Source organism: Corynebacterium otitidis ATCC 51513, from assembly GCF_000296405.1.
GTDB classification, from domain to species: Bacteria; Actinomycetota; Actinomycetes; order Mycobacteriales; family Mycobacteriaceae; genus Corynebacterium; species Corynebacterium otitidis.
On sequence record NZ_JH815192.1, the window covers coordinates 243,607 to 287,720 of the forward strand.

Consider the following 44,114-nt stretch of genomic DNA (forward strand, 5'->3'; position numbering starts at 1 on the left):
CACGGCGCGCACCGCGCGGCGCGCGACCGGCACCTGGCGCAGCCTGGCACGGGTGTTGGCGTACTCGACGAGCCGGTGGCGCCCGGCGACCCGGTCGGCGACGGTCACGGCGAGCGCGCCCGCGAGCAGCACGCCCGCCGCGGCGAACGTGCCCGCGAAGCTCGAGGCGGCGGCAACGAAGCCGAGCAGGAAGGAGCCCACCCCGGTGCCGGAGTCGTAGGAGATGTTCCAGATCGCCGAGGCCTGCGAGGTGCGGCTGCGAGGCAGCCTGGCGAACATCGTTAAGAGCGCTTCGTTCTGCACGAAGCCGAAGGCCAGCCCGTAGCCGAAGACCGCGACGACGACGAGCCACAGGCTCGCATCGAAGGCGAAGGCCGCGCCGAGCGCGAGGAGCCCCGCCACGCCGATCGCGAGGCCGGGGATGAGCGTCGCACCCGCGGCGCCGCGCCGGTCGGCGATCATGCCGGCCGCGTAGCGCGAGACCATCCCGGCCGCGCCGATGAGCGAGAGCATGAGCCCGCCGGCGACCGCGCCGCCCGCGGCGTCGAGCTCGAGGACGGCGGCGGGCAGGAAGTTCGAGATCGTGCCGAAGGCCATCGCGACGACGAACATCGCGATCGCGGGCACGGTGACGAGCTTCCACGTCTCGGCGCGCGGCGCGAGCGGCCGGGCGGCGGCATCCTCGGGCTCGGGCTCGGCAGTACCGCGGCGCGTCGCGGGGATGAGGAGGCACACCACGGCGGCGACGACGCCGACGAGCGCGGCGATCCCGAAGACGGGCGCAAACCCCAGCCCGGACTCGGCGATCGCGAGCCCGGTGGGCAGGCAGATGAGCTGGCTGAGCCCGTGGAACACCCCGAGCGTGCCGGTGGCCTTGCCGAGCAGCCGGGCGGGCACGAGCTCCGCGATGACCGCGGAGGTGCCGACGGTGAGGATCCCGAAGCCGATGCCGCGCACCGCGGAGAAGCCCAGCACGGGCAGTGGGTCGAAGCCTAAGAGGTAGCCGAGCGCCGGCAGGCCCATGAGCAGCGCCGCGACCGCCATGGAGGGCGCGTAGTCGAAGCGGGCGGTGATCCTCGGGGTGACGATCTGGGTGGCGACGGTGGTGGCCATGAACACGCCGGTCGTCGCGCCCGCGAGGGACTCGCCGCCCCCGTCGGCGAGCACCGCGAGCGGCAGCACGGGAAGCAGGATGGTCCACGCGCCGAACGCGGTCGCCGCGGCGACGACGGCGGGCGCGTAGCCGGGGCTGCGCCAGATGGACGGGAGGTTGTCGATCTCCTCGCGGCTGAGTCCCTGGCGCAGCATCAAATCCTCTTATCCCCCTCCGAACGCGATGCCCAGCGCGGCGGCGCCGGCCGCGGCCGCGAGCACCCCCAACACGATCGTCGCTCCCCTGGCGCGCGCCTGGTAGGCGCCCCACGTCGCGCCGACGAGCAGGCCGGCGGCCAGGAAGAGCACGAGCTGCACGATAACACCGCCGCCGGCGTCCCCGCCGGCGGCCTCGCTCGACGCGAGCGCGACCCAGCCAGCCACGAGCTAGAGCGCCCCCTTCGTCGAGGGCACCCCGTGGATCCGGGGGTCGGGGGCGCACGCGGCGCGCAGCGCGCGGGCCACGGCCTTGAACTCCGCCTCGGTGATGTGGTGGGGGTCGCGCCCGGAGTGGCACACGACATGCAGCGTGGCGCGCGCGTGGGTGGCGAGCGACTCGAAGAAGTGCCGGTTAATGACGGTGGCGTAGTGCCCGCCGATGACCTGGTGGACCATGTGCTCAGGCTCGCCGCGCATGACGAAGTACGGCCGGCCGGAGAGGTCGACGATCGCCTCGACGAGCGCCTCGTCCATGGGCAGCTGCTGGGAGCCGAAGCGGGCGATGCCGCGCTTGTCGCCGAGCGCCTCGTCGATGGCCCGGCCAAGAACGATGGCGGTGTCCTCGACGGTGTGGTGCGCGTCGACCTCGATGTCGCCCCTCGCACGCACGGTGAGGTCGAAGGCGCCGTGCACCCCGAAGGCGGTGAGCATGTGGTTAAAGAACGGCAGCCCGGTGTCGATGGACACCTCGCCGCCGCCGTCGAGGTCGATCGTCACGGTGATGTCGGACTCGCTGGTCCGGCGGGTGATCGTGGCGCTGCGGCCCATGGTCGCCCTCCTTCTAGCCGTCGGTGTTGTCGTCGAATACTGCCATTAATTTCACGCGCCTGGCGCCCGCGCGCCCGCCTCGAGGCGCCTAGGCGCCCCGTCGCGCGGCAACGTGGCGGGCGGCGTCGAGGAGAGCGTCGTTGTCCTCCGGGGTCCCGATCGTGGCGCGCAGGTAGCCGCGCTGCCCGACGTCACGGATGAGCACACCGCGGTCGAGGAACGCCTGCCACGCGGCGTGCGAGTCGCTAAACCGCCCGAAGAACACGAAGTTCGCCTCGCTGTCGGCGACCTCGAAGCCGAGCCCGGCGAGCCCGTCCGCGACGCGGGCCCTCTCCTTCTTCAGGGTCGCGACGGTGGCCAGCGTCTCGTCGGCGTGGCGCAGCGCGACGAGCGCGGCGGCCTGCCCGAGCGTGGAGAGGTGATACGGCAGGCGCACGAGCTGCAGCGCGTCGACGACGGCGGGCGCGGCGACGAGGTAGCCGAGCCGCCCGCCGGCGAAGTCGAAGGCCTTCGACATCGTCCGCGACACGACGAGCCGGTTCGGGTAGCGGTCGACGAGGCCGATCGCGGAGGGCTGGTCGGAGAACTCCATGTAGGCCTCGTCGACGACGACGAGCCCCTTAACCTGCCGGGCGAGCTCCTCGATGAGTTCTAGCGGCGTGACGTCGCCGGTGGGGTTGTTCGGGCTCGTGACGAACACGACGTCGGGGTCGATCTCCCGCACCGCGGCGAGCGCGCCTGCCGGGTCGATACGGAAGTCCGAGCCGCGCTCCCGGGAGACGAACTCGGTGTGGGTGCCCTGGCAGAGGATGGGGTGCATGGAGTAACTGGGCGTGAAGCCCAGCGCGGTGCGCCCCGGCCCGCCGAAGGCCTGGAGCAGCTGGTGGAGCACCTCGTTGGAGCCGTTGGCCGCCCACAGGTTCGCGGTCGACACCTCGACGCCCACCTGGCCGGAGACGTAGGCGGCGAGCCGCTCGCGCAGCTCGACCGCCCCGCGGTCCGGGTAGCGGTTGAGCCCGGCGGCCGCGGCGCGCACCTCGGCGACGAGCTCCTCGACGAGCGCCTCGGAGGGCGGGTACGGGTTCTCGTTGGTGTTGAGGCGCACCGGCGCGTCGATCTGCGGGGCGCCGTAGGGGCTAGCACCCGCGAGCTCCTCGCGCAGCGGCAGGTCGGCGAGGCTCGCCGCCTCGCCCGGGATGGCGGACACTAGCTCTCGTCCTCCTCGTCGTCGGTGAGCCGGGCGGCGACCGCCTCGGCGTGGGCGGGCAGGTCCTCGGCCTCCGCGAGCGCGGCGATCGCGCCCGCCACCCCGGCGAGGCCCTGCTTGGAGTAGGTCACGACGTTGACGGGGCGCAGGAACGTGTGCGTCGAGAGCCCCGGGTTAAACCTGGCGGTCCCCGAGGTGGGCAGCACGTGGTTGGAGCCGGCGGCGTAGTCGCCGAGCGGCACCGGAGAGTAGGGCCCGACGAAGATCGCGCCGGCGTGGCGGATGCGCGCCGCGACAGACTCGGCGTCGGCGGTGTGGATCTCGAGGTGCTCGGCGGCGTAGGCGTCGGCCACAGCCACGCCCTGCTCGAGGCCCTCGACGAGGATGGTCGCGGACTGCTGCCCGCCGAGGGCCTCGGCGACCCGCTCGGCGTGGCGGGTCGCCGCGGCGCGCGCCGCGAGCTCCCCGTCGACCGCGTCGGCGAGGGCCTCGGAGTCGGTGATGAGCACGCTCGCGGCCATGGGGTCGTGCTCGGCCTGGCTGAGCAGGTCGGCGGCGACGAACCGCGGGTCGGCGGTCTCATCGGCGAGAATGGCGATCTCGGTGGGGCCGGCCTCCGCGTCCGTGCCCACGACGCCGCGCACGAGGCGCTTCGCCGCCGCGACGAAGATATTCCCCGGGCCGGTGACGAGGTCCGCGGCCTCGAGGGACTGCGACTCGTCGCCGTAGGCGAGCAGGCCCACGGCCTGCGCGCCGCCCACGGCCCACACCTCGTCGACGCCGAGCAGCCGGCACGCCGCGAGCGTCGTGGGGTGCGGCCAGCCGCCGTGCTCGCGCTGCGGGGGGCTCGCCACGACGACGGAGCCCACCCCGGCGGCCTGGGCGGGGATGACGTTCATGAGCACCGAGGAGGGGTAGACAGCCTTCCCGCCGGGCACGTAGAGGCCGACGCGCTCGACGGGCACGAACCGCTCGGTGACGCGCTGCCCCGCGGCGAGCTCGACGGTCGACTCGCTTGGGCGCTGCGCCTCGTGGACGGCGCGGATCTGGCCGGCCGCGGCCTCGAGCGCGCGGCGCACCTCGCTATCGAGGCCCTGGAGCGCGCGCTCGAGGACCTCCTCGGGGACGCGCACCGACTCGGGGCGCACCCCGTCGAAGCGCTCCCCGTGGTCGAGGGCCGCGGCCGCGCCGCGCGCGCGGACGTCGGCGAGGATCGGCTCGACCTTCGGGATCGTCGAGTCGACGTCCACCCCGCCGCGCGGCACGAGGCCCCGCAGCGCCGCCGGGGACAGCTCCCGGCCGCGCAGGTCGATCCTCGCGAGCTTCGGTGCACCCATCGCGCCTGACACCCGTCCCCTCAAACACTCGGTTGCCTGTGCCCCGCCGGCGCCCCGCGCGCATGCGCGGGGAGGGTGCCGGCGGATTGTTCCCCTAACCGTAGCACCGGGCGCGGCGCGACCCGACCCTCGGATCGGGGCCCGGGTAACCGCCCCAACCAACCGCGACGTCGTTGACGCGGGCCACATATAGTGCAGCTATGAGTAGCACTGCACCCGCCGGCGGCCGCGGCCACAACGCCCCGCGCGACGCCGCGACATCCCGCCCCGCCGGCGGGCCCGCCCCGGACGTCGCCGGCGCCGGCCCGCGCAACCGCGGCCCCGTCCTCACCGGGCTGCTGCTCGCGCTCGGGCCGGCGCTGTTTTGCCTCGTGTACTTCGTCCCCGGGCTCACCGGCCTCGACGACGCGCCGCGCGCGGTGCTCGCCACGACCGCGTGGGTCGCCTCGTGGTGGGTGACCGAGGCGATCCCCATCCCCGCGACCTCGCTCATCCCTCTGTTCCTGCTGCCGATCTCCGGGGGCACGGACCAGGCCACCGCCGCCGGCGCGTACGCGAACCCCACCGTGTTCATGTACATGGGCGGGTTCATCATCGCCGTCGCGATCCAGCGCTGGGGCCTCCACCAGCGCATCGCCATGACCGCGATCCGGCTCGTCGGCACGAAGGGCAACCGCATAACGCTCGGCATCATCCTCGCCACCGCGGTGATGTCGATGTGGATCTCCAACGCGGCCACCGCGCTGATGATGCTGCCCATCGGCCTGGCGATCGTCAAGGAGCTCAAGAACCAGGACGTCTACGGCGAAGAGGAGCTGCGCACCCTCGCGAAGGGCATGCTGCTGTCCATCGCGTACGCAGCGTCCATCGGCGGCCTCGCCACGCTCATCGGCTCGGTGCCCAACGCGGTGTTCGCCGCGCAGGCCGGGATCCTCTTCGGCGAGGACGTCAGCTTCGCGCAGTGGTTCGTCTTCGCCGCGCCACTCACCATCGTGCTGCTCGCCGCGCTTTACGGGATCATGTGCCTGCAAAACCGCAAGGTCGCCTTCCGCGCGGAGCTGCCCAAGGACTTCATCAACGAACAGCTGCGCGCCCTCGGGCCGATGTCCTACGAGGAGAAGGTCGTCGGCGCCGTCTTCTTCGTCGTCGGCGCGCTGTGGCTCAGCTCCGGCTTCCTGCCCGACGCCGTGCCGCTCACCGACGCGTCCATCTCGATCATGGGCGCGGTCGCGATGTTCGTCGTGCCGGCCAAGGCGCGCCGCGGCGGGATCCTCGTGTGGGAGGACATGACTAAGCTGCCCTGGGGCGTGCTCGTCCTCTTCGGCGGCGGGCTCTCCCTCGCGGCCGCGTTCGAGGACTCCGGGCTCACGCCCTGGTTCGGTGAGCGCCTAAGCGAGCTCTCCGCGCTGCCGTTCGCGCTCATGATCGTCGTGCTCGGCGCGGTCGTGCTGCTGATGACGGAGATCCTCTCCAACACGGCGGTGGCCAACATGCTCATCCCCATCAGCGCCTCCCTCGCGCTGGGCATCGGCGCCGACCCCTACGCGATCATGATCCTCGTGGCGCTGACCACCTCGTGCGCATTCATGCTGCCCATCGCCACCCCGCCCAACGCCGCGGTCTTCAGCTCCCCCTACGTGACCATGTCGGACATGATGCGCGCCGGCGCGTGGCTCAACGTCGCCGCACTCGCCGTCATCGCCGTCGCGGTGTTCTTCTGGCAGCCCGTCGTCCTGCCAGGGCCCGCCGCGTAGCTGAGATCTATCGACAGCGCGTCTGAGACACTCCCCTTTCCAACGAGGCTATTCTCATTCAATCCGATAGTAAATTTAGCAAACTGTCGAGACAATATCGCACTATCGACAACTCCAACATGCTCACAGCGGGAGCATGCATCACCGTCCTAGCATTCATACTAACGCTCTTCGGACAACGTCCAGCCGCTATTCTATTTATACTTGGCGCAGCTGCAGATCTGACCGTTGTATTTTGTATGCAAAAAGGGGGCGATTATTACCACGATAAATACGGGGCCGCCAACCGATGGCTAGACACCATCTTTGTCTGGATAGCCGCTACCACCATTGCATTTTTCGACAATTGGGGCGGATTAGTATTATTCATACTTCCCGTATGCGATCTTATAAGATCAAAATCTGAAAATATGTGATTATTTTGAATCTAGGAAGTTATTGTAAGCCACCATGGCACGATGCAAACAATCAGAAAATAAGGTGGTTTAAATAATACAATGCGCTCAAATTTTTATATTATTTCCCATATCTGCATCGCATCTTTCTTAGCGAGTAGAGCTGCTTAATTCTGCCTGCACAGCACCGTTCATCCCTGATCCGCCCCTCCGTACGCCATACCAGCCACTCTGACCACAACCCGGCCCCGGGGCCGCGGGTGTTGCACTAGCCTGGGTGACCAACTCGCCGCCCGCGAGGCGGCGATGCGGACCATCCCCGGAGCGCCGAACGATGGGAGGCTAGCTCGTGGCACGCGATCAGAGACACCAGCCGGCACCGGTCACCCTGCCGAGGGTGGCGGGCATGCTCGAGGCGATGGGCTACGCGTTCTACCGCCTCCCCGAGCGCCTGCTCATCCCCTGGCGCGGGCATACCCTCATCATCTACATCGCCCGGCCCGCGGGCGTCGCGCGGTGCTTAAGCTTCCTCGTGAGCCTTAGGGAGCGCTGGGAGCGGGAGTCCTCCCCCGCGCTCGCGGACGTGCTGCGCGCCTGGAACCACGAGCGCCTCGGCCCGGCCTTGAGCTTCCGGCTCGCCTCGGACGGCAGGCTCGTCGTCCACGGCCGGCTCGCCGCGCCCGTCGACCAGGGGCTCACCGACCCGCAGTTGCGCGACATCGTCGAGACGGCGATCTCCGCGGGGCAGCTCGCCGCCTCGGAGGTGCCCGCCTCGCTCCCGCCTGTCGCGCCCACCGGCGACGTCGAGGGCGACTCGGCGACCCTGCTCGGCTACGAGGCGCAGGCCCTCGCGCTGCCGCTCGACGACCTCGTCGCGGAGGACGCTACGGGCCCCGCCCCCAGCCCCGAGGCGGGCCCTCCGCGCCACGCCGCGGACGAGCGGCGCGTGCTCGGGGAGCTCGACGACTTCCCCGAGCTCGACGCGCTCGCCGACCGCCTCGAGTCGGAGAACCGCGCCAAGGCGCCGCGCGCCGGGGAGGCGGGCGCGAGCCCCATCGAGGAGGCGCCCGGCAGCGGCGCGCCGCGCGCGGTGAGCGTGCCGAGGCTCGCGTCCTCGCTCGGCGACCTGTCGGTCACGCAGCTGCCCGGCAGCGGGGACATCGTGCTCGCGTGGATCAACGGGATCCTCGTGAGCATCTACGTCGACAACGGGCCGAGCCTGCTCATCAAGGCCCACTGGGACCCCTCGCCTGAGCGGGAGCTCAGCGCGCTGCGCGGGGAGCTCGTGTGCAACGACTGGACGCTGCGCTCGGGCCTGGTGAAGGCCTACTGCCTGCCGGCGGGCTCGTCGGTGAAGGTGCGCGCCGAGTACACGGTGCCCGTCGACGGGGGCCGCACCGACCAGCAGCTCGCGCTCGACGCGGCGACCGGCATCAACCAGGTGCTCGTCTGCCTCGACGAGGTGAGCCGCCAGGCGTGCGGGGTCTCCGCGGTGAACTGGCCGGGCGCGAACTAGGCCGCCGTCGGCCCCGCGGCGCCGACGGCGGCGTCCTCCTCGTCGCCCGTGCCGGGGCCGAAGGCGGCGAGCAGCCAGTAGGTGAGCGTCGCGACGAAGCCCGAGAACAGGTAGACCGCCACGCCGATGCGCACGGGCAGCGCGACGGTGAGCTCCTCGCCGGGCGCGGCGGATGCGGGGTCCGCGCCGCCGTGGACGAGCTGCCCGACGAGCGTGCCGGCCGAGGCCGCGACGACCGCCCCCGCGATCGCGACGACCGCGACCCACAGCAGCATCCCCCAGCCGCGGCGCCGGCGCCACAGGCTAAACGCGGCGATCGCGAGCGCCACCGCGCCCGCCGCGACGAGCCCGACGAACCACAGCCAGCGGCCGAACTGCGCGCCGTCCGCGCCCTCGAGGCGCACGAGCCCCTCGCCCGCGGCGGTGGCGTGCGCGGTGGGGATGAACAGCCCCCACGCCGCGCCGAGCAGCGCGAAGCCGATCAGCCCGATGGCGAGCAGGCCCGCGCCGTCGCCGAGTGCCGCGGCGCGGCCGCCTTGTCGGCCCGCGGCGATCTGATTGGCGGGCCCCGTGGTGCGCTCGGTCATGGGCCCGAAGCCTACTCCCCCGCCTTCATCCCGCCCGGCGCTAGGCTGGGGCGCGCGAACCGGCCCCGGCGCCACCGACCCGGGGCCCGCGCCCGGCGACTTAAAGCCCCGGGCGCCACACACGTTTCTGCAGGGAAAGGAGCGTCGTGGCCCTCGACCGCGGCCGCATCGTCGACGAGGCGATGGGCATCCTCGACGAGTTCGGGCTCGGCGACGTCTCCATGCGGCGCATCGCCCGCGGCCTGGGCGTGCAGCCCGGCGCGCTCTACTGGCACTTCGAGACGAAGCAGGAGCTCATCGCGGCTCTCGCGGGCCGGATCGTCGAGCCCGTCCTCGCGGCCGCGCCGTGGCCGGACGCCGGCGAGTTGGCCCGGGCGCTGCGCCGGGCGGTGCTCGCGCACCGCGACGGCTCGGAGGTCCTCACCGCGGGCATGGCGCTGCCCGGGCTGTACGCGCGCCTGCTCTCCGCGGCGCGCGACGCGGTCGGCGGGGATGTGGCGGAGCCGGCGCGCTCGGCGGGGGCCGCGGCGCTGCTCCACGTCGTCGTCGGCGCGGTCGCGAGGGAGCAGGCGGGCGCGCAGCTCGACGCGGCGACCGGGCAGAGCGCGCCCGAGCGCCCGGACCCGGCCGCCGAGTTCGAGGACTCGCTGCGCGTGGTGCTCGCCGGGATCGGGGCGAGCGCCCGGCGCGGCTAGCGCCGCCTCCCCGATACCATGGCGGCCACACGCCGCGCCGCTGATGCGGGCGCGGGCCGCGAGCGAGTGTCGAAGGGGAGTCATGGCGATGGTGCAGGCAAGCGGGGCTAGGGTCGTCGTCGAGCCGGGCCGGGTGCGCGTCGCGCACGGCGCGCTGGCGGCGGCGCTCAGCGGCGAGTCGGAGCGCGTCATCGACCTCTCGGGCGTCGCCTCGGTGGAGATTAAGAAGCCCGGCCCCAGGATGGGCGGCGCGGTCGTTCTCGCCGGGGAGGGGTCGAGTGAGGAGATCCCCGTCGCGCCGAACGAACAGGCCGCCGCCGAGGAGATCGCCGACGCGGTGAGGGCGGCGCTGCGCGGCGAGGAGCCCGCCGCGGCGCAGGCCGTGCCGGGGCTCGACGCGCTCGCCGCCGCGCCCGGCTTCGCCGACGACGACCCGGGGCGGCTCGATCGGGTCGCGCTCGTGCCCGTCGAGTCCGGCCGCCCCGGCGAGCCCGTCGAGATCGACGTCCCCGCCGGCGACCCGGAGGGGATTCACGCCGCGCTCGCGCGGCTCGAGGAGGAGCTCGGCGGCGGGCTGCTCGTCGCGCACGACGCTCAGCGCCTCGTCGCGGGCATCGCCCGCGCCGCCGACGAGGCCGCCGGGGCCGACGACTCAGGAAACGAGGAGCCCGCCTCGCCGGCGTTTTTCTTCGGCTGCACCCGGGCGCTCGCCCGGCGCGTCAGCCCCGGGCTCGAGGACTACCGGCTCGGCGCCGTTAACGGGGAGCTCGCCGCCGCGGACGGGGAGCCCTCCTCGGCGACCGAGCGCGCCGCGGCGGTCGCGGGCGTGCTCGCCGCGCCGCGCGAGCGCGGCGAGGCGTCCTCCCCCGCCGCGGAGGTGTTCTTCGCCGCCGGCCTCACCCTCGGCATGGCCGCCGGGGCCGCGGCGCTGCCCGTGCAGCGCGACCGGGAGGGCGCGGGCATCAATACCCAGCGCGAGCTCCTGAGCTCCGGGGAGGCGCCCTCGGCCGCGGCGATCAGGTGGGTCAACGACGCGCTGCTCAACCAGGCCGAGGATTCCGAGCGCCGCCGGCGCGGCGCAGACGGCGGCGGCGACGCGGCCGGAAAGAAGCCCCGCGGCGGCGGGAAGGGCGGGCGCGGCGGCGGCCGCGCCCCCTGGCAGGGGGTCGCTACCCCGAAGGACCCGCCGAAGCCCAACGAGGACGCCGACGAGTCCGGCGCGCTTTACGGCGAGCACGTCACCCTCACCGGCGACTTCGAGCCCTTCGACAAGGGCCGCCTGTGGGAGGGCATCGCCGAGCGCGGCGGGGTCGTCGGCAAGAACGTCACGAAGAAGACGACGATCCTCGTCATCGGGGCGTGGCGCTCGACGACGTCGAAGCAGAAGCGCGCCGAGGAGCTCATCGACAAGGGCCAGGACATCGCCCTGTGGCCCGCGAAGCGCCTCTACTCGGAGCTGGGCCTCGACGAGGAGCCGCCCTTCTAGGCCCGCTCCTCCCCGGACCGTGTCACCCCGCCGGCGCGCGGACATGCGTCTCTCCTTACGCTCCGCCCAGCCCGCCCCACGCCCGCGGCCAGGTGTTATCCTCTTAACACTTAACAATGCGGGTGGTGGGGCTTAACCGCGCTGCCGCCCGGGTGGTTTCGTATCACAAGGAGACACAAAAGAACATGAGTCCGCAGGCCATCGGCTTCGCCATCGTCCTGCTCGCGACAGTGATGCTCGTGGGCAAGTACCTCCGGGTGAGGGTGCCGCTCATCCAACGCCTCCTCCTGCCCAGCTCGATCGTCGCGGGCTTCGTCGCGCTGCTGGCCGGGCCCGAGGTCCTCGGCCGCATCGGCGAGGCCACCGGCATCGACTGGCTCGCCGACGGCGGCGTGTTCAGCGAGGACATCGTCTCCGTGTGGAAGACCCTGCCCGGGCTGCTCATCTCCGTGGTGTTCGCCACCCTCTTCCTCGGCGCGCCGCTGCCGAAGATCGGCCGCGTGGTGAAGATGGCCGGCCCGCAGCTCTCCATCGGCGCGGCCTACGGCTCCGGCCAGTACGTCGTCGGCCTGCTCGCCGGGGTGCTCATCCTCGCGCCGCTCTTCCACCTCGAGCCGTTCATCGGCGGGCTGCTCGAGGTGTCCTTCGAGGGCGGGCACGGCACCGCCGCGGGCATGGCGCCCGCCTTCGAGGAGATGGGCTACGGGGAGCTCGGCGACCTCTCGCTCGCGCTCGCGACCGTCGGCCTCGTCTCCGGCATCGTCATCGGCGTCGCCGTCATCAACTGGGGCGTGCGCACCGGCCGCACCGAGGTGCTCGACAAGATCGAGGACCAGTCCCCCGCCGAGCTGCAGGGCCTCTACTCCGACAACGAGACCGTCTACGCCGGCAAGATGACCTCCCGGCCCAGCTCCATCGAGCCGCTCACCCTCCACGTCGCGATCATCGGCCTGGCCATCATCATCGGCTGGCTCATCCTCCAGGGCCTCGTGCTCCTCGAGGACTGGCTGTGGGGCCAGCCCGACTCCGTGTGGGGCGGCGACGAGGGCGTCACGCTGCTCGGCTACGTGCCGCTCTTCCCGCTGGCCATGCTCGGCGGCGTCATCATCCAGTTCTTCCTCGACCGCACCGGCCGCTCCCAGCTCGTCGACGCGCAGCTCATGCAGCGCATCCAGGGCCTCGCGCTCGACATCCTCATCGTCGCGGCGCTCGCCACGATCTCGCTGCAGGTCATCGCGGACTACTGGCAGGCCTTCGTCGTGCTCTCCATCGTCGGCATCATCTTCTGCACGGTCATGCTCGTCTACTTCACCCCACGGGTCATCCCGAAGTTCTGGCTCGAGCGCGGCATCGCCGACTTCGGCCAGTCCATGGGCGTGACCGCCACCGGCCTGGCGCTGCTCAAGGTCGCCGACCCCGACGACCAGTCCCCCGCCCTCGAGGCCTTCGGCTACAAGCAGCTCTTCTTCGAGCCCATCTTCGGCGGCGGGCTCATCACCGCCATCGCCATCCCCGCAATGGTCGCCGCCGGCAACGTGTGGGTCGTCTTCATCCCCATGCTCATCCTCTTTATCGTCGCCCTCGGCGCGGGCATGTACTACCGGCGCGGCGTCGCGAGCGGCAAGTTCACCGACCCCATCGTCGAGGAGGCCAAGGATTAACTCCCTCCCTGCAACCGAGCGCGCCCGGCGGGCGGAACTCTCCCCCGCCGCGGCGCGCCGCGCGTTTCGCGACGGGTACCGAGGCCACACCGCCGGCTGGTGCGCCGGCTTCGCGCAGGCCAACCTCGTCGCCGTGCCCCGATCCATCGCCTTCGACCTGCTGCTGCTCGCGCAGCGCAACCCCAAGCCCTGCCCGGTGCTGGGCGTGCTCGACGCCGGGGAGACCGCAGGGCCTCTGCTGCCCGGCGGGGACGTGCGAACGGATCTGCCCGCCTACCGCGTCTACGAAAAGGGCCGGCTCGTCGCCGAGCCCACCGACGCGCGCGAGTGCTGGCGAGACGACCTCGTGTCCTTCCTCATCGGCTGCTCGTTCACCTTCGAGGCTCCCCTCGAGCGCGCCGGCATCCCGCTCGCCCACGTCGAGCAGGATCGCACCGTGCCGATGTACCGCACCAGCCGCAGGCTTGAGCCGGCGGGGAGCCTCGGCGGGCCGCTGGTCGTCTCGATGAGGCCGATCCCCGCGGATCGCGTCGCGGACGCGGTGCGCATCAGTGCGCGCTACCCCGCCGTGCACGGCGCGCCCGTCCACGTCGGCGACCCGGCCGCACTCGGGATCGGGGACCTGGCGGAGCCCGACTTCGGCGAGCCCGTCGACATCCCAGATGGCACGATCCCGGTGTTCTGGGCGTGCGGCGTCACCCCGCAGGCCGCGGTCATGGAGTCCGCCCCGGAGCTCGCGATCTGCCACGCGCCAGGCAACATGCTCATCACCGACCTGCGCGACGAGGAGCTTCTCGCGCCGTAGGCCCGGCCGCGGCCCCGCCTCCGGCGGGGAGCCGCCGCTGAAGGGGCGGTGGACGCGGGGAGGAGCGGGCGCCCCGGCGGGGCATTGTTCCCGGTGTTTAGCGCTCCCCTCCCCTTCCCGGGGCGCCGTTACTCGCGACCCTTGAGGCGGTTGATCTCGCGGCGCTCCCGGGCGGTGGGCTTGCCCGCGCCCCGGTCGCGCTTGGGCAGCTGCACGTAGCTATCGAGCCCCCGCTCCCGCGGGGTTAAGTCGACGTAGCAGACGCGGGCGACCTTCGGGCCCACCCGCTTCGAGACCGTCGCCATGACCTCGAGCTCCACGTGCCGGTTCTGACCCCACAGCGTGATGCGCTGCCCGGGCACGACGTGCTGGGAGGCCTTGGCGGTCTTGTCGCCGACCTTGACGTGGCCGGCCTTGCACGCCTGCGTCGCCTCCGAGCGGCGCTTGAAGAACCGCGTGGCCCACAGCCACGAGTCGACCCGCACCGGCAGGCCGCCGGGCTCCGTGGGGGACTGCTCCGCCTTCGCCATCGAGCGACACCTCCTCAAACCGGCCGGGATCGTGGGCGCGCCCGCCGCCGGCCCCGGCGGGCGCGGGGTGAAAGGAAAGGCCCTAGGCCTCAGGGGCGCTTCGGCTAGCGCCGCTCGTCGTCGCGGTGGTTGATGATCGAGCGGACTTTAAGCGCCGAGTAGCCGCCGCCCACGACCGCGACGATGAGGCCCAAGAGGAGGAACGTCCAGTTCGCGATGATGCCCAGCGCGATGCCGGCAACCAGCCCGACGCCCACGAAGACGAGCGCGTTGCGCGAGTGGCGGCGCACCTCCAGCTTGCGGGACTCGATGGGGTTCACCGGGAGGTTGTCTTTAGCCATGCGCCCATCATAGGGCGCGCTCGGACCAGCGGGCGCCGACGGCCCGGGGCTCGGCCTCGCCCTTCGTCAGCGCCGCGATCAGGCCCGCGAGCTCCTCGCCGCCGCCGGGCTCGGTGGTGAGGGTCAGCGTCGCGACGCGGCCGTAAGACACGTCGGCGACGTCCACGCCGCGGGCGCGCAGCTCCGCCTCGACGCGTCCGGCGGCCGCGTGGTCGAGGCCGAGCTCGTAGGCCTCCCGCGGCTCGCGGCGCGCCCGGGGCACCTCGGGCAACAGGTCGCCGACCGAGTTGGAGTAGGCGTGCACGAGACCGCCCGCGCCGAGCTTCACGCCCCCGAAGTAGCGCACGACGACCGCCGCGACGTCGAGGAGGCCTGAGCCCTGGAGCTGCTCGAGCATGGGGCGCCCCGCCGTGCCGGAGGGTTCCCCGTCGTCGGAGGAGCGCTCCACCGGCTGGGCGGCGTCGACGTGCACCCGGTAGGCGCTGCAGTGGTGGGTGGCGTCCGGGTAGGCGGCGCGCACCTCGTCGACGAAGGCGCGGGCCTCCTCGGGGGTCTCGGCGCGGCCGATGAGGCAGATGAAGCGCGAGCGTTTGATCTCCGTCTCGCCCACGGTCGTCGGCCCCGGGCGGGGCCGCTCGTAGGGCTCCCCTAGGGCGGGGGCGTTCTCGTCGGCGGGCATCCGGCTAGATCAAGTACTCGTAGACGCTCGAGCCGGGGCGGAGGTACTCGCACTGCGGGCCGGTGTTCTCGATGCGCTCGAAGAGCTGCTCGAGGTCCGCGGCGTCGCCGAGCTCGATGCCGACGAGCGCGGTGCCGATGTCGCGGTTGTTGCGCTTGAGGTACTCGAAGCGGGTGATGTCGTCGTTGGGGCCTAGCACGTCGATGAGGAAGTGGCGCAGCTGGCCGGGCTCCTGCGGGAAGTTGACGAGGAAGTAGTGCTTTAAGCCCCGGTGCACGAGGGAGCGCTCCATGATCTCGCTGTAGCGCAGCACGTCGTTGTTGCCCCCGGAGACGACGCACACGACCGTCTCGCCGGGCCTGGGCCGAAGCTCCTTGAGCCCCGCGACGGACAGCGCGCCGGCGGGCTCGGCGATGATGCCCTCGTTTTGGTAGAGGCCGAGCAGCTCCGTGCAGGTCGCGCCCTCGGAGACGGTCATCGCATGGATGCGGGAGAGGTTCTTCTCGATGATGCGGTAGGTGACGTCCCCGATGCGGCGCACGGCCGCGCCGTCGATGAACGGGTCGAGCTCGTCGAGCGTGACGGGCCCGCCCGCGTCGAGCGCCGCGGTGAGCGAGGGCGCGCCCTCGGGCTCGGCGCCGACGACCGCGGTGCGCGGCGCGAGCTCCGCGACGTAGCTCGTGATCCCGGAGATGAGCCCGCCGCCGCCGACGGGCACGACGATCGTGTCGAGCGAGCGGCCCTGCGAGGCGAGCTGGGAGAGCACCTCGGCGGCGACGCTGCCCTGCCCGGCAATGGTCTCCTTCGCGTCGAAGGGTTCCACCACGGTCGCGCCGCGCTCCTCGGCATCGGCGCGGGCGGCGGCGGCCGCCTCGTCGAAGGTGTCGCCGGTGACGACGAGCTCGACGGCGTCGCCGCCGTGCACGCGGATGCGGCTGCGCTTCTGCAGGGGCGTCTTCGTCGGCACGAAGATCCGGCCCTGGATGCCCAGCGACTTGCACGCGTATGCCACGCCCTGGGCGTGGTTGCCCGCGGAAGCGGCGACGATGCCGGCCTCGCGGGCCTCGTCGGAGAGCTGGCTGATCGCGTTGTAGGCGCCGCGGATCTTGTACGAGCGCACGTCCTGGAGGTCCTCCCGCTTGAGGAAGACCTCCGCGCCCGTCTCCTCGGAGAGCCGCGGGCAGTACTGCAGCGGGGTCGGCGCGATCACCCCGGAGATGCGGGCCTGGGCCTGCTGGATGTCTGCGGCGTGGACCACGGGTTCTGTCTCGCGGGAGGAGGTGCTCATGGCGCCACAGTCTACCGACCGGCCCGGCGCCTACCCGAGGATGCCCGCCCCCAGCTCCGCCTTGAGGTCGCCCATGAGCTCCGCGGAGCGATCGACGCGCAGGTGCTCGCCGAGCACCATGAGCCGCGACTCGTCGCCGTGCACGAGGTTCAAGTACACGTCCGACTCCCCGCCGTTGGCCTGCAGCACCGATTTCAGTTTGTGGAGCGCCTCGACGGTGCACTGCTCGGTGCGCAGCGTGAGGCGAAGCGGCAGGCCGCTGCTGCCCGCCACCCCAAGATCGGGGACCTTTAAGTCGTCGCAGAAGAGGCTCGTGCGGTCGTCGCGGATGGAGACGTGCGCCTTGGCCAAGATGATGTTGTCCTCCACGATCTGGGAGCTCACCAGGGCATACAGCTTCGCGAAGACGAGGATCTCGGCCTGGGCGCCGTTGTGGTCCTCTAGGGTGACGATCGCCCAGGGCGAGCCGTCCTTCTTCGAGAAGCGCCGGTCGACGTTCGAGATGATCCCGCCGATGGTGACCTCCTGGTTGTGGCGCACCTCCCCCGACAGGATCGTGGTGAGCGCCGTGTCGGTCTGCGCGGCGAGCGCGTCCTCGTAGCCGTCCAGCGGGTGGCCCGAGACGTAGAGGCCGAGCATCTCGCGCTCGACGGCGAGCTGGTGCTTTCTGTCCCACTCCTCGTCGGGTACGTCGATGGCGAACGCGTCGGAGGCGGACTGGCCGTCCTCTCCCCCGCCGAGCGCGGCGAAGAGGTCGAATTGGCCCTTGTCGGCGGCCTTCTTCGTCGCGGTGACCGCGTCGACGGCGTCCTCGTGGATGAGCGCGAGCCCGCGGCGCGGGTGGCCGAGGGAATCGAAGGCGCCGGCCTTGATGAGCGACTCGGTGACGCGCTTGTTGCACGGCGCGAGCTCGATCTTGTCGAGGTAGTCGCTAAACGAGGTGAACTCGCCCTTCTCCTCGCGGGTCTTGATGATCGAGGCGACGACGTCGGAGCCGACGTTGCGGATCGCGCCGAGCCCGAAGCGGATGTCCTCGCCGACGGCGCGGAAGTCCGCGCTCGAGGCGTTGACGTCCGGGGAGAGCACCTTGATGCCCAGGTGGCGGCAGTCGGCGAGGTAGATCGCGGACTTGTCCTTCTTGTCCGCCACGGAGGACAACAGCGCCGCCATGTACTCGGCGGTGTAGTTCGCTTTTAGGTAGGCGGTCCAGTAGCTCACCAGCCCGTAGCCCGCGGCGTGGGACTTGTTGAACGCGTAGGAGGCGAACGGCTCGATCGTGCCCCACAGCGCGTCGATGGCCTCCTGGGAGTAGCCGTTCTCGGTCATGCCGCCGGCGAACTTCTCGTACTGCTTGGCGAGCACCTCGGGCTTCTTCTTGCCCATCGCCTTGCGGAAGTTGTCGGCCTCGCCGGCGGTGTAGTTCGCCACCTTCTGAGAGATCCTCATGATCTGCTCCTGGTAGACGATAAGGCCGTAGGTCTCGGCGAGGATGTCTTTGAGCGGCTCCTCGAGCTCCGGGTGGATCGGAGTGATGGGCTTGCGCCCGTTCTTGCGGTCCGCGTAGTCCCAGTGGGCGTTCACCCCCATCGGGCCGGGCCGGTAGAGCGCGAGCGAGGCGACGATGTCGTTGAAGCCGGTGGGCTTCATGCGCTTGAGCAGCTCCTGCATGCCGCCGCCGTCGAGCTGGAACACGCCCAGCGTGTCGCCGCGGCCGAGCAGGTCGAAGACCTTCGGGTCGTCGGTGGTGAGGTTCTCTAAGTCGATGTCCTCGCCGCGGTTGGCGCGGATGTTCTCCAGGGCGTCGCCGATGACGGTGAGGTTGCGTAAGCCCAGGAAGTCCATCTTCAGCAGGCCGATGGCCTCGCAGGCGGGGTAGTCCCAGCCGGTGATGATCGCCCCGTCGGCGGCGCGCTTCCACATGGGGATGTGGTCGAGCAGCGGCACCGAGGCCATGATCACCGCGCAGGCGTGCACGCCCGCCTGGCGCACCACGCCCTCGAGCCCGCGGGCCGTCTCGTAGATGGCGTTGACGTCCGGGTCTTGCTCGATGAGCGCGCGCACCTCGCCGGCCTCGTTGTAGCGCTCGTGCTCCGGGTCCATGATGCCGCTTAGCGGGATGTCCTTGGCCTGCACCGGCGGCGGCAAAACCTTGGTGATCTTGTCGGCGAGCTGGTAGCCGGGCTGGCCGAACTGGACGCGCGCGGAGTCCTTGATCGCCTGCTTCGTCTTCACCGTGCCGAACGTGATGACCTGCGCGATCTTGTCCTCGCCCCAGCGCTCCGCGGCGTAGCGGATCATCTCGCCGCGGCGCCGATCGTCGAAGTCGATATCGATATCCGGCGCGGACGGCCGCTCGGGGTTCAAGAACCTCTCGAAGATAAGCCCGTGCTCCATCGGGTCGAGGTTCGTGATCGTGAGCGCGTAGGCCACGAGCGAGCCCGCGGCCGAGCCACGCCCCGGCCCGACGCGGATGCCGACGCTGCGGGCGTGCTTGATGAGCTCGGCGACGATAAGGAAGTAGGACGGGTAGCCCTTCATGTCGATGACGTCGATCTCGTGCTTCGCGCGCTCGACGTACTCCGCCGGCACCTGCCGGTCCGGGAAGCGGTCCTTCAGCCCCGCCATGACCTCGTGGGTGAGCCACGAGGTGGGGCTCTCGCCCTCGGGGACCTCGGCGATCGGCATGCGGTCGTGGGGGTGCTCCTCCCACAGCTCCGAGTAGTCGCCCACCCGCTCCGCGATCCACAGCGTGTTGTCGCAGCCGTCCGGCACGATGTCGTCCCACAGGTCGCGCATCTGCTCGGCGGACTTGATGTAGTAGCCCGTGCCGCCGAACTTGAAGCGGTCCGGGTCGTGCAGCGTCTTGCCCGTCTGCACGCACAGCATCGCCTCGTGGGCCTTCGCCTGCGACTCGAGGACGTAGTGGCAGTCGTTCGTCACCAGCGGCGGAAGCTGCAACCTGCGGCCGATCTCCAAGAGGTCGTCGCGCACCCGGTTCTCGATGTCGAGCCCGTGGTCCATGAGCTCGAGGAAGAAGTTGTCCTTGCCATAGATGTCCTGCCACATCGCCGCGGCCTCCAAGGCCTCGTCGAACTGGCCGAGCCGAAGCCTCGTCTGCACATCCCCCGACGGGCAGCCGGTCGTGGCGATGATGCCCTCGGCGTGCTCGGAGATGAGGTCCGCGTCCATGCGCGACCACTTGCCCAGCTGCCCCTCGTAGGACGCCATCGACGACAAGTAGAAGAGGTTGCGCAGCCCGGTGGCGTTCTCCGCGATCATCGTCTGATGCAGGTACGCGCCCGAGCCGGAGACGTCGTCGCGCTTCTGATGCGGCTCACCCCAGCGCACCCGCTTCTTGTTGAAGCGCGAGTCCGGCGCCATGTACGTCTCGATCCCAATGATCGGCTTGATGCCCGCCCCGGTCATCGTGCGGTAGAAGGCGTCCGAGCCGAACATGTTGCCGTGGTCGGTCATCCCGACTGCCGGCATGCCCTGCCGGGCGACCTCCTCGGCGAGCATGTCCACCTTCGCCATCCCGTCGAGCATCGAGAACTCGGTGTGGTTGTGCAGGTGGACAAAAGAGGAGTTCTTCGCCATGGCGGCCAAGTCTAACCCCACACCCCGCCCACAGCCGAGCCCCCGAATCACCCCCGAAGGACCGGCGACTACTCGAGCGAAGCGCAACCGTTGGCCCAGACGAGAGCCACTTCACTAGGGTTAGGCACCGTGGGAATCGTCGTCTGGCTGATCGCGGCCGCCCTGCTCGCCGCCCTAGAGCTCGCCGCGGGCGAGTTCACCTTCCTCATGCTCGGCGCCGCGGCCCTCGCCGGGGCGGGGATCACCGCCGCCGGCGGGCCCCTCTGGCTGCAGGTCGCGGCCTTCGGCGTCACGGCACTCGGCCTCATCGTCTTCCTGCGCCCCTACCTCAAGCGCAAGCTCACCCAGCCGCCCGCCATCGAGACCGGCACCCAGGCGCTCGTCGGGAAGCTCGCAACGGTCGAGGAGGAGGCCGGATCTAGCGCCGGTCTCATCCGCCTCGACGGCGAGCTGTGGTCGGCGCGCACCGTCGACCCGGACATCGCCTACGAGCCGGGATCTAGGGTGCGGGTCCTGCGCTTCGAGGGCCCCACCGCCATCGTTTGGAAGGAGACCTAACACCCGCTCTCCTAGAGCGGGCACACCCCAAGAACACCCCAACACCAGTATCTGCATTTAACTAAGGAGGCAAAGCCAGCATGACAGCACACCTCTACCCCATCGAAATCGATTCCGATAACGAAACAATCACCAATCTTCCACCTGAGCTCAACACAGGAATTTCGCGCATTTCTGAAGAAATTGCAAAATTCCGCCGAGCAGAGCTTCTCAACAACCCGAACGTCGAAATACTTACCGCATTCGATCTAACTCAAACCACATACAGGCTTACTGCAGCTATCGCCCTAATGTATAAGTACACATACAACCACGGAGAGTATGGCGATCTCGTCCAGCGAACCATAATCCAGCTCATCGACGAGCTAGGATTTGCCCATGTTGCCCACTGGGAACTAACCGAGCCTGTACATGGCCAGCCAAACCCGTCCATCGACTTCGACGCCTTCAATATAAATATCTCCAACAAGTATTTCGAGGATGAGTTTTGGGATTTCAAGAATAAGCACGGGTATAACGCGTTCATCTATGAGTAAACTCAAATAACCCAACCAAAACCAACGGACACCATCTCAATCCACCACCCCGCACATAAAATCGACTCTCCTAACAAACTGTACACTGCTCGAAACGTCGAGCATTATTAACTTGGAGATTGGAATGTCAATTACTACCGCGATCATCGCGGTCGTCGTCCTCATTTTCGTCGCGACGGTCGTGTTCTCCACGATCAAGATGATCTCCCAGGGCGAGGCCGCCGTCATCGAGCGGCTCGGCCGCTACACGCGCACCGTCTCCGGCGGGATCACGGTGCTCGTGCCGTTCATCGACCGCATCCGCGAGCGCGTCGACATCCGCGAGCGGGTCGTGTCCTTCCCGCCGCAGGCCGTCATCACGCAGGACAACCTCACCGTCGACATCGACATCGTCGTCACCTTCCAGATCAACGACCCGGCCAAGGCGATCTACGGCGTCGACGACTACCTCGTCGGCGTCGAGCAGATCTCCGTGGCGACGCTGCGCGACGTCGTCGGCGGCATGACGCTCGAGGAGACGCTCACCTCGAGAGACGTCATCAACCGCCGGCTGCGTGGGGAGCTCGACCAGGCGACGACGAAGTGGGGGCTGCGCATCAGCCGAGTGGAGCTCAAGGCGATCGACCCGCCGCCCTCGGTGCAGCAGTCCATGGAGATGCAGATGAAGGCCGACCGCGAGAAGCGCGCCATGATCTTGAACTCCGAGGGCCGCCGCGAGAGCGAGATCAAGACCGCCGAGGGCGAGAAGCAGGCCCGCATCCTCGCCGCCGAGGGCGAGAAGCACGCCGCGATCCTCGCCGCGGAGGCCGAGCGCCAGGCGGAGATTCTCCGCGCCGAGGGCCGCCGGGCCGCGACGTACCTCGAGGCCCAGGGCCAGGCCCGCGCGGTGCGCAAGCTCAACGCCTCGATCAAGGCCTCGAAGGTCACCCCGGAGGTGTTGGCCTACCGCTACCTCGATCAGCTCCCGAAGATGGCCGAGGGCCAGGCCTCGACGATGTGGCTCATCCCCTCCCAGTTCGGCGACGCGCTCGAGCGCTTCAGCAAGGCGATGGCCAAGCCGGATGAGGACGGGGTGTTTCGCTACGAGCCGGAGGACGTCGACGAGGACACCGCCCGCGAGGCGGAGTCCGGCGACCCGAGCGGCTGGTTCGACACCGAGACCGACCCGGAGATCGCCAAGGCCGTTGCCGCGGCGACCGCGGTCGCGAACCGCTCGGTCGACGAGCAGCCCGCCCCGACGACGATCCCCACCGGCGCCTCCCCCGCCGCCGGGGCCGCCGATGACAAGCCCGAGGCCGACTCCGGCGACGAGGACGCCGCGGGCTCCCCGGCCGCCGCGCCCGCGCGCCGCGAGGAGGAACCCCAGGAGGGCTAGCCTTCAGCGCCCGCAACACCGAAAAGCCCGCGCCCCGACCGGATCGTCCGGTCGGGCGCGGGCCTTGCTGCGGGTGGCCGGGCCGCGGGGCCGCGCGGCCTTCTGCCTAGGGGATTCTCGCTAGCCGGCCCACGCGCCCGAGGGCGACGCGGTCGAGGAGCTGGGCACCTCCACGGAGCGGGTGCCGAAGGTCCCCCACGCCGCATCCGGCGGCAGGACCTCGACGGTCGCGACCGCGGGGTCGCGCGCGAGCTTGCGCAGCGACTCGCCGGTGTCGTAGACCACCACCCCGGAGATCTCCTCCGGCAGGCCGAGGCGCTCGAGCTCGCGGCTAAAGACGTCCGAGCGGTCCTCGCCGTCGACGGGCTCGGGCACGTCGTGCGGGGCGATGGGGCCGAGCGTGATCGCGCTGATGCGCTCGATATCGGAGAGCGCCTCGGCGGCCTCGTCCGCGTCGAGCGGCTCGGCGAACGTCACGAGCCCGAAGGCCGCCTCCGTGGCGGGCGCCGCGGAGAGGCTCTGCTCGGCGCGGGCCTCGTACTCGGTGAAGGTCTCCCCGGTCTCCTGGCCGAGGGTGTCGCCGTTGTTCTGGGCCGCCGGCTCGTCGCCCTGCGTCGCGAACGCGAACACGAGGACGATCGCGAAGATCGCGAGGACGACCGAGTAGAAGACGGTCAGCCAGTTTCTTGGCCTGTCGTGTTTGCTCACGCCGCCACCCTCCTTAGGGCCTCCTCGAGATCCGCCGGGTAGGGCGCCTCGACCTCGACCCAGCGGCCGTCGCCCGGGTGGGTGAAGCCCAGCCGGCGGGCGTGCAGCCACTGCCGGTTGAGCCCCAGCCGCTCGGCGAGCACCGGGTCCGAGCCGTACATCGGATCCCCGCAGCAGGGGTGGTTGATCGCGGACATGTGCACCCTGATCTGGTGCGTGCGCCCGGTCTTCAGGCTCACCTCGAGGAGCGTGGCCTCGGGGAAGGCCTCGATGGTGCGGTAGCTCGTCACCGCGCGCTTCCCCTCGCTCGTCACGGCGAACTTCCAGCCCGCCTTAGGGTGCCTGCCGATCGCGGCGTCGATCGTGCCGCTGAACGGGTCGGGGTGGCCCTGGACGAGCGCGTGATAGGTCTTCTCCACCGTGCGCTCCTTGAACGCGCGCTTGAGGCTCGAGTAGGCGCGCGTGGAGGCGGCGACGACCATCACCCCGGAGGTGCCGACGTCGAGGCGCTGGACGATGCCGTTGCGCTCCGGGGGGCCGGCCGGGGCGACCGCCACGCCGAGCGCGGCGAGCCCGCCGAGCACGGTGGGGCCCTCCCAGCCGACGGTGGGGTGCGCGGCGACGCCGACGGGCTTGTTGACGCACACGACGTCCTGGTCAGCGAAGATCACCTCGAGCCCGTCGACCTCCTGCGGGGTGGGCCTGGGCGGGGCCTTGGGCTCGGGCAGGGTGACCACGAGGGTGGCGGCCTCGGGGAGGCGCGCGGACTTGCCGACGGCCTCCCCGTCGAGGAGCACCCCGCCGGCGGCGGCGATCTCCGCGGCGGCGCTGCGCGAGAGCCCCAAAAGCTTCGCCACACCCGCGTCGACGCGCATGCCGGCGAGCCCCTCGGGCACGGGAACGGTACGAGTCTTCGCCATCGTTACTTGTGCACCTGCTCCTTTCCCTCCTCGGCGGGCCGGCCGGGCTCGGGCTCGCCGCCGCCCGGCTCTCCTTCAAAGATCATCGCCGCGAGGAACACGACCACGCCCACGGTGATCGCCGAGTCGGCGAGGTTGAAGATCGCGAAATTGCCCACCGAGACGAAGTCCACGACGTGGCCGAGGAAGAAGCCCGGCTCGCGGAACAGCCGGTCGATGAGGTTGCCCAGCGCGCCGCCCGCGATGAGCGCGAGCCCCACCGCCTGGCCGGCGTGGCGGATCCGAAACGACACGACGGCGATGACGACGACGAACGCGAGCTGGATGAGGCTGAAGAGCCACGTGTAATCCTCCCCGAGGGAGAACGCCGCGCCCGAGTTGAACACGAGCCGAAGCCGGAACCAGTCGCCGATGAGCGGCACGGTCTCCCCGGGCTCGAGGTTCGCGAGCACCGCGGCCTTGCTCGCCTGGTCGGCGACCGCCACGGCGATCCCGATCACGGCCATGAGCGCGGGCATCGAAACGCGTCTTTTCGTCACGGGCCCTATCTTCTCGCATCGTTACCCCGGATAGCCACTAGCCCCGCCGGCGCACCTGGCCCGGGCCGGGCTCGGGCGCGGGGTGGTGCGGTAGGTTTGGGCCCGTGAACCCGCGAAACCTCCAGCGCGCCGCCCGCGCCGTCGCGGCCGTGGGCCTCGCCGCGGCGCTCGCCGCCGGCTGCGCCGACGAGCCCGACGACGCCCCGGCGACCGACGAGGCGGTGCGCCTCGACGTCGACCCCACCCGCGTCATGCTCCACGACGAGGGCGAGACCCCCGGCGAGATCCTCACCTTCCTCGACCACTCGGAGGACGCCAGCGGCACCGGGAAGGTGCGCGTGGGGCGCGGCTTCGACCAGGAGGTGCGCCCGGGTGCGGACGCCGACCCCGCTCCCCCGTCGGGCCTGCCGGACGGCCTCGTCGACCACGAGCGCTTGGAGCTCGACTGGTCCTCGGGTCCGGCGGACACCGCGGATCCCGGGGAGCAGGCCGACGAGCGGGAGGTGACCTACCGCGGCGCCGCGGGCGGCGACGTCGCCGAGGGCTTCGAGCTCACCGCGCGCACGACGACGAGCGGGGAGCTCATCGAGGTCGCGCTCGCCGCGCCGGAGGAGGCCGACGACACCGACCGGCTCGCCGCGGAGGACGCGCTGCTCACCTGGCTGAGCCTGCCGGTCGTCTTCCCCGACCAGCCCGTCGGGGTGGGCGCGCGCTGGTCGGTGGACTCGCGGGTCGCCGGCGAGGAGAGCCTCCTGCAGACCACGACGTACACCCTGGTCAGCCACGACGGCGACGACGTGGAGCTCGACGTCGACGTCGAGCAGCGGCCTGCCCTGGGCGCCCTGCAGATCGGCCGAGCCCCCGCCGGCGGGGGCTCCGAGGCCGGGGAGATCGGCGACGTCGAGGAGCTCGAGGAGGAGTCGCTCGAGGTGCAGAGCTCCCGCACGACCGCCTCGGGGCGGCTGTCGCTCAACCTCGCCGCGCCGCTGCCCACCGCGGGCGAGGTGCGCTACACCACCCGGGTGGTCTACGGCGGCGAGGAGGAGCTCGCCGTCGTCCAGGACGCGGAGACCCGCCTCGCCTTCGGCCCCGACGCCGAGTAGCGCCGTACAAGGCCGATCGCCACAAAAAGACGACGCCCGCCGCCGCCCGAGTGAACGGGCGCGCGGCGGGCGTCGCTTCTCTCGCCTAGAGGCGCGGCTACTTGCTGCAGGCCTCGGGGGCCTCGCCCTCGGGGGCGAGGTCGATGAGCCAGGCGCACGCCCACGACGCGGCGAGCTTCCAGTCGCCGTTGTCGTCGCGGACGAACTGCACGGCCTCGGCGCGCTGCGTCTCGTCCTCGCCGACGTGGATGGTGATGTCGACGACCGCGACCTGCGGGTCCTCGCCGTGCTCCACGGGGCCGGTGACCTCGAAGCGGACGTCCTGCTCGGCGATCTCGTCGCCCAGCGCCTCGAGCGCCGCGGCGTCAATGTCCGAGCCCTCGATGTAGTCGGCGCGCTCCTCGGCCGGGGTGTCCGGGTTCGCGAGCCGGTCGACCACCCACGCGAGCTCGTCGACGTTGGGAAGCGGCACCTGGCTCGTCGTCGTGGTCGCCTCGCTGGCCTGCTCGGCCGGCTCGTCGCCGCCGCAGCCGGCGAGCCCCACCGCGAGCGAGAGGGCGGCGCCCGCCGCCGCGATCCTGCGCATCATCGATCCACCACTCCTTGGCTTAACGAAGGTTGGGCGGCCAGCGCTCGGCGGCCGGCCGCGTCCTGCTCAGCCGCCCAGGATACGGCCCCGCGCCGCGCGATACCATCGAGGCCCACCCGCGCCGCGCGCCCGGGACACCGCCGGCCGCGCCGCGACGGCGCGCCGAGGGCCCCACAATCGCGCCCGCGGCGCGACCCCGGGAGCAGAGGAAACGAGGAGCACCATGGCCGAGCCACACGTCGCCCTGATCACCACCGGCGGCACCATCGCGTGCACCGCCACCGACTCCGGGGCGCTTGAGCCGACGCGCAGCGCGGAGGAGCTTCTCGCCTCCGCTCCCCGGCTCCCCGAGCTTGCCATCCGGCCCCGCGAGGCGGGCCTCCTCGACTCCGCGGCCATGGGTTTTGCAGAGATCGACGCCCTCGGCGACGCCGTCGACGAGGCGCTCGCCGACGACGCTTGTGTGGGCGTGGTCGTCACCCACGGCACCGACACCATGGAGGAGACCGCGCTCGCCCTCGAGCTGCGGCGACGCGACGACCGACCGGTCGTGCTTACCGGCGCGATGCGCCCCGCCGACCACCCCGAGCCCGACGGTCCGGGCAACCTCGCCGATGCGCTCGCGCTGGCGGCCGGCGGGGCCACCCGCCCCGGGGTGACGATCGCGGTCGCGGGCCGGGAACTGCCCGCCTTCGGCACCGTCAAGCACGACGCGGCAGCCGTCGATGCGTTCCGCCACCGCGGCGGGGAGCTTCCCCGCCGGCTCCCCGGGGTGCGCCTCGCCGGGGTCGACGTGCGCGTCGTCGCCGCGTACCCCGGCACGCCCTCCGCTGTCGTCGACGCCGCCGCACGCGGCGCGGACGGCCTCGTCGTCGAGGCGCTCGGCGCGGGCAACGTCGGCCCGCGGGCCGCCGAGGGCCTCAAGCGGGCGCTGAGGTCAGGGGCCCCGGTGGTGATCAGCACCCGCGCGGCCGCCGGCCCGGTGGCGCTCGCCTACGGGGGCGCGGGCGGCGGCGCAGGGCTGGCCGACCTCGGGGCGATCGGCTCGGGCGTGCTGCGCGCCGGCCAGGCCCGAGTGCTGCTCGCCGCGGCGCTGGCCGCCGGCGTGGCGCCGGCTAGCATGTTTGGGCAGGAAGGCTAGCCGCCGCGACGAGGCACCCCGGCGGCTTGGGCCGGTCGCGGCCGCGCCCGCGCGCCAGACGGACCGGGACGGACGGCGCGGCGAGAAGACCCGCAGTGAGGAGGCGAGCAGCGTGGCCACGCTCTTCGACGACGAGGGCCTCGACCGCCCCGTCCGCGAGGTCATCCCCGGCGTCGTGCACCTGCCCGGGTTCCTTAGCCTCGAGGAGTCCCGCGCGCTCGTCGAGCAGGCCCGCGGCCTCGCCCGGCAGGTCGCCGGCACCCCCACGGCGATGGTCCGCCCCGAGGTGGGGGCGGGCCAGATGAGCGTCTATATCCTCTCGCTCGGCTACCACTGGCAGACCAAGCCCTACCGCTACGTCCGCTCGGTCGACGGCGCCCGGGTCCCCGCCCTGCCCGAGAACTACCAGGGCCTCGTCGACCGGGTCCTCGACCGGGCCGCGGCGGTGAGCGACGAGCTCTCCCCCTGGCGCGGCCGGATGCGCGCCGAGACCGCGCTCGTGAACTTCTACCCGCCCGGCTCCCACATGGGCATGCACGTCGACGGGAACGAGGAGTCCGGCGCGCCGGTGGTGTCGCTCTCGATCGGGCAGTCGGCGCTCTTCCGGATGGGCAACCCCGACAACCGGGGCCGCCCCTACCGGGACGTGTCGCTGCTCTCCGGGGACGCGATCGTCTTCGGCGGCCCGGCGCGCCGCAACTACCACGGCATCCCCGCGGTGCAGCCCGGCACCACCCCGGAGGGCTGCGGGCTCAAGGACGGCCGCATCAACATCACGATCCGCGAGGTCGACCCGCACTGACCGCAAGCCCATCCGCCGAGACCGAATCCATGCGGCGTACCTGACCGCAAGGCCGTACTTCGAGTAGTAGTGCATCATCCTTCCCTGACAATCAGCGGAGGGCGCCGCGGCGTGCTAGGTTTCCTACCAAGGGCTCGACCAAGTTGATTGTTTTTGGGCACCTGGCACTACAACGACGCAGGTCATCAAGTGTCCTCCCCGCGCCAGCGGGGATGAGCCCGCCATCGTGAACGGCTTCTCCCCAGAGAAATCGTCCTCCCCGCGCCAGCGGGGATGAGCCGTAGATCTCGTTCGGGTACGGGTGCCGCGAGAAGTCCTCCCCGCGCCAGCGGGGATGAGCCTGATCGGCACCCGGCGCGCCCCGGCCTTAGTTTGTCCTCCCCGCGCCAGCGGGGATGAGCCCGACCAGAAGAGAACCATCGCCACCCTCATCGCGTCCTCCCCGCGCCAGCGGGGATGAGCCTCCGGCGATCTTGGCGTTCGACGTGAACTGGAGGTCCTCCCCGCGCCAGCGGGGATGAGCCCTCTGTATGGCATGACGTCGCGACTGTAAACCTGTCCTCCCCGCGCCAGCGGGGATGAGCCGAAAGACGACCGGCCGTCCTGGGAGCGGTACGAGTCCTCCCCGCGCCAGCGGGGATGAGCCTTGGGTGGAGGGCCGCGTTTGGCTTGAATGTGGGGCCTCCCCGCACCAGCGGGGATGAGCCGGAGTACCCGGCGTGGTGGCGTGCGGTGAGCGTGTCCGCCCCGCGCCAGCGGGGATTCAGCTCCATCGTCGTTGCTTCTTGTGTATGCACAGAAGCGTCATGGTGATGAACACGGCGATCGGAGTCAGCGCATGCCACCACCCGGGTCGTTTCCCTCTGGCTCGATCGGGTCGCGCGCAGCGAGCCAGTCGTCCCAGTCCAGGCTGTCGAGTGGGTCCGCCGGCTCAAGGTCAGGATCATCGTCGGGGAAGGTGCGCGTCACCGACCGGGTGGTGGTACGGGTCTCGAAGCGGACGGTGACCCGGCCGTGGCCCGAGCCCTGCACCCAGCCGTGGCCGTGATCGGGGTGGGACACGTCCTGGGTGTTGAGCCAGCGCGGGCCGTTGCTCGCGGCGGTGTCCGGGGCGTGCTGCTGCGGTGGCGCGACGGGGGCGGCCTCGTCGCCGGTGACGAGCGGTCCGCTCACCCCGACTTCGAGGTCGTCGGGCTCCTCCTCCGGGGTGTGGAGGTGGCTCGTGACCGCGAGGTCGAGGTCCGGGAAGAGGCTGTCCTGCCGGGCCTCCTCGAGTCCCGCGAAGCCCACCCCGACGAGCCGGATGGGCCCCACCTCGTCGGGGTAGCGCACCAGCTGCTTCGCCGCGGCGAGCAGAGTTTCGAAGCTGTCAGTGGCGCTCGGCAGCGTGCCCGAGCGCGAGGAGACCTTGAAGTCCGCGAGGCGGAGCTTCACCGTGACCGTACGCGCGCCCCGCCCGTCGCGCTGGAGGCGCCTGAACGCGGCGCGGGCCGCGTCGTCCACGGCGTCGTCGACGGCCCGGCGGTCGACGAGGTCGCGCTCGAAGGTGCGCTCCGCGGAGACCTGCTTCGCCTCAGCCGGAGGTTCGACGGGGCGGTCGTCGTGGCCGCGGGCGAGCTCCCAGAGCTGCCCGCCCACCGAGGTGCCGACGATCTCCTTAGCCTCGCGGCGGGTGAGCGCCGCGAACTGGCCGATGGTCTCGATGCCGGCGGCATTGAGCGCGCCGCGGGTGACCGGGCCGACGCCCCAGAGCTTCCCCACCGGCATCTCGGCGAGCCACTCGCGCTCCTCGTCCTTGGCGACGACGAGCGCACCGTCGGGCTTGGCCTCCCCGGAGCCGATCTTGGCGATCTGCTTGCCGGAGCCCGCCCCCACCGAGGCCGCGAGCCCGGTCTCGTCCTTGATCTCCTGGCGCAGCTCGTCGATGAAGCGGCGCACCGTGTCCTCGTCGGCGCCCTGGATCTCCTCGGGCTCGAGGTAGGCCTCGTCGATGGAGAGCCGCTCGATGACGTCGACCCGGCGGGCGACGACCTCGAAGACGCGCGCGGAGGCCGCCTGGTAGACCGCGCGCCTGGGGCGCACGACGACGGCGGCGAAGCCGACGCGCTCCTTGGCCTGGTGCATGGGCATCGCCGAGCGGGCGCCGAAGGCGCGCGCCTCGTAGGAGGCGCCGGCGACGACGCCGCGGCCACTCGCGCCGCCGACGAGGACGGGGCGGCCGCGCAGGCCGGGCCGGGTGAGCTGCTCGCAGGACGCGTAGAACGCGTCCATGTCGATGTGCAGCACCCAGCGCTGCCCGCGGTTCGCCTCGGCCATTCCTTTCCGTCCCCGTCGCGGTCGACTACAGGCCCGTGCCCGAGCGGCTAGCTAGGCGCGCTCGAGGCGGGCGGTGACGCCCTCGACGACGTCGTGGCCGCCCTCGAGGGGCTTCGTGGTGACGTCGAAGGAGGTGGCGAGCACCTCCCCGGCGATGAAGCCCGCGTGGGTGAGCGCGCGGGACTCCGAGCCCTGCGGCACCGAGAGCGTCACCGTGATGCGGTCGGTGACGTCGAAGCCGGAGGCCTTGCGCGCGTCCTGGAGGCCGCGCACGACGTCGGCGGCCCAGCCCTCGTCCTCGAGCTCCTCGGTGGTCTCGGTGTCGAGGACGACGAGCCCGTCGCGCGAGCCGATGCGCGCGGTGGAGTCGGGGTCGGCGGCGACGAGCCGCTCGGTGAACTCGTCGTCGGTGAGCTCCACGCCGGCGGCGCTCACGCCGGCGTCGGTGCGCTCGTAGTCGCCGGCCTTGACGGCGCGGATGACCTCCTGGACCTTGCCGCCGAGCCTGGGGCCGGCGACCTTGGCGTTGACGACGACCTCGAAGCGGCCGACGGCGGCGACGTCGTCGGTGAGCTCGACGTCCTTGACGTTGACCTCGTCGCGCACGATGCCGATGAGGTCGGTGAGCTCCTCCGCGTCGGCAAGGGCGACGGTGAGCTTCGGCAGGGGCAGGCGGTTGCGCAGCTTGTGGGCCTTGCGGATGGACGAGGCCGCGGAGCACACGTCGCGCACCGCGTCCATGCGGGCAACGAGCCCCGGGTCGGCGGGCAGGTCGCCGGGCTCGGGGTAGTCGGTGAGGTGCACCGAGCGCCCGCCGGTGAGCCCGCGCCACACCGCCTCGGAGACGAGCGGCAAAAGCGGCGCGACGACGCGGCAGAGGGTCTCGAGCACGGTGTAGAGCGTGTTGAAGGCCTCGGGGTGGGCGTCGTCGCCGGCCCAGAAGCGGTCGCGGGAGCGGCGCACGTACCAGTTGGTGAGCGCGTCGCAGAACCAGCGCACCTCGTCGCAGGCGCGGGCGATCTCCGTGGCGTCGAGCGCGTCGGTGACGTTCTCGACGAGCTCGCGGAGCTTCGCGAGGATGTAGCGGTCGAGCACGTTGGTCGAGTCGGTCGACCAGGTCGCCTCCTTCGACGCGTAGAGCTTTAAGAAGCTGTACGAGTTCCAGATGGGAAGCAGCGCCTGGCGCACGCCCTCGCGGATGCCGCGCTCGGTGACGATGAGGTTGCCGCCGCGCAGGATCGGGGAGCTCATGAGGAACCAGCGCATCGCGTCCGAGCCGTCGCGGTCGAAGACCTCGTTGACGTCCGGGAAGTTGCGCTTCGACTTCGACATCTTCAGCCCGTCGTCGCCGAGCACGATTCCGTGGGCGACGACCTTCTTGAACGCCTCGCGGTCGAAGAGCGCGACGGAGAGCACGTGGAGCAGGTAGAACCAGCCGCGGGTCTGGCCGATGTACTCGACGATGAAGTCGGCCGGGGCGTGCTTCTCGAACCACTCCTTGTTCTCGAAGGGGTAGTGCCACTGGGCGAACGGCATGGAGCCGGAGTCGAACCACACATCCAGCACGTCGGGCACGCGCCGCATCGTCGACTTGCCGGTCGGGTCGTCGGGGTTGGGCCGGGTGAGCTCGTCGATGTAGGGCCGGTGCAGCGACTTCGGCCGGCGCCCGAAGTCGCGCTCGAGCTCCTCGAGGGAGCCGTAGACGTCGACGCGCGGGTAGTTCTCGTCGTCGGAGACCCACACCGGGATCGGGGAGCCCCAGTAGCGCGAGCGGGAGATGTTCCAGTCGCGGGCGCCCTCGAGCCAGCGGCCGAACTGCCCGTCGCGGACGTGCTCGGGGATCCAGTCGATGTTGTCGTGGTTGGTCTCGACCATGCGCTCGCGGAACTTCGTCACGGAGACGAACCAGCTGGGCAGCGCCATGTAGATGAGCGGCTCCCCGGAGCGCCACGAGTGCGGGTAGGCGTGCTCGATGGTCTGGTGGCGCAGCACCCGGCCGCGCGCCTTGAGGTCGCGGATGATGTCCTTGTTCGCATCGAAGACGAGCTGTCCCTCGTAGTCGGGCACGAGCGAGGTGAACTTGCCGTCCATGTCGACGGGGATGACGGGCTCGATGCCGTACTCGCGGCACGTGTCCATGTCCTCCTCACCGAAGGCGGGCGCCTGGTGGACCACGCCGGTGCCGTCCTCGGTGGTGACGTAGTCGGCGTTGAGCACCCGGAAGGCGCCCTCGTCCTTGCGGTCGGCGAAGAAGCCGAAGACGGGCTCGTAGCGTAGCCCCTCGAGCTCACGGCCGGAGAGCCTGGCGACGACCGTCGGCTCCTCGCCGAGCTCCTTGGCGTAGGAGCCAAGGAGCGTCTCGGCCAGCAGGAGCCTCTCGCCGCGGAACTCCTCGAGCCCGTCGTCGGCGACCTCGACGACGACGTAGTCGACGTCGGGGTGCACCGCGAGCGCGAGGTTGCTCGGCAGGGTCCACGGCGTCGTCGTCCACGCGATGAGCGAGGCTCCGGAAAGCTCCGGGTGCTCGGCGAGCGCCTTCTCGGCCGAGCTGCCCTCGTCGGCGCCCGCGACCGGCAGCGTGACCGTGAGGGTGGGGTCCTGGCGGTTCTTGTAGGAGTCGTCGAGGCGGGTCTCCTGGTTAGAGAGCGGGGTGTGCTCGGCCCACGAGTAGGGCAGCACGCGGAAGCCCTGGTAGACGAGCCCCATGTCGTAGAGCTTCTTGAACGCCCAGATCACGGACTCGACGTAGGTCTCGTCCATGGTCTTGTAGCCGTTGTCGAAGTCCACCCAGCGCGCCTGGCGGGTGACGTAGTCGCGCCACTCGTCGCGGTAGCGCAAGACCGACTTCGCGCAGTACTCGTTGAACTCCGCGAGCCCCATGGCCTCGACGTCGCCCTTGTCCTTGATGCCGAGCTGCTTCTCCGCCTCGAGCTCCGCCGGCAGGCCGTGGGTGTCCCAGCCGAAGACGCGCGGCACATGATACCCGCGCATCGTCTTGTAGCGCGGCACGATGTCCTTGACGTAGCCGGTAAGCAGGTGGCCGTAGTGCGGCAGCCCGTTGGCGAACGGCGGGCCGTCGTAGAAGACGTACTCCGGGGCGCCCTCGCGGTTGTCGAGCGAGGCCTTGAAGGTGTCGTCCTTCTCCCAGTAGTCGAGGACCTGCTCCTCGATCTTGGCGAACTCCTCGTTGCCGCCGGTGAGGTCGACGCGGGGATACACCCGCCCGGTGTTGTTGCTAGTCACTTGCGCTCGTATCCCTTTCCCTGACGTGACGCATATTCGCTCATCGTTCACGTGCAGGGACGCGCCACAGGCGCGAGTCGCAAGACCTGCGAGTCGCGGGCGCGCGGTACCACCCCGCTTGCCCATCCGGTCGATCCGCGGAGACCGCAAACCGGCTCGCATGGGCCGCTTCGTTCACCGCGGCGCGGCAGGGGCTCACTCCCCTATTCCGTGCTCGCGGCTGCCGGGGCTGTGTCGGGCCCCGCCCCGTCCGGTTCTACTGGGAGCGGGGTGCAAGAAGGCGCCCCGCCCGGTTCTTCCGGATGGCTCCCCGGTGATGGCCGGATCGCTGCCAATAAAGCCCGGCCCGCCTCCCCGCCGCCCTTGGCGATCGGGGCCGAGTAGTCGTTGGCGGGCCCGCTCGGTTGCCGAGTATAGCCCGGAGGGTTCCCCGCGGCGTTAGTCGCGGGGCTCGTCCTCGACCTGCGGCAGCTCGGAGGTCGTCGCGGTGCTCGGGGTGTCGCCCTCCTCGTCGCGCGGGTCCTCCCCGTCGCGGTCGCCGTCGGCGTCCTCGTCGCTGTCGGAGTCGGTCCCGTCGCCGTTATCGCCGTCGGCGACGGCGTCGTCCTCGTGGGGCTCGTCGGCGCCCTCGGGGTCCTCGCCGAGGAGCACCTCGGCCTGCTCGGTGTCGCCACGGGGCCGGTCGTCCTCGCCCTCCTCGAGCTCCGCGAACTCCTCGGCAACCTCGTCCTCGCCCTCGTCGCCGCCCGGCTCGCCGTCGCCGTCCCCGGCCTCGGGGTCGGAGTCCTCGACATCGCCCTCAGCGTCGGAGGCCTCCTCGGCCTCGTCGTCGGCGCCCGCGTAGGCGTACTCGGCCTCGTCCTGCTCCCCGTCCTCGGCCGGGGCCTCGTCGTCCCAGTACTCGTCGTCGCCGTCGTCGTACTCGGCGTACTCGGCGTCGTCCTCGTGCTCCTCGGCCTCGCGGCGCTCGCGGCGCTGCCTGATCGTCGTCACGGCGTCGATGATGAGCAGCACGATGGCCACGGCGATGAGCGCGAGCATGATCCACACGAGGCTCGGGGTGTTGGTCAACAGGACAGCCAGAAACAGCCCCAGCGACACGATCGTCAGGGCGATAATCGCGATCATCATCATGGCTGTAGACACTCCTCGGGTCGGTGGCGGGCGGGCGCAAGCGCCCCATCATAGCGGCCGCGCCGGCCGGGCCGCTCCCGGCCGACCGCCGCGCGAAACATAGCTCTCATCTTATGCGCGTGCGGGGCGGCGGCGCCCGGGGACGACTGCGCCCCGCCAGCGCGCGCTGGCGGGGCGGGTGCCACGCGGGTCGCGTCGGCCCGCCCGTCCACGCGGGCGGGGCGCTGCGCCCTGCTAGAAGCTAGCGGCGGTTGTCCGGCGCGGAGGAGGGCGACTCCTCGAGCTCCTCGAGCTGGTTCTCGAGGAGGGTCTTCAGGCGGGTGCGGTACTCGCGCTCGAAGGTGCGCAGCTCCGCGATGCGGGACTCGAGAGCGGACTGCTGCTGGCGCACGGTCGCCATGATCTCGGAGTGCTTGCGCTCGGCGTCGTCCTTGAGGTCCTGGGCCTGGCGCTCGGCGTCGGAGACCGCCTTGTCGGCGCGCTGCTGCGCCTCGGAGACGAGACGGTCGGACTCGCTCTGCGCGTCGCGCACCAGCGAGTCGGCGCGCTGCTCGGCGTCGGTGACCTGGCGCTCGGCGGACTGGCGGGCCTCCTCGAGGAGGGAGCGGGACTCCTCCTCGGCCTCGCGGGTGACGCGGTCGGCCATCTCCTGGGCCATGCCGAGCACCTTCGCGGCCTGGACGTTCGGCTCGGAGGAGGGGGCGGCGTTCGCGGCGGCCGCGCCGGCGGCGGCCTGGCTCGCGCCCTGGGTGGATGCGGCGGACTTCGCGTTGTCGGCCTCCTCGCGGGCGGAGCGGGCGTCGGCCTCGGCCTTCTCCTGGGCGCGGCGCGCGGACTGGAGCTGCTGCTCGTACTCGCCGCGCACCTGCTCCTCGATCTCGCGGCGCAGCTGCGCCTCGTCGACCTCGGGCGCCGCGGCAGAGCCCGCCGCGGGGGCCTGGGACGCGCCCGAGCCCGAGCGGAGCTCCTCGTTCTCCTCCTGAAGCTGAGTGAGGGTGTCCTCAACGAGATCGAGGAACTGGTCCACTTCGTCCTCGTTGTAGCCCCGCTTGCCGATCGGGGGCTTACTGAACGCGACATTGTGGACGTCGGCTGGCGTAAGCGGCATTAGCATTCCCTTCGAATTGTTTGCCCCATATCCGGGTCCGGTCTGTACGAGTATCGAACACGCGCCATGTGGGCCGTCTCGCGGCGTCGCCGGGAGGAACTCTTCCGTCCTCCCTCGGCCGCTCGTCAGGCCGTCACGGTGGACGAGACGAACAGTATCGTGAACACAGGGTACCTATATTCTCTTGCTGCTGGCAGCGAACCGGCCCGCGTGTCGAGGCTCTTTACCAAATTAAAGAGCCCCTCCGAGCGCCGGCCCGGCCGCGGGGGCCGGCGCCGTTGGACTCCCGGGCGCCCGCTGCCCGCCCCGCCGGGGCGTCGGGCCGGGGCCGCGCCGTGTGGCTTTCAGGCCGTCTCGCCTCGCGGCGAGGTGGGCGCGGGCCCTCCCCTACCAGAGGATTGTACTCCCCAGCTTTCACTAGTGTATACGCGGTTACACTCCAGGCACCCTCCACCCCAGCCGCAGCGCGCGCCCCGCGCGGACCGGAGTCCACCGCCCCGGGCGCCTAGATGAGGATCGCCGTGACGATGAGGGTGAGGACCTGGAGGATGAAGAACAGCACGAGCACGCTCAGGTCGAGCGCGACGTTGCCCAGGTTCAGCGGCGGGATGACCCGCCGAAGCAGCCGCACCGGCGGGTCGGTGACGACGAAGATCGGCTCGGCGATGACGATGACCCAACGCGGCGGGCGCGGGTTGCGCCCGAAGCTGAAAATCATCTCGAAGATGATCCGCGCGATCAGCAGGAGGGTGTAGACCCGCAGGACGATGAGAAGGACCTCTCCGATAACGCTCACGGTCCCTCACCCTACCGATAGTTTCGCCCCGGCCCCGAACCCGGGGCTTCAGCGACGCGAGCGCCCCTCGCGTTTCGCGAGGGGCGCGGCCTTCCGGAATAAGGTTCCGGGTTTAGAGGGAGCGCAGGGCGCGCTCGACGGCCTCGTCGTCGACGATGGCGTCGGCCGGGACGATGCGGAACACGCGCGGGCGCATCTTCTGCATGCCCGCGTGCAGCGCGAAGCACGCGCCGGCGGCGAAGTCGATGATGCGCTTGGCCTCGTCGTGCGGCATCCCGGAGAGGTCGAAGACGACGACCTCGCCGCGGCGCACGGGCTCGCCGACGCGGGTGGCCTCGGCATACGAGGTCACGGCGACGGCGCGCACCCGGCTGGGCGCGGCGTAGTCGGGCTCGAAGGAGCGGGACTCGCGGCGCTCGGGGCGGCGGCGCTCGTCCTCGAAGGAGCCGCGCTCGCGCTCGGGGGCGCGGCCGCGCTCCTCGTAGCGCTCGTCGTCGAAGTACTCGTCCTCGGGCACGTCCTCGAGCGGCGCGAGCCCGAAGAACTCCTTGGTCTTCGTGATGATCGACATGGTGGCCTTCCTGTTTCGCTCCCGGGCGTCGTGGTTGCTTAGCTCCCGCGGGCTCTCTCCGCGGGGCGGTCTTGGGGCTTGACCCCCTAGGCTACGGGGCGCGGCCCGAAGATCGCGGTACCGACACGCACGATGTCGCTGCCCGCCGCGATCGCCTCCGTGAGATCGGCGGTCATCCCCGCCGAGAGCACGAGGTTTCGCCCGAGGCGCTCGCCCTCGCGGTCGGCGATCGCGCGGGCGCGGTCGAAGACCTCCTTCGGGTCGGAATCGAGCGGCGGCACGCACATCACGCCCGCGGCGGCGAGGTGCTCGGCCGCCTCGAGCGCGTCGAGCACCGCGGGGAGGTCCTCCTCGGTAGCACCCCCGCGGGAGGTGTCCCCGTCCGCGCTGAGCTGCACGAGGCAGGGAACGACCCCGTCGGCGGCGAAGGGGCCGAGCGCCCCGCCGGGCGCGGTGGCGCTCCGGTCGCCGCGCTCGAGGGCGAGGGCGACGCCGTGGTCGAGCTTCTCCGCGAGCCGCACCGAGTCGACGGAGTGGACGGCCGCGGCCCAGCGGGCCACGGAGTTGGCCTTCTTCGTCTGGATCTGGCCGATCATGTGGAACGCCGCCTCGGGCACCTCGGCGGCCTTGTCGCGGGCCTCCTGGTCGCGGTTCTCCCCGAGGTCCGTGACCCCGAGCCGCGTGATGGCCCGGGCTGCGGCGGCGGGGTGGAACTTCGAGACCGGCAGCAGGTCGACGCCGCCCGGCTCGCGGCCGGCGGCGCGCTCGGCATCGGCGATCTCGGCGCGGACGCTCTCGAGCCGCGCGCTCAGCGCGGCCTCGTCGACGGCCTCTCGGTCCTCGGGCTCTCGGTTGGTCTCGGGCATCGGTGGTGGTCCTTCCGCGGGTTGCTGCTGTATCCGGTTTCGGAGTCCTTATTGGTTTTTGCTTAGGCGCCGGTGAGCCACACGACGCCGGCCTGCCGACCGGTTTCGCCCTCCCTGCGGTGGGAGAAGAGCGACTCGGTGGCAATGGTGTCGACTCTGCTGCGCTGGATCGCCTCGACGCCCAAGCCCCGCAGCTGCCGCTCGAGGCCGGCGCGCAGGTCGAGCCCCGGGGTGCCCTTGCACGTCTCGCAGCGGGAGCCCGGGAGCCTCGCCTCGACGTCGGCGGCCATGTCTGCGGGCACCTCGTAGCTCTCCCCGCCGGCTGCGGGCCCGAGCTGCGCGAGGATGTTCTCGGGCTTCGCGCCGAGCTCGACCATCTGCTCGACGGTGCGCGCGACGATCCCGTTTCTCGCGCCGAGCCGCCCGGCGTGGGCGGCGGCGACGACCCCGGCAGCAGCGTCGGCGAGGAGCACCGGCACGCAGTCGGCGACGAGCACCGCGAGCGCGAGCCTGGGCGTCGTCGTGACGAGCGCGTCGGTGGCGGGCACGGGCCCGTCGTGGGGCCCGTCGACGACGGTGACGGTCGGCGAATGGATCTGCTCCATCCACACGAGCCGCCCCTCCTCTAAGCCGATGACCTCGGCGAGGCGGGCGCGGTTGCGCTCGACGGCGTCCGGGTCGTCGCCGACGTGCGCGGCGAGGTTGAACGAGTCATAAGCGCCGGCGGAGTGCCCGCCGGCGCGGCTGGTGAACACGCTGCGCACGGGGCGCTTCTCGGTGGGGGCGGACATGGTCCCCAGCATAGCGCCGCCGGCCGGGGTCACTCCCCCGGCCGGCGGCGGTGGGCGCTGGATTCACGACCGTGTACTGGCCGGCCCGCGGCGCCCGCGCGGGCTCGTTATCGGGCTCTACAGGAAGCCCGGCACGTCGAGGTCGTCGTCGCCGTCGTCGCGGCGCGCGCGGCGCGGCGGCTGGCCGTAGTCCTCGCGGCGGGAGCGGCGCGGCTCCTCGCGCCGACCGGGGGAGGTGAACAGCCCGTCGCCGCGGCGCGGCTCGGCGGGGCGCTCCTCCTCGAGGCGGTGGCGCGGCTCGGGATCGCGCTCCTCGGAGACCTCGCGGGCGTCGAAAAGGCTGCCGCGGGGCGACTCGGGCTGGGTGGGCTGGCCGTCCTCGGCGGGCACGGCGTTGCCCTCCGCGTCGAAGCCGGTGGCGATGATCGTGACGCGCACCTCGTCGCCGAGGTTGTCGTCGACGATGGTGCCGAAGATGAGGTTGACGTCCTCGTCGGCCTTCTCCTCGACCATGGAGGCGGCCTCGTTGACCTCCATGAGGCCCAGGTCGGAGCCGCCCGCGACGGAGAAGAGCACCCCGGTCGCGCCCTCCATCGTGGACTCGAGCAGCGGGGAGTTGATGGCCTGCTCAGCGGCGGACATGACCCGGTCCTCCCCGGAGGCGGTGCCCACGCCCATGAGCGCGGAGCCGGCCTCCGCCATGACGGAGCGCACGTCCGCGAAGTCGACGTTGATCACACCCGGGGTGGTGATGAGGTCGGTGATGCCCTGCACGCCGTTGTGGAGGACGGCGTCGGCGGCGCGGAACGCCTCCATCATCGAGATCTTCTCGTCGCCCAGCTGGAGCAGCCGGTCGTTGGGGATGACGATGACGGTGTCGCAGACCTCCTTGAGCTTGTCGATGCCGTTCTCGGCGTTGCGGGTGCGCCGGCGGCCCTCGAACTTGAACGGGCGGGTCACGACGCCGATGGTGAGCGCGCCCATCTTCTTCGCAATCCCCGCGACAACCGGGGCGGCGCCCGTGCCGGTACCGCCGCCCTCCCCGGCGGTGACGAAGACCATGTCCGCGCCCTTCAAGGACTCCTCGATCTCCGACTTGTTGTCCTCGGCGGAGGCCTCGCCGACGTCGGGGTTCGCGCCGGCGCCCAGCCCGCGGGTGGCCTCGCGGCCGATGTCGAGCTTGACGTCCGCGTCGGAGAACATCAGGGCCTGCGAGTCGGTGTTCACCGCGATGAACTCGACACCCTTGAGGCCCTCCTCGATCATCCGGTTCACCGCGTTGACGCCGCCGCCGCCGACGCCGACCACCTTGATGACGGCGAGGTAGTTGTTCGGAGAGGTCATGCTGGGTTCTCTCGCCTTCCCTTGACTGCGTTTATCGGTTCGTTCTTAGTGTTGCGTCGCCGCCCGGCCCGGCGGCCCCGCTAAAGCCCGGGGCCGCCCGCGCCGCGCCCGGGCCCACGCGGCGGGCCGGGTATGGCCGTATCGCGTATCGCCATCCATAGTGCGCGACGCCGGGCCCGCCGCGGGAGATATCCCCCGCGGCGTGTCGGACCTTAAAGCCCTACTTGAGCCCGTCGGCGCTGGTCGCGGGCCCGCGGCCGGGCCGGGCTACTCGGGCTGCTCCTCGGGCGGCGGGCCCGCCTCCCCGATGCGGGAGACGAGCTCCGGGTTGGAGATGTCCCACCGCTCGCCGGGCTGGGCGAGCACGACCCGTAGCGCGCGTGCCTTCTTGCCGTTGTCCTCCGAGGCGCCCCAGAAGACCTCCCGGCCGTCGTGGGTGCCGAGCAGGATCTCCGCGGACGAGGGCGCCTCGGCGAAGGCGACCTGGCCGCGGGTCTCCGGGTCGATCTCTGCGAGCGCCTCGACGACGGCGCGCCTGGCGTCCTCGCCCGCCTCGCCGCGCAGCTCGACCGCGCCCTCGGGCGGCTCGCCGGTGGCGAAGGTCTCGCCCTCGGCGTCGATGAGCTCGTCGCCCGCGTGCGCGACGGCGACGTGCTCGACGAGCTCGAGACGCACCGTGGACGGCAGGCTGCGCGAGACGCTCGCCTCCTCCACCCAATCGAGCTCCGCGAGCCGGCGCGCGGCCTCGGTGGTGTCGACGCGCACGATGTTCATGCCCTCGCGCACGCCGCTCGCCTCGACGGCCTCGTCCGCGGAGACCTGAGCGTTGCCCTCGACCTCGACGGCCTTGACCGTCATGACGGGCGCGAAGTACACGAGCGCGCCGAGCGCGGCGAGGATCGCGAGCAGCCCGCAGACGACGGCGACGACGGTGCGCTTCATGGCCCTAGCCCCGCCCCTCGAGCGCCTCGAGGATCGGCGCGGCGAGTCTCGTCACCGAGCCCGCGCCCATGGTGAGAACGACGTCGCGCCCCCCGACCCGCGCCGCGACGGTCTCGGCGGCGCGGTCGAAGTCCGGCTCGAAGACGACGGGGGTCTCCGGGTGGCGGGACTCGACTAAGTCGGTGATGGTCTTGCCGCTGATACCCTCGACCGGCTTCTCGCGGGCGCCGAAGACGTCGAGGACGACGAGCTCGTCCGCCGCGGCGAGCGCGTCGGCGAAGGCCTCGGCGAACTCGCGGGTGCGGGAGTAGAGGTGCGGCTGGAAGCAGCACACGACCTTCGCGCCGCGGCGGGCGGCCTGCTCGCGCGCCGCCGCGAGCACCGCGGCGACCTCCGTGGGGTGGTGGGCGTAGTCGTCGACGACGGTCGCGCCGTCGGCCGGGCCGCCGCCCACCGTGCCGCGCACGTCGAAGCGGCGGCGCACCCCCTCGTACTCGGTGAGCCCGGCGACCAGCGGGGCGGTGCAGCCCCCTGCGAGCCGGCCCGCGACGAGCGCCGCGAGCGCGTTGAGCGCCATGTGCGTGCCCGGTACCCGCAGAGCGAGCTCGAGGGGCTCCTCCCCGGCGCCCTCGGCGGCGGGCCCCAGCAGGGCGACCGTCACCCGGCTGCCCGTGGCGGTCGCCTCGACGGAGTCGATGCGCCCGGCGGCGGGGATGCCGGGGTTCGCCTCGATCGCCTCGGCGGTGCCGTAGGCCGCGACCGACACCCCGCGGGCGCGGGCCCGCCCGGCGAGGGCGGCGGCGCCCGGGTCGTCGAGGCAGGCCACGAGGTGCCCGCCGGGGGTGATCGTCTCGACGAAGCGGTCGAAGACCTCGACGTACTTCTCCTTCGTGCCGAAGAAGTCGAGGTGGTCGGGCTCGACGGTGGTCACCACCGCGATGTCGGGCCGGTAACACAGAAGCGAGGCGTCCGACTCGTCGGCCTCGGCGACGAACGCCTCGCCGGCGTCGTTTCCGGCGCCCTCCCCGCCGTTGGTGAGCCGCCCGCCGATCGCGAAGGAGGGGCGAAGGCCGGCGCGGCGAAACGCCGTGACCGCCATCGACGTCGTCGAGGTCTTGCCGTGGGTGCCGGCGATGAGCACCTGGCGGTGGCCTCGCATGAGCTCGGCTAAGAGCTCGGAGCGGCGGATGACGGGGATGCCGCGCTTTCGCGCCTCGACGAGCTCGGGGTTGTCCTCGGGGATCGCCTTGAACGACGTGACCACCACGGTGGGCGCGGCGCCGGAGAGCTCGAGGTTGTCGGCGTCGTGCTCGGCGGCGACGAGCGCGCCCGCCTCCTTCAGGGAGTCGATGGTCTCGCCGGTGGCGGGGTCCGAGCCGGAGACCGCCGAGCCGCGCGCGAGCAGGATGTGCGCGAGCCCCGACATGCCGGCCCCGCCGATGCCGACCATGTGCACACGGCTCAAGTCCACGCGCCCCTCGTCGGCCGCCTCCTCGGGGAGTCGGCCGGCCTTCCTCGCGTCCTCGACGACGCGGGTGGCGATCGCGAGCGCCGCGGAGCCGTCGGCCTCGCGGCTGGCGGCCTTCTTCATGCGCCCGTAGCGCGCGGCGTCCTGGGTGAGCTGGAGGACGTGCTCGGAAAGGGTCGTCGGGTCGAGCTCGGCGTCGTCGATAAGCTCCGCGGCGCCGGCCTCGACGGCGGGCGCGGCGTTGAGGCCCTGCTCGCCGTTGCCGTGCGGCAGCGGCACGTAGAGCGCCGGCAGCCCGGCGGCCGTGACCTCGGCGACGGTCATGGCGCCGCAACGGCACACCACGAGGTCCGCGATGCCGTAGGCGGCCTGCATGTCCTCGATATAGGGCACCGGCACGTAGCCCTCGCGGGGTTCGGGCGCCTCGTTCTTCTTGCCGTAGGCGTGGAGCACCTGGACGCCCGCGCCGAGTATCGCGTCCAGCGCCCCGGCGAGCGCGGTGTTGATAGAGCGGGCCCCCTGGGAGCCGCCGGTGACGAGCACGGTGGCCTTCGCCGGGTCGAGCGGCCAGAGCTCCCCGCCGCGGCGCGCCGCCGCGGCCCTGACCGAGCGGTCGGCGAGCTCCTCGCGGATGGGGATGCCCACCCGCTCGCCGTCGATGCCGCAGCCGTCAATGGCGGTGAAGCCGGTGCCGCCGAGCCGCATGCCGAGCTTGTTGGCGATGCCCGCCTTGGCGTTGGCCTCGTGCACGTAGATCGCCACACCCTCGCGCCTGGCGGCGAGGTACGCGGGCGCGGCGACGTAGCCGCCGAAGCCCACGACCGCGTCGGCCTCGACGTCGCGCAGCACCTTGCGGGCCTGGGTCACCGCGCGGCCGACCTTCGCCGGCAGGGTGAAGAGCTTGAGCGAGGGCTTGCGCGGCACGGGCACCGGGTCGATGAGCCGAAGGTCGACGCCGCGGGCGGGCACGATGTCGCGCTCAAGCCCGCGGGTCGTGCCGAGCGCGGTGACCCGGGCTCGGAAGCGGCGCTCGAGGGCCTCGGCGACGGCGAGCGCCGGCTCGATGTGCCCCGCGGTTCCCCCTCCGGCGACCACCACGGACAGCAGGCGCGTCGATGAAGCTGCACGGGACGTATTCGGCATGAGTGTGGAGTTCTCCCTGGTCGACTGGCCGGTCTAGCGGCGGGGGTAGCTGCCCCGCCGGCCGGCGCCGGCGGCCGCCGGCGAGCTCGCGCGGCGGCGCCTGG

38 protein-coding genes, 1 pseudogene and 1 CRISPR repeat array are annotated in these 44,114 nt (G+C 71.6%); of the genes and pseudogenes, 12 read left to right on the forward strand and 27 right to left on the reverse strand.

The features are described 5' to 3' along the window. The 5 genes from HMPREF9719_RS01080 to hisD all read right to left on the reverse strand — a co-directional run. The coding region (locus HMPREF9719_RS01080; protein WP_004600108.1) for an MFS transporter at positions 1 to 1,308 on the reverse strand (1,308 nt) is incomplete at its 3' end. 9 nt (positions 1,309 to 1,317) lie between these two features. Beyond that, the gene (locus HMPREF9719_RS01085; RefSeq protein ID WP_004600109.1) at positions 1,318 to 1,536 is read right to left on the reverse strand and encodes a hypothetical protein; all 219 of its coding nucleotides are present in this window, start codon (positions 1,534 to 1,536) and stop codon (positions 1,318 to 1,320) included. A 3-nt stretch (positions 1,537 to 1,539) separates the two neighbouring features. Further along, complete coding sequence (hisB, locus tag HMPREF9719_RS01090; protein ID WP_004600110.1) at positions 1,540 to 2,139, reverse strand: imidazoleglycerol-phosphate dehydratase HisB; 600 nt, start codon at positions 2,137 to 2,139, stop codon at positions 1,540 to 1,542. 88 nt (positions 2,140 to 2,227) lie between these two features. Next, positions 2,228 to 3,346, reverse strand: a complete 1,119-nt coding sequence (locus HMPREF9719_RS01095) for a histidinol-phosphate transaminase (RefSeq protein WP_004600111.1) — start codon at positions 3,344 to 3,346, stop codon at positions 2,228 to 2,230. After that, positions 3,346 to 4,683 (reverse strand): histidinol dehydrogenase, encoded by a 1,338-nt coding sequence (hisD, locus tag HMPREF9719_RS01100; RefSeq protein WP_004600112.1) that lies wholly within the window; start codon positions 4,681 to 4,683, stop codon positions 3,346 to 3,348. The genes HMPREF9719_RS01095 and hisD overlap by 1 nt, the downstream gene beginning before the upstream one ends. Before the next feature lie 200 nt (positions 4,684 to 4,883). On the opposite strand from hisD, the gene HMPREF9719_RS01105 reads away from it, so the two are divergent. Both HMPREF9719_RS01105 and HMPREF9719_RS01110 read left to right on the forward strand, forming a co-directional pair. Further along, entirely contained in the window at positions 4,884 to 6,437 is a 1,554-nt protein-coding gene (locus HMPREF9719_RS01105) for an SLC13 family permease (protein WP_004600113.1), read from the forward strand. Between the two features lie 744 nt (positions 6,438 to 7,181). Continuing rightward, on the forward strand, positions 7,182 to 8,348 hold the full coding sequence (locus HMPREF9719_RS01110) for a YbjN domain-containing protein (RefSeq protein WP_004600114.1): 1,167 nt from the start codon (positions 7,182 to 7,184) through the stop codon (positions 8,346 to 8,348). On the opposite strand, the gene HMPREF9719_RS01115 is transcribed toward HMPREF9719_RS01110, so the two are convergent. After that, positions 8,345 to 8,935: a hypothetical protein gene (locus HMPREF9719_RS01115; protein ID WP_004600115.1), complete on the reverse strand. Its 591-nt coding sequence runs from the start codon at positions 8,933 to 8,935 to the stop codon at positions 8,345 to 8,347. The genes HMPREF9719_RS01110 and HMPREF9719_RS01115 overlap by 4 nt on opposite strands. A gap of 146 nt (positions 8,936 to 9,081) precedes the next feature. On the opposite strand from HMPREF9719_RS01115, the gene HMPREF9719_RS01120 reads away from it, so the two are divergent. From HMPREF9719_RS01120 to HMPREF9719_RS01135, 4 genes are all read left to right on the forward strand, one after another. After that, the gene (locus HMPREF9719_RS01120; RefSeq protein WP_004600116.1) at positions 9,082 to 9,630 is read left to right on the forward strand and encodes a TetR/AcrR family transcriptional regulator; all 549 of its coding nucleotides are present in this window, start codon (positions 9,082 to 9,084) and stop codon (positions 9,628 to 9,630) included. An 88-nt stretch (positions 9,631 to 9,718) separates the two neighbouring features. Then, the gene (locus tag HMPREF9719_RS01125) at positions 9,719 to 11,116 is read left to right on the forward strand and encodes a BRCT domain-containing protein (RefSeq protein ID WP_004600117.1); all 1,398 of its coding nucleotides are present in this window, start codon (positions 9,719 to 9,721) and stop codon (positions 11,114 to 11,116) included. Between the two features lie 185 nt (positions 11,117 to 11,301). Beyond that, a complete protein-coding gene (locus HMPREF9719_RS01130; protein WP_004600118.1) occupies positions 11,302 to 12,777 on the forward strand; it encodes a sodium/glutamate symporter in 1,476 nt (491 codons plus the stop codon). Continuing rightward, the gene (locus HMPREF9719_RS01135; protein ID WP_081586415.1) at positions 12,773 to 13,582 is read left to right on the forward strand and encodes a putative hydro-lyase; all 810 of its coding nucleotides are present in this window, start codon (positions 12,773 to 12,775) and stop codon (positions 13,580 to 13,582) included. Before HMPREF9719_RS01130 ends, HMPREF9719_RS01135 begins: the two co-directional genes overlap by 5 nt. A gap of 128 nt (positions 13,583 to 13,710) precedes the next feature. On the opposite strand, the gene HMPREF9719_RS01140 is transcribed toward HMPREF9719_RS01135, so the two are convergent. The 5 genes from HMPREF9719_RS01140 to dnaE all read right to left on the reverse strand — a co-directional run bounded on the left by HMPREF9719_RS01140 (position 13,711) and on the right by dnaE (position 20,017). Beyond that, complete coding sequence (locus HMPREF9719_RS01140) at positions 13,711 to 14,112, reverse strand: RNA-binding S4 domain-containing protein (RefSeq protein WP_004600120.1); 402 nt, start codon at positions 14,110 to 14,112, stop codon at positions 13,711 to 13,713. A gap of 104 nt (positions 14,113 to 14,216) precedes the next feature. Then, entirely contained in the window at positions 14,217 to 14,453 is a 237-nt protein-coding gene (locus tag HMPREF9719_RS01145) for a UbiA family prenyltransferase (protein WP_004600121.1), read from the reverse strand. A gap of 7 nt (positions 14,454 to 14,460) precedes the next feature. Continuing rightward, positions 14,461 to 15,132, reverse strand: a complete 672-nt coding sequence (locus tag HMPREF9719_RS01150; protein WP_004600122.1) for an IMPACT family protein — start codon at positions 15,130 to 15,132, stop codon at positions 14,461 to 14,463. A 4-nt stretch (positions 15,133 to 15,136) separates the two neighbouring features. Next, positions 15,137 to 16,420: a threonine ammonia-lyase IlvA gene (ilvA, locus tag HMPREF9719_RS01155; protein ID WP_004600123.1), complete on the reverse strand. Its 1,284-nt coding sequence runs from the start codon at positions 16,418 to 16,420 to the stop codon at positions 15,137 to 15,139. Positions 16,421 to 16,450: 30 nt separating this feature from the next. Further along, positions 16,451 to 20,017 carry a DNA polymerase III subunit alpha gene (dnaE, locus tag HMPREF9719_RS01160; protein WP_004600124.1) on the reverse strand — a complete coding sequence of 1,189 codons (3,567 nt, stop codon included), beginning with the start codon at positions 20,015 to 20,017 and terminating at the stop codon, positions 16,451 to 16,453. 129 nt (positions 20,018 to 20,146) lie between these two features. On the opposite strand from dnaE, the gene HMPREF9719_RS01165 reads away from it, so the two are divergent. The 3 genes from HMPREF9719_RS01165 (at position 20,147) to HMPREF9719_RS01175 (ending at position 22,486) form a co-directional block, all read left to right on the forward strand. Continuing rightward, positions 20,147 to 20,575, forward strand: a complete 429-nt coding sequence (locus HMPREF9719_RS01165) for an NfeD family protein (RefSeq protein ID WP_004600125.1) — start codon at positions 20,147 to 20,149, stop codon at positions 20,573 to 20,575. 80 nt (positions 20,576 to 20,655) lie between these two features. Next, positions 20,656 to 21,111: a hypothetical protein gene (locus HMPREF9719_RS09570; RefSeq protein ID WP_004600126.1), complete on the forward strand. Its 456-nt coding sequence runs from the start codon at positions 20,656 to 20,658 to the stop codon at positions 21,109 to 21,111. A 124-nt stretch (positions 21,112 to 21,235) separates the two neighbouring features. Next, positions 21,236 to 22,486 carry an SPFH domain-containing protein gene (locus HMPREF9719_RS01175; protein WP_004600127.1) on the forward strand — a complete coding sequence of 417 codons (1,251 nt, stop codon included), beginning with the start codon at positions 21,236 to 21,238 and terminating at the stop codon, positions 22,484 to 22,486. Positions 22,487 to 22,606: 120 nt separating this feature from the next. On the opposite strand, the gene HMPREF9719_RS01180 is transcribed toward HMPREF9719_RS01175, so the two are convergent. From HMPREF9719_RS01180 to lspA, 3 genes are read right to left on the reverse strand one after another with little or no spacing between them, the layout of a single operon-like run. Beyond that, positions 22,607 to 23,194 carry a hypothetical protein gene (locus HMPREF9719_RS01180; protein ID WP_004600128.1) on the reverse strand — a complete coding sequence of 196 codons (588 nt, stop codon included), beginning with the start codon at positions 23,192 to 23,194 and terminating at the stop codon, positions 22,607 to 22,609. Further along, entirely contained in the window at positions 23,191 to 24,114 is a 924-nt protein-coding gene (locus HMPREF9719_RS01185) for an RluA family pseudouridine synthase (protein ID WP_004600129.1), read from the reverse strand. The genes HMPREF9719_RS01180 and HMPREF9719_RS01185 overlap by 4 nt, the downstream gene beginning before the upstream one ends. Before the next feature lie 2 nt (positions 24,115 to 24,116). Next, positions 24,117 to 24,632: a signal peptidase II gene (gene lspA / locus HMPREF9719_RS01190; protein ID WP_004600130.1), complete on the reverse strand. Its 516-nt coding sequence runs from the start codon at positions 24,630 to 24,632 to the stop codon at positions 24,117 to 24,119. A 125-nt stretch (positions 24,633 to 24,757) separates the two neighbouring features. Here lspA and HMPREF9719_RS01195 point away from each other — a divergent pair, with 125 nt between their 5' ends. Further along, positions 24,758 to 25,756: a hypothetical protein gene (locus HMPREF9719_RS01195; protein ID WP_004600131.1), complete on the forward strand. Its 999-nt coding sequence runs from the start codon at positions 24,758 to 24,760 to the stop codon at positions 25,754 to 25,756. A 97-nt stretch (positions 25,757 to 25,853) separates the two neighbouring features. Here the strand turns inward: HMPREF9719_RS01195 and HMPREF9719_RS01200 are convergent, their stop codons facing one another. Further along, positions 25,854 to 26,345, reverse strand: a complete 492-nt coding sequence (locus HMPREF9719_RS01200) for a hypothetical protein (RefSeq protein WP_004600132.1) — start codon at positions 26,343 to 26,345, stop codon at positions 25,854 to 25,856. A 223-nt stretch (positions 26,346 to 26,568) separates the two neighbouring features. On the opposite strand from HMPREF9719_RS01200, the gene HMPREF9719_RS01205 reads away from it, so the two are divergent. Both HMPREF9719_RS01205 and HMPREF9719_RS01210 read left to right on the forward strand, forming a co-directional pair. Continuing rightward, the gene (locus tag HMPREF9719_RS01205) at positions 26,569 to 27,486 is read left to right on the forward strand and encodes an asparaginase domain-containing protein (RefSeq protein ID WP_004600133.1); all 918 of its coding nucleotides are present in this window, start codon (positions 26,569 to 26,571) and stop codon (positions 27,484 to 27,486) included. Positions 27,487 to 27,598: 112 nt separating this feature from the next. Continuing rightward, the gene (locus tag HMPREF9719_RS01210) at positions 27,599 to 28,288 is read left to right on the forward strand and encodes an alpha-ketoglutarate-dependent dioxygenase AlkB (RefSeq protein ID WP_004600134.1); all 690 of its coding nucleotides are present in this window, start codon (positions 27,599 to 27,601) and stop codon (positions 28,286 to 28,288) included. A gap of 191 nt (positions 28,289 to 28,479) precedes the next feature. Then, a CRISPR array of direct repeats spans positions 28,480 to 29,056; the repeat unit is 28 nt; unit sequence GTCCTCCCCGCGCCAGCGGGGATGAGCC. 63 nt (positions 29,057 to 29,119) lie between these two features. Here the strand turns inward: HMPREF9719_RS01210 and HMPREF9719_RS01215 are convergent. The 12 genes and pseudogenes from HMPREF9719_RS01215 to HMPREF9719_RS09755 form a co-directional block, all read right to left on the reverse strand. Further along, a complete protein-coding gene (locus HMPREF9719_RS01215; protein WP_004600135.1) occupies positions 29,120 to 30,604 on the reverse strand; it encodes a DNA polymerase IV in 1,485 nt (494 codons plus the stop codon). 51 nt (positions 30,605 to 30,655) lie between these two features. Further along, positions 30,656 to 33,847 carry an isoleucine--tRNA ligase gene (gene ileS, locus HMPREF9719_RS01220; RefSeq protein ID WP_004600136.1) on the reverse strand — a complete coding sequence of 1,064 codons (3,192 nt, stop codon included), beginning with the start codon at positions 33,845 to 33,847 and terminating at the stop codon, positions 30,656 to 30,658. Positions 33,848 to 34,285: 438 nt separating this feature from the next. Then, a complete protein-coding gene (locus HMPREF9719_RS01225) occupies positions 34,286 to 34,981 on the reverse strand; it encodes a hypothetical protein (RefSeq protein ID WP_004600137.1) in 696 nt (231 codons plus the stop codon). Between the two features lie 241 nt (positions 34,982 to 35,222). Further along, positions 35,223 to 36,089: a DivIVA-like cell division protein Wag31 gene (wag31, locus tag HMPREF9719_RS01230; RefSeq protein WP_004600138.1), complete on the reverse strand. Its 867-nt coding sequence runs from the start codon at positions 36,087 to 36,089 to the stop codon at positions 35,223 to 35,225. A 505-nt stretch (positions 36,090 to 36,594) separates the two neighbouring features. Continuing rightward, entirely contained in the window at positions 36,595 to 36,885 is a 291-nt protein-coding gene (locus HMPREF9719_RS01235) for a YggT family protein (protein WP_004600139.1), read from the reverse strand. A 112-nt stretch (positions 36,886 to 36,997) separates the two neighbouring features. After that, positions 36,998 to 37,456 carry a cell division protein SepF gene (locus HMPREF9719_RS01240; protein WP_004600140.1) on the reverse strand — a complete coding sequence of 153 codons (459 nt, stop codon included), beginning with the start codon at positions 37,454 to 37,456 and terminating at the stop codon, positions 36,998 to 37,000. A gap of 86 nt (positions 37,457 to 37,542) precedes the next feature. After that, positions 37,543 to 38,322, reverse strand: coding sequence for a YggS family pyridoxal phosphate-dependent enzyme (locus HMPREF9719_RS01245; RefSeq protein ID WP_004600141.1), 780 nt, complete (start codon positions 38,320 to 38,322; stop codon positions 37,543 to 37,545). 62 nt (positions 38,323 to 38,384) lie between these two features. Next, entirely contained in the window at positions 38,385 to 39,125 is a 741-nt protein-coding gene (pgeF, locus tag HMPREF9719_RS01250) for a peptidoglycan editing factor PgeF (protein WP_004600142.1), read from the reverse strand. Between the two features lie 105 nt (positions 39,126 to 39,230). Beyond that, positions 39,231 to 40,457 (reverse strand): cell division protein FtsZ, encoded by a 1,227-nt coding sequence (gene ftsZ / locus HMPREF9719_RS01255; protein ID WP_004600143.1) that lies wholly within the window; start codon positions 40,455 to 40,457, stop codon positions 39,231 to 39,233. Between the two features lie 267 nt (positions 40,458 to 40,724). Beyond that, a complete protein-coding gene (locus HMPREF9719_RS01260) occupies positions 40,725 to 41,399 on the reverse strand; it encodes a cell division protein FtsQ/DivIB (RefSeq protein WP_004600144.1) in 675 nt (224 codons plus the stop codon). 4 nt (positions 41,400 to 41,403) lie between these two features. After that, a complete protein-coding gene (murC, locus tag HMPREF9719_RS09750) occupies positions 41,404 to 42,849 on the reverse strand; it encodes a UDP-N-acetylmuramate--L-alanine ligase (RefSeq protein WP_051001400.1) in 1,446 nt (481 codons plus the stop codon). Between the two features lie 123 nt (positions 42,850 to 42,972). Beyond that, a pseudogene (locus HMPREF9719_RS09755) lies at positions 42,973 to 44,010 on the reverse strand (UDP-N-acetylglucosamine--N-acetylmuramyl-(pentapeptide) pyrophosphoryl-undecaprenol N-acetylglucosamine transferase); the annotation flags it as partial. Positions 44,011 to 44,114 lie beyond the last annotated feature (104 nt).

Coding starts and splice junctions, on each gene's coding strand:
- wag31 (WP_004600138.1), bottom strand. CDS start 36,089: ATGCCGCTTACGCCAGCCGACGTCCACAATGTCGCGTTCAGTAAGCCC.
- HMPREF9719_RS01200 (WP_004600132.1), bottom strand. CDS start 26,345: ATGATGCGCAGGATCGCGGCGGCGGGCGCCGCCCTCTCGCTCGCGGTG.
- ilvA (WP_004600123.1), bottom strand. CDS start 16,420: ATGAGCACCTCCTCCCGCGAGACAGAACCCGTGGTCCACGCCGCAGAC.
- pgeF (WP_004600142.1), bottom strand. CDS start 39,125: ATGCTGGGGACCATGTCCGCCCCCACCGAGAAGCGCCCCGTGCGCAGC.
- ftsZ (WP_004600143.1), bottom strand. CDS start 40,457: ATGACCTCTCCGAACAACTACCTCGCCGTCATCAAGGTGGTCGGCGTC.
- lspA (WP_004600130.1), bottom strand. CDS start 24,632: ATGCCCGCGCTCATGGCCGTGATCGGGATCGCCGTGGCGGTCGCCGAC.
- HMPREF9719_RS01125 (WP_004600117.1), top strand. CDS start 9,719: ATGGTGCAGGCAAGCGGGGCTAGGGTCGTCGTCGAGCCGGGCCGGGTG.
- HMPREF9719_RS01245 (WP_004600141.1), bottom strand. CDS start 38,322: ATGCCCGAGACCAACCGAGAGCCCGAGGACCGAGAGGCCGTCGACGAG.
- HMPREF9719_RS01130 (WP_004600118.1), top strand. CDS start 11,302: ATGAGTCCGCAGGCCATCGGCTTCGCCATCGTCCTGCTCGCGACAGTG.
- HMPREF9719_RS01185 (WP_004600129.1), bottom strand. CDS start 24,114: ATGGCGAAGACTCGTACCGTTCCCGTGCCCGAGGGGCTCGCCGGCATG.
- HMPREF9719_RS01105 (WP_004600113.1), top strand. CDS start 4,884: ATGAGTAGCACTGCACCCGCCGGCGGCCGCGGCCACAACGCCCCGCGC.
- HMPREF9719_RS01260 (WP_004600144.1), bottom strand. CDS start 41,399: ATGAAGCGCACCGTCGTCGCCGTCGTCTGCGGGCTGCTCGCGATCCTC.
- HMPREF9719_RS01115 (WP_004600115.1), bottom strand. CDS start 8,935: ATGACCGAGCGCACCACGGGGCCCGCCAATCAGATCGCCGCGGGCCGA.
- HMPREF9719_RS01205 (WP_004600133.1), top strand. CDS start 26,569: ATGGCCGAGCCACACGTCGCCCTGATCACCACCGGCGGCACCATCGCG.
- murC (WP_051001400.1), bottom strand. CDS start 42,849: ATGGTCGGCATCGGCGGGGCCGGCATGTCGGGGCTCGCGCACATCCTG.
- hisB (WP_004600110.1), bottom strand. CDS start 2,139: ATGGGCCGCAGCGCCACGATCACCCGCCGGACCAGCGAGTCCGACATC.
- HMPREF9719_RS01140 (WP_004600120.1), bottom strand. CDS start 14,112: ATGGCGAAGGCGGAGCAGTCCCCCACGGAGCCCGGCGGCCTGCCGGTG.
- HMPREF9719_RS01240 (WP_004600140.1), bottom strand. CDS start 37,456: ATGTCGATCATCACGAAGACCAAGGAGTTCTTCGGGCTCGCGCCGCTC.
- HMPREF9719_RS01150 (WP_004600122.1), bottom strand. CDS start 15,132: ATGCCCGCCGACGAGAACGCCCCCGCCCTAGGGGAGCCCTACGAGCGG.
- HMPREF9719_RS01215 (WP_004600135.1), bottom strand. CDS start 30,604: ATGGCCGAGGCGAACCGCGGGCAGCGCTGGGTGCTGCACATCGACATG.
- HMPREF9719_RS09570 (WP_004600126.1), top strand. CDS start 20,656: ATGACAGCACACCTCTACCCCATCGAAATCGATTCCGATAACGAAACA.
- HMPREF9719_RS01175 (WP_004600127.1), top strand. CDS start 21,236: ATGTCAATTACTACCGCGATCATCGCGGTCGTCGTCCTCATTTTCGTC.
- dnaE (WP_004600124.1), bottom strand. CDS start 20,017: ATGGCGAAGAACTCCTCTTTTGTCCACCTGCACAACCACACCGAGTTC.
- HMPREF9719_RS01145 (WP_004600121.1), bottom strand. CDS start 14,453: ATGGCTAAAGACAACCTCCCGGTGAACCCCATCGAGTCCCGCAAGCTG.
- hisD (WP_004600112.1), bottom strand. CDS start 4,683: ATGGGTGCACCGAAGCTCGCGAGGATCGACCTGCGCGGCCGGGAGCTG.
- HMPREF9719_RS01225 (WP_004600137.1), bottom strand. CDS start 34,981: ATGATGATGATCGCGATTATCGCCCTGACGATCGTGTCGCTGGGGCTG.